51 protein-coding genes and 1 riboswitch (1 of these 52 running past the window's edge) are annotated in these 57,671 nt (G+C 71.2%); of the genes, 20 read left to right on the top strand and 31 right to left on the bottom strand.

Features of this window, described 5'->3' with window-relative positions:
- The 6 genes from WH85_RS27740 to WH85_RS27715 all read right to left on the bottom strand — a co-directional run.
- Positions 1-564 carry the 5' portion of an SDR family oxidoreductase gene (locus WH85_RS27740; RefSeq protein ID WP_045744965.1) on the bottom strand. 198 nt of this gene lie to the left of the window's left edge, so only the first 564 of its 762 coding nucleotides appear in the window; the start codon lies at positions 562-564; the stop codon falls past the left edge of the window.
- A 95-nt stretch (positions 565-659) separates the two neighbouring features.
- Positions 660-1,307 carry a flavin reductase family protein gene (locus WH85_RS27735; protein ID WP_045744964.1) on the bottom strand — a complete coding sequence of 216 codons (648 nt, stop codon included), beginning with the start codon at positions 1,305-1,307 and terminating at the stop codon, positions 660-662.
- Positions 1,308-1,586: 279 nt separating this feature from the next.
- Complete coding sequence (locus WH85_RS27730; protein WP_045744963.1) at positions 1,587-2,180, bottom strand: response regulator transcription factor; 594 nt, start codon at positions 2,178-2,180, stop codon at positions 1,587-1,589.
- Entirely contained in the window at positions 2,177-3,655 is a 1,479-nt protein-coding gene (locus WH85_RS47455) for a sensor histidine kinase (RefSeq protein ID WP_052720851.1), read from the bottom strand. Before WH85_RS47455 ends, WH85_RS27730 begins: the two co-directional genes overlap by 4 nt.
- 39 nt (positions 3,656-3,694) lie before the next feature.
- The gene (locus WH85_RS27720) at positions 3,695-4,441 is read right to left on the bottom strand and encodes an ABC transporter permease (RefSeq protein WP_083449306.1); all 747 of its coding nucleotides are present in this window, start codon (positions 4,439-4,441) and stop codon (positions 3,695-3,697) included.
- Positions 4,438-5,409 (bottom strand): ABC transporter ATP-binding protein, encoded by a 972-nt coding sequence (locus tag WH85_RS27715; protein ID WP_045744961.1) that lies wholly within the window; start codon positions 5,407-5,409, stop codon positions 4,438-4,440. Before WH85_RS27715 ends, WH85_RS27720 begins: the two co-directional genes overlap by 4 nt.
- A 787-nt stretch (positions 5,410-6,196) precedes the next feature.
- Between WH85_RS27715 and WH85_RS27710 the strand changes: the two genes are divergently transcribed.
- Positions 6,197-7,165, top strand: a complete 969-nt coding sequence (locus WH85_RS27710) for an NADP-dependent oxidoreductase (RefSeq protein WP_045744960.1) — start codon at positions 6,197-6,199, stop codon at positions 7,163-7,165.
- A gap of 721 nt (positions 7,166-7,886) precedes the next feature.
- Here WH85_RS27710 and WH85_RS27705 read toward each other — a convergent pair.
- The 4 genes from WH85_RS27705 to WH85_RS27690 all read right to left on the bottom strand — a co-directional run bounded on the left by WH85_RS27705 (position 7,887) and on the right by WH85_RS27690 (position 13,365).
- On the bottom strand, positions 7,887-9,293 hold the full coding sequence (locus WH85_RS27705) for a polysaccharide lyase family 20 protein (RefSeq protein WP_083449305.1): 1,407 nt from the start codon (positions 9,291-9,293) through the stop codon (positions 7,887-7,889).
- Between the two features lie 285 nt (positions 9,294-9,578).
- A complete protein-coding gene (locus tag WH85_RS27700) occupies positions 9,579-10,769 on the bottom strand; it encodes an MFS transporter (RefSeq protein ID WP_245674123.1) in 1,191 nt (396 codons plus the stop codon).
- Positions 10,770-10,785: 16 nt separating this feature from the next.
- Positions 10,786-12,207 (bottom strand): GGDEF domain-containing protein, encoded by a 1,422-nt coding sequence (locus tag WH85_RS27695; RefSeq protein ID WP_052720850.1) that lies wholly within the window; start codon positions 12,205-12,207, stop codon positions 10,786-10,788.
- A gap of 27 nt (positions 12,208-12,234) precedes the next feature.
- A complete protein-coding gene (locus WH85_RS27690; protein ID WP_045744957.1) occupies positions 12,235-13,365 on the bottom strand; it encodes a hypothetical protein in 1,131 nt (376 codons plus the stop codon).
- A gap of 271 nt (positions 13,366-13,636) precedes the next feature.
- Between WH85_RS27690 and WH85_RS27685 the strand changes: the two genes are divergently transcribed.
- The 4 genes from WH85_RS27685 (at position 13,637) to WH85_RS27670 (ending at position 16,972) form a co-directional block, all read left to right on the top strand.
- On the top strand, positions 13,637-14,278 hold the full coding sequence (locus tag WH85_RS27685; protein ID WP_045744956.1) for a hypothetical protein: 642 nt from the start codon (positions 13,637-13,639) through the stop codon (positions 14,276-14,278).
- Positions 14,279-14,304: 26 nt separating this feature from the next.
- On the top strand, positions 14,305-14,637 hold the full coding sequence (locus WH85_RS27680) for an L-rhamnose mutarotase (RefSeq protein WP_045744955.1): 333 nt from the start codon (positions 14,305-14,307) through the stop codon (positions 14,635-14,637).
- A 13-nt stretch (positions 14,638-14,650) separates the two neighbouring features.
- Entirely contained in the window at positions 14,651-15,427 is a 777-nt protein-coding gene (locus tag WH85_RS27675; RefSeq protein ID WP_169792491.1) for an inositol monophosphatase family protein, read from the top strand.
- 66 nt (positions 15,428-15,493) lie between these two features.
- The gene (locus tag WH85_RS27670) at positions 15,494-16,972 is read left to right on the top strand and encodes a GGDEF domain-containing protein (protein ID WP_052720849.1); all 1,479 of its coding nucleotides are present in this window, start codon (positions 15,494-15,496) and stop codon (positions 16,970-16,972) included.
- Here WH85_RS27670 and WH85_RS27665 read toward each other — a convergent pair.
- The 3 genes from WH85_RS27665 to WH85_RS27655 are packed head-to-tail and all read right to left on the bottom strand — an operon-like array spanning position 16,871 to position 19,083.
- On the bottom strand, positions 16,871-17,506 hold the full coding sequence (locus tag WH85_RS27665; protein ID WP_045744953.1) for a hypothetical protein: 636 nt from the start codon (positions 17,504-17,506) through the stop codon (positions 16,871-16,873). The genes WH85_RS27670 and WH85_RS27665 overlap by 102 nt on opposite strands.
- A gap of 24 nt (positions 17,507-17,530) precedes the next feature.
- Positions 17,531-18,493: a hypothetical protein gene (locus tag WH85_RS27660; protein WP_052720848.1), complete on the bottom strand. Its 963-nt coding sequence runs from the start codon at positions 18,491-18,493 to the stop codon at positions 17,531-17,533.
- Between the two features lie 32 nt (positions 18,494-18,525).
- Positions 18,526-19,083, bottom strand: coding sequence for a GNAT family N-acetyltransferase (locus WH85_RS27655; RefSeq protein ID WP_045744951.1), 558 nt, complete (start codon positions 19,081-19,083; stop codon positions 18,526-18,528).
- 104 nt (positions 19,084-19,187) lie between these two features.
- Between WH85_RS27655 and WH85_RS27650 the strand changes: the two genes are divergently transcribed.
- Positions 19,188-20,288 (top strand): DUF6461 domain-containing protein, encoded by a 1,101-nt coding sequence (locus WH85_RS27650; RefSeq protein ID WP_045744950.1) that lies wholly within the window; start codon positions 19,188-19,190, stop codon positions 20,286-20,288.
- Positions 20,289-20,291: 3 nt separating this feature from the next.
- Here the strand turns inward: WH85_RS27650 and WH85_RS27645 are convergent, their stop codons facing one another.
- Together WH85_RS27645 and WH85_RS27640 are read right to left on the bottom strand one after the other, a co-directional pair.
- Positions 20,292-21,047, bottom strand: coding sequence for a hypothetical protein (locus tag WH85_RS27645; protein ID WP_045744949.1), 756 nt, complete (start codon positions 21,045-21,047; stop codon positions 20,292-20,294).
- Positions 21,048-21,151: 104 nt separating this feature from the next.
- Positions 21,152-23,467, bottom strand: coding sequence for a putative bifunctional diguanylate cyclase/phosphodiesterase (locus tag WH85_RS27640; RefSeq protein ID WP_245674122.1), 2,316 nt, complete (start codon positions 23,465-23,467; stop codon positions 21,152-21,154).
- A gap of 197 nt (positions 23,468-23,664) precedes the next feature.
- On the opposite strand from WH85_RS27640, the gene WH85_RS27635 reads away from it, so the two are divergent.
- Entirely contained in the window at positions 23,665-25,731 is a 2,067-nt protein-coding gene (locus tag WH85_RS27635) for a transglycosylase domain-containing protein (RefSeq protein WP_045744948.1), read from the top strand.
- A gap of 100 nt (positions 25,732-25,831) precedes the next feature.
- A complete protein-coding gene (locus WH85_RS27630; protein WP_245674121.1) occupies positions 25,832-26,443 on the top strand; it encodes a DUF998 domain-containing protein in 612 nt (203 codons plus the stop codon).
- Here WH85_RS27630 and WH85_RS27625 read toward each other — a convergent pair.
- Positions 26,425-27,489, bottom strand: coding sequence for an NADH:flavin oxidoreductase/NADH oxidase (locus WH85_RS27625; RefSeq protein WP_045744946.1), 1,065 nt, complete (start codon positions 27,487-27,489; stop codon positions 26,425-26,427). The genes WH85_RS27630 and WH85_RS27625 overlap by 19 nt on opposite strands.
- A 74-nt stretch (positions 27,490-27,563) precedes the next feature.
- Between WH85_RS27625 and WH85_RS27620 the strand changes: the two genes are divergently transcribed.
- The gene (locus tag WH85_RS27620) at positions 27,564-27,950 is read left to right on the top strand and encodes an ArsR/SmtB family transcription factor (RefSeq protein ID WP_245674120.1); all 387 of its coding nucleotides are present in this window, start codon (positions 27,564-27,566) and stop codon (positions 27,948-27,950) included.
- Positions 27,951-27,959: 9 nt separating this feature from the next.
- On the opposite strand, the gene WH85_RS50765 is transcribed toward WH85_RS27620, so the two are convergent.
- The gene (locus WH85_RS50765) at positions 27,960-28,925 is read right to left on the bottom strand and encodes a hypothetical protein (RefSeq protein ID WP_052720847.1); all 966 of its coding nucleotides are present in this window, start codon (positions 28,923-28,925) and stop codon (positions 27,960-27,962) included.
- Between the two features lie 429 nt (positions 28,926-29,354).
- On the opposite strand from WH85_RS50765, the gene WH85_RS27610 reads away from it, so the two are divergent.
- Positions 29,355-30,614, top strand: a complete 1,260-nt coding sequence (locus tag WH85_RS27610; protein WP_045744944.1) for a S8 family peptidase — start codon at positions 29,355-29,357, stop codon at positions 30,612-30,614.
- A 10-nt stretch (positions 30,615-30,624) separates the two neighbouring features.
- A complete protein-coding gene (locus tag WH85_RS27605; RefSeq protein ID WP_045744985.1) occupies positions 30,625-30,825 on the top strand; it encodes a hypothetical protein in 201 nt (66 codons plus the stop codon).
- On the opposite strand, the gene WH85_RS27600 is transcribed toward WH85_RS27605, so the two are convergent.
- Both WH85_RS27600 and WH85_RS27595 read right to left on the bottom strand, forming a co-directional pair.
- Entirely contained in the window at positions 30,813-32,918 is a 2,106-nt protein-coding gene (locus WH85_RS27600) for a hypothetical protein (RefSeq protein ID WP_045744943.1), read from the bottom strand. The genes WH85_RS27605 and WH85_RS27600 overlap by 13 nt on opposite strands.
- Positions 32,915-33,775 carry a 5'-methylthioadenosine/S-adenosylhomocysteine nucleosidase family protein gene (locus tag WH85_RS27595; RefSeq protein WP_083449303.1) on the bottom strand — a complete coding sequence of 287 codons (861 nt, stop codon included), beginning with the start codon at positions 33,773-33,775 and terminating at the stop codon, positions 32,915-32,917. The genes WH85_RS27600 and WH85_RS27595 overlap by 4 nt, the downstream gene beginning before the upstream one ends.
- 100 nt (positions 33,776-33,875) lie before the next feature.
- Here WH85_RS27595 and WH85_RS27590 point away from each other — a divergent pair, with 100 nt between their 5' ends.
- Complete coding sequence (locus tag WH85_RS27590; protein WP_045744942.1) at positions 33,876-34,619, top strand: NUDIX hydrolase; 744 nt, start codon at positions 33,876-33,878, stop codon at positions 34,617-34,619.
- A gap of 15 nt (positions 34,620-34,634) precedes the next feature.
- A complete protein-coding gene (locus tag WH85_RS27585; protein ID WP_045744941.1) occupies positions 34,635-35,165 on the top strand; it encodes a hypothetical protein in 531 nt (176 codons plus the stop codon).
- Positions 35,166-35,323: 158 nt separating this feature from the next.
- On the opposite strand, the gene WH85_RS27580 is transcribed toward WH85_RS27585, so the two are convergent.
- The 4 genes from WH85_RS27580 to WH85_RS27565 form a co-directional block, all read right to left on the bottom strand.
- Complete coding sequence (locus tag WH85_RS27580; protein ID WP_045744940.1) at positions 35,324-35,701, bottom strand: nuclear transport factor 2 family protein; 378 nt, start codon at positions 35,699-35,701, stop codon at positions 35,324-35,326.
- Between the two features lie 11 nt (positions 35,702-35,712).
- Positions 35,713-36,663 carry a hypothetical protein gene (locus WH85_RS27575; RefSeq protein ID WP_045744939.1) on the bottom strand — a complete coding sequence of 317 codons (951 nt, stop codon included), beginning with the start codon at positions 36,661-36,663 and terminating at the stop codon, positions 35,713-35,715.
- A 69-nt stretch (positions 36,664-36,732) separates the two neighbouring features.
- Positions 36,733-37,677 (bottom strand): polysaccharide deacetylase family protein, encoded by a 945-nt coding sequence (locus WH85_RS27570; RefSeq protein ID WP_045744938.1) that lies wholly within the window; start codon positions 37,675-37,677, stop codon positions 36,733-36,735.
- A gap of 1 nt (position 37,678) precedes the next feature.
- Positions 37,679-38,611, bottom strand: a complete 933-nt coding sequence (locus tag WH85_RS27565; RefSeq protein ID WP_045744937.1) for a glycoside hydrolase family 11 protein — start codon at positions 38,609-38,611, stop codon at positions 37,679-37,681.
- A 292-nt stretch (positions 38,612-38,903) separates the two neighbouring features.
- On the opposite strand from WH85_RS27565, the gene WH85_RS47450 reads away from it, so the two are divergent.
- Positions 38,904-40,532, top strand: coding sequence for a CHASE2 domain-containing protein (locus tag WH85_RS47450; protein ID WP_052720845.1), 1,629 nt, complete (start codon positions 38,904-38,906; stop codon positions 40,530-40,532).
- The gene (locus tag WH85_RS27555; RefSeq protein ID WP_045744936.1) at positions 40,529-41,179 is read left to right on the top strand and encodes a hypothetical protein; all 651 of its coding nucleotides are present in this window, start codon (positions 40,529-40,531) and stop codon (positions 41,177-41,179) included. Before WH85_RS47450 ends, WH85_RS27555 begins: the two co-directional genes overlap by 4 nt.
- Before the next feature lie 112 nt (positions 41,180-41,291).
- On the opposite strand, the gene WH85_RS27550 is transcribed toward WH85_RS27555, so the two are convergent.
- Positions 41,292-43,238 (bottom strand): CocE/NonD family hydrolase, encoded by a 1,947-nt coding sequence (locus WH85_RS27550; RefSeq protein ID WP_052720844.1) that lies wholly within the window; start codon positions 43,236-43,238, stop codon positions 41,292-41,294.
- Positions 43,235-43,762: a MarR family winged helix-turn-helix transcriptional regulator gene (locus WH85_RS27545; RefSeq protein ID WP_052720843.1), complete on the bottom strand. Its 528-nt coding sequence runs from the start codon at positions 43,760-43,762 to the stop codon at positions 43,235-43,237. Before WH85_RS27545 ends, WH85_RS27550 begins: the two co-directional genes overlap by 4 nt.
- Positions 43,763-44,184: 422 nt before the next feature.
- On the opposite strand from WH85_RS27545, the gene WH85_RS27540 reads away from it, so the two are divergent.
- Positions 44,185-45,105: a cation diffusion facilitator family transporter gene (locus WH85_RS27540; RefSeq protein ID WP_045744935.1), complete on the top strand. Its 921-nt coding sequence runs from the start codon at positions 44,185-44,187 to the stop codon at positions 45,103-45,105.
- A gap of 419 nt (positions 45,106-45,524) precedes the next feature.
- On the opposite strand, the gene WH85_RS27535 is transcribed toward WH85_RS27540, so the two are convergent.
- Positions 45,525-46,769, bottom strand: a complete 1,245-nt coding sequence (locus WH85_RS27535) for an MFS transporter (protein WP_211275461.1) — start codon at positions 46,767-46,769, stop codon at positions 45,525-45,527.
- Positions 46,770-46,945: 176 nt separating this feature from the next.
- Between WH85_RS27535 and WH85_RS27530 the strand changes: the two genes are divergently transcribed.
- Together WH85_RS27530 and WH85_RS27525 are read left to right on the top strand one after the other, a co-directional pair.
- A complete protein-coding gene (locus WH85_RS27530) occupies positions 46,946-47,494 on the top strand; it encodes a hypothetical protein (RefSeq protein ID WP_045744933.1) in 549 nt (182 codons plus the stop codon).
- A gap of 69 nt (positions 47,495-47,563) precedes the next feature.
- Positions 47,564-48,241, top strand: coding sequence for a hypothetical protein (locus tag WH85_RS27525; RefSeq protein WP_045744932.1), 678 nt, complete (start codon positions 47,564-47,566; stop codon positions 48,239-48,241).
- Positions 48,242-48,271: 30 nt separating this feature from the next.
- On the opposite strand, the gene WH85_RS27520 is transcribed toward WH85_RS27525, so the two are convergent.
- Positions 48,272-49,264, bottom strand: a complete 993-nt coding sequence (locus WH85_RS27520; protein ID WP_045744931.1) for a LacI family DNA-binding transcriptional regulator — start codon at positions 49,262-49,264, stop codon at positions 48,272-48,274.
- 183 nt (positions 49,265-49,447) lie between these two features.
- Between WH85_RS27520 and WH85_RS27515 the strand changes: the two genes are divergently transcribed.
- Together WH85_RS27515 and metE are read left to right on the top strand one after the other, a co-directional pair.
- Positions 49,448-49,696, top strand: coding sequence for a hypothetical protein (locus tag WH85_RS27515; RefSeq protein ID WP_045744930.1), 249 nt, complete (start codon positions 49,448-49,450; stop codon positions 49,694-49,696).
- A 19-nt stretch (positions 49,697-49,715) separates the two neighbouring features.
- A riboswitch (cobalamin riboswitch) is annotated at positions 49,716-49,922 on the top strand.
- Positions 49,923-50,015: 93 nt separating this feature from the next.
- Positions 50,016-52,256 (top strand): 5-methyltetrahydropteroyltriglutamate--homocysteine S-methyltransferase, encoded by a 2,241-nt coding sequence (gene metE, locus WH85_RS27510; protein WP_045744929.1) that lies wholly within the window; start codon positions 50,016-50,018, stop codon positions 52,254-52,256.
- Between the two features lie 46 nt (positions 52,257-52,302).
- Here metE and WH85_RS27505 read toward each other — a convergent pair whose 3' ends face one another.
- The 4 genes from WH85_RS27505 to WH85_RS27490 form a co-directional block, all read right to left on the bottom strand.
- Positions 52,303-53,277 (bottom strand): ABC transporter substrate-binding protein, encoded by a 975-nt coding sequence (locus WH85_RS27505; protein ID WP_045744928.1) that lies wholly within the window; start codon positions 53,275-53,277, stop codon positions 52,303-52,305.
- Positions 53,278-53,475: 198 nt separating this feature from the next.
- Positions 53,476-54,486 (bottom strand): hypothetical protein, encoded by a 1,011-nt coding sequence (locus WH85_RS27500; protein WP_045744927.1) that lies wholly within the window; start codon positions 54,484-54,486, stop codon positions 53,476-53,478.
- A complete protein-coding gene (locus WH85_RS27495; RefSeq protein ID WP_052720842.1) occupies positions 54,479-55,432 on the bottom strand; it encodes a transporter substrate-binding domain-containing protein in 954 nt (317 codons plus the stop codon). The genes WH85_RS27500 and WH85_RS27495 overlap by 8 nt, the downstream gene beginning before the upstream one ends.
- Positions 55,433-56,139: 707 nt before the next feature.
- Positions 56,140-57,564, bottom strand: coding sequence for a glycoside hydrolase family 43 protein (locus WH85_RS27490; RefSeq protein ID WP_045744926.1), 1,425 nt, complete (start codon positions 57,562-57,564; stop codon positions 56,140-56,142).
- Positions 57,565-57,671 lie beyond the last annotated feature (107 nt).

Raw genomic sequence — 57,671 nt, 5'->3', positions numbered from 1 at the left:
GATCCCGAGGTGGGCCAGTTCGTGGGCGGCCGCCCGGGTGATCCGGTCCAGGGCGCCTTTGCTCGCACCGTACGGCAGGTTGCCGACCGTGTGATCACTGGTCAACGCGATGATGCGGCCGCTTCCGGGCGTACCGTGAAAACGCCGTCCATATTCGCGGATCAGCAACCACGTCGCACGGGCGTTGACCGCGAAATGCCGGTCGAAACTCTCCACGGTGGTGTCCAGGAGACCGGAATCGACCGACTCGCAGTGGCACATCACCAGCGCGGTGACCGGACCGATCCGGCGTTCCGCCTCGTCGAAGACCGCTGCCGGGGCGGCCACGTCACTCAGATCGGCCTCGATCGCGGCGACCGACGCGCCGTGGCGGGTGAGCGTCGCGGTGACGGCGCCGGTGGCCCCGGCTTCGACACCCCACTCCATCCGCTGGTCGTAGGCCGACCAGTAGGTGAAGGCGATGTCCCACCCGGAGGCCGCCAGCTGTGCCGCGATGCCGGCGCCGATCCCGACCGTGCGCCCCACCCCCGTGATGAGCGCCACCGGCCGGGATCCGTCCGTCATGACAACGATCCTTGGCGATCCCTGAGACTCGTGCAAACGCTTTTCGGGTACGCGGAAAGCACAGTCACCGGACCGCGCCTCCCGTGGCCGGAAACTCAGCGGGCCGCCGTTCCCTGACGGTCCCCCAGCGGCGGCATCCTCCAGCCCGTCGCCAACCGGGACGGGTACAGGTTCCGGGCGCCGCCGAAGAACTCGGTGAACTTCATGATCAGTGGATCCCAGCGCAGCGGGTCGACGTACGCGGTCCCCGGGATCAGCAGTTCCTCCTCCACATGGGTCCGCAGCACCTGCACCTCGAAAGCCGTCGCCCGGATGTCCGGTTCCATCATCCCGTGGGCCGCGACCACCCGGCATTCGAGCTGGATCGGGCATTCCCGCACCCGGTCCGGCCGCACCGTCTGCGACGGCTGGGCGTGCAGCCCGCTCACCGCGAACTTGTCCCGCACATACCGGTATCCCTGCGCCTGTTTATGCTCGGGCACATCCGGCCGCCCGGTGGTCATCGCCATCCGGTCGATCGCACCGACCATTCCCGAGTCCGGGAGGTTCAACACCACCTCGCCGTGCCGCCGCATGTTGGCAGCGGTCCGGCTGCGGTCGCTCATCCCGAGGACGCAGGTCTGGTCCAGCCACCAGGCCGACGACATCGGCGCGAGATTGGTGCTGCCGTCCTCGTTGAGGCTGCTGAGCACGACGACGGGTGTGCCGAAATACAGGACTTGAAGCCCCGGAACCACATGCATGCCGCGACTCTGCCCGCTGCACCGTCACCGGCGCTGGCGCTTTTCGGACCCGACGATCGTGGACAACGGTACGGTCCGGCCTATCCGAGTACGGTCCGGCCTATCCGGAGCGGCGAAGCCGAAGTAGCGAAGCCGAAGTAGCGAAGCCCCGAGCCGATCATGATGAAGGCCCGGGCGCGGCCGGTTCGAGGAGTCCAGTTCCGTGGAGTTCAGAGCGGCCCCGGGCCTGTGTTAGGTGGCGTCCGAAGAGGTGAACGAAGGCGTCTGGGAGGACCGCTGTCAGATCCAGCCCATGCGCTGGGCGTTGTGGATCGCGGTGATGCGGTTGGGGGCGGCCATCTTGGTGATCGCGTTGGAGAGGTAGTTGCGGACGGTGCCCTCGCTCAAGTGCAGGTGGCGGGCGATGTCGGAGACCGAGGAGCCGGCCGCGGCGAGGGAGAGGGTGTCGCGTTCACGGTCGGTGAGAGGGCTTTCGCCGACCATCATGGCGGAGGCGGCCAGTTCCGGGTCGAGATAACGGCCGCCGGCGTGGATTTTGCGGATGGCGGTGGCCAGTTCGTCGCTCGAGGCGTCTTTCGGGATGAAGCCGCGGACACCGGCGGCCATGGCACGACGCAGGTAACCGGGACGGGCGAACGTGCTCAGGATCAGCACGGACCGACCGGGAAGTTGCTCGGCAACGGACAACCCGTCGAGCCCGGGCATCTCGATGTCGAGAACGATGACGTCCGGCTCGTGGGCGGCGACGGCGGTGAGGACCTCATCGCCGCGCCCGCACTGGGCGACGACGGTCAGGTCGTCCTCGAACCCGAGCATCATCGCCAGGGCCTCGCGGATCAGGTGCTGGTCGTCGGCGAGGAGAACGCGGATCATCGAGCGGCTTTCCGATCGGTCGTATTTTCGTCAGCGGCACATGCGGCGGCCTCCATCGACACGGCAGACGGTCCGGCACCCACCGAAGCAACCGACGAACCGGTATCGGACGGTCCGACGCCGAGCGAAACAGCGGACGAGCCTGCGCCGAGCAAAGCGCCAGATGAGCCGTCAACGGACGAGGCAGCCGCAGACGAGGCAGCCGCAGACGAGGCAGTCACAGGCGAGGCAGCCGCAGACGAGGCAGTCACAGGCGAGGGCTCGGTTGGGCGCTGCGCAGGAATAGCCGCGGACGCCCAGGAATCGGAAGCAGTGGTGAGAGTGCCGAGCGGTGCGACCGCCCGGACCAAAAAGTGCCCGTCGGGAGTCGGCTGAGCCGTCAGGAGCCCGCCGACCGCGGACAACCGCTCGACCATACCCGCCAGCCCACTGCCCGGCTCGCCGTCGGGCGTGGCCGCACCGTCGTTGAGGACCTCCAGGACGGCGGTGTCGCCGGCCGCGTGGACCGAGATGCGACACCAGGTCGCGGCGCTGTGGCGGAGGATGTTCGTCGCGCTCTCCCGGACCACCCAGGCGAACGTGCCGGCCGTGTCGGCGCCGACCAGACCGGCGGGCACGTCGACCTGGCAGCGGATCCCGTCGGCTGCCAGGATGGCGCGCACACTCTCCACCTCGGATGGCAGGTCGAGCACGCGGTAGCCGCGGACCGCCTCGCGGATCTGACGCAGACTGTCCTGTGCCAGACCTCGCACGGCGGTCATCTCGCCGGCGGCCCGGGCCGCGTCGATCCGGGTGAGTTTGCCGGCCAGCTCGCTCTTGACCGCGATCACCGACAGGCTGTGGCCGACGAGGTCATGCAGGTCACGGGCGAACCGCAGACGTTCCTCGGTGACCGCGAGCCGCGTCTCGGCGTCCTTGCTGGCGTGCGCCTGCTCGGCCAGATCGAAGATCCAGACCCAGAGCTGGTTCGCATAGGGCAGCACCAGCGACAGCGTGAGGAACAACCCGGCGGCGAATCCGGGTGGCAGGTGGTCGTCGGGCGCGCCGAAAGGTGCGGTCTCGTGGATGAGCAGGCTGACCGCGGCGGTGGCGGTCGCGGCGAGGAACGTCGGCCAGGGACGGGCCCGCATGGCGGCGAGGCTGAGCCAGCAGGCGCCGACGAACCCGGCGCCGGCCGCCCCGGCACCCTGCGAGACCAGGACGATCAGGGTGCCGGCGCCGGAGAGGACCACGTCACGGCGGAAGGTGGGGGTCGCACCCTGCCAGTGGGTGACCGAGACCCGGGCGACGCGGTAGCCGAACCAGGTGAACCCCGCCATGCCGAACAACCCGGTGACGAACCGGACCGGGGCGAGACCACCGGTGTCGGCCAGCTCGGTCATGACGCCGGACAGAAAACCGATCCAGCCGAGCGCCAGCGCCGAGCCGAGGCTCCACAGGGTCAGGCGCCGGGCCTTCTGGATGGCGGTCTTCATGCGCTTCACCTTACTTTTCGGGTACGACAGAAACACCGCTCAGCCTCGACGCGGATCCCAGCGGAAGTACCGTCGGGCGAGCACCGCGACCACGAGCATCCACGCCGCAAGCACACCCAGTGATGTCAGTGTCGCGGTGAGTTCCGCACCGCCGGCGTACCCGGTGCGGATCAGGTCGGCGATCGGGGTCACCGGCAGGTACTCGGCGATCCGTTGCACCGTCTCGGGCAGGTAGTCCATCGGCATCATCGTCGGAGCGAGACCATAGCCGATGAGCAGCACCGGAACCGTGGCCAGCTGCGCCAGCTCACCGGTCGCGCTGAGCCCGGAGATCACCATCGCGAGCAGGCAGAAGAACACCGCGCCACCGAGCGCGCCGGCCAGCATCAGCACCGGGTTGGAAGGTGCGCCGACGCCGAGCACGATCGCCGCGACGACGAGGACCAGAATCTGCAGCATGGCGACGGCGATCGCGCCGAGTGCACTGCCGCCGAGGATCGCCCGAGCCGGGGCAGGTCCGCTGAGCAGGCGCTTGAGGACCAGTTCCTCGCGTCGGGAGGTGAAGAATCCGGCCAGGTTGACCATCGGCGCGTACAGCAGCATCGCGGCCATCTGACCCGTCACCGCGAAGGTCAGCGCCTCGTCGCCCTGCCCGCGGGCCACCCCGATCAGCAGAGCCGCGACGGCGAGCGGCATGAGGATCGCGTTGGTCAGCGCCGACCGGTTGCGGAAGATCAGGCCCAGGTCGAGACGGGCCAGGCGTACGGTCTGGGTCATCGCACTCATCGGTTGTCCTCCACGACCGTCAGGAACACGTCTTCCAGGGATGCGGGGCGGACCGACAGCCGGTCCAGGGATTGTCCGCGGCCGCCGGCCCAGGCCAGCAGGTTCGCGACGGCCCGGTGTGCCCGCGCACCCGGCTCGCCGTCGGTGACGATGTAGCGGGCGGTCAGGTCGCCGCCGTTGACGGTGATCTCCGGAGCCGCCCCGTCGAGCCGGGGCAGGGCGTCGATCGGCGTGTCCGCGGACACCCGGAAGGCGATCCGGTCCCCGTGGCCGGCGACGACGTCGGTCACGGTGCCGGCGACCCGGATCTCCCCGCGGTGCATGATGGCGATCTCGCTGGCCAGCCGCTCGGCCTCCTCCAGGTAGTGCGTGGTCAGCAGCACGGTCGTACCGTCGTCGACCAGGTCCTGAACGAGACGCCAGGTGACCAGGCGCGCCTCCGGGTCCATGCCGGTGGTCGGCTCGTCGAGGAACAACACCTCGGGGCGGCCGAGGACGGCGAGGGCCAGGTCCAGGCGGCGTTTCTGCCCGCCGGAGAGCTGGCGTACCGCGACACCGGACTTGTCGACCAGGTCGACCAGGCCGAGCGCCTCGTCGCGTCCCCGAGGCCGGGGGCTCAGGTCACGCCACAGGTCGACGGTCTCGGCGACGGTCAGATCGCCGATCAGGCCGCTCTCCTGCAACATGATCCCGACCCGGGGGCGCAGGGCCTTGCGGTCGGCGTACGGGTCGGCGCCGAGCAGCCGGACGGTCCCGTCCGCCGCCGGGCGGAAGCCCTCGAGGACCTCCATGGTCGTGGTCTTGCCGGCACCGTTCGTGCCGAGCAGGGCGAACAGCTGCCCCGGGGCGACGGTGAAGTCGATCCCGCGGACGGCTTCGAAGTCGCCGTACCGTTGCCGCAGCCCGGACACCTCGATCGCGGCGGTGGTACCGGTGGTCACCGGTGTGGACATCGCTTGCGTGCTCATGCCATCGATCCTTCGCGACGGCGGACGCCGACGGCAGTCGCCGCCGTCAGCATCCGTCCGGGAAAAGCGCCGGTTGCGGGGATGACAAATGTCAGAACCCGCCGGTCACCACGACACCCGTGTTACGCCACACCACACCACGCCGCCCCACGCCACACCACGCCACACACACCACGCCACACACACCACGCCACACACACCACGCCACACACACCACGCCGCCCACACCACGCCACACACACCACGCCGCCCACACCACGCCACACACACCGCCCGCGCGCCACGCCGCCCCACGCCACACCGCCCGCACCACGCCACGCCGACCGCGGTGGTCATCGCGACCGGGTCGACGGTGATTGATCTGCACCGGGCCGGCGCCGCGGACCCACACGTGGGCGATCGCGGTCAGCCTCGCGTCGGCAACGAATCCGGAGACGGTGAAGTCGCCGACCGCTTCCACCTCGCCGGGTTCGGTCGTGCTCCAGGCCACCGACGCCGGTTTTCCGGACCCCTACGCCTTCCCTTCGATGGGGTCCGTGGCACTGCGGCCGGTGGGACCGGAGCAGCCGGGACGATCAGCGAAAACATTTTCGGGAAACGTGGCAGCGCCTAGCAGGCGTGTCAACATCCCGTTTTTGCAGGTTGCGTGCCAGTCCACATTGACCATCAAACTCCCCGGAGGCTTCTGCCGAAACAACACTGATGCCAAGTTGACCGGACGGTCCGCTTACTATAGCGTCACCGAGGCGAAGGTGACCACCCGGTCCGCTTAGCCGAGGAGGCAGCAATGAGGGCAGTCGTCGTGACCGGTTACGGCCCGCCGGAGACCTACACCGTGGGCGACCTCCCGGCGCCCGAGCCCGGGCCCGGCCAGATCCAGGTGCGGATCGCCGCTGCCTCGATCAACCCGGCCGACGTCGTCCTGCCGAGCGGGGTCTATCACGATGTCACGCCCCTGCCGTTCCCACACGTGCCCGGCAACGACTTCGCCGGCACAGTCAGCGCGGTCGGCGAGGGCGTCACCACCTACCGGATCGGCGACGAGGTCTTCGGCCAGGCCATCCCCCGCGCGCTGCGCTCCCTTGCCGGCACCTCCCGCCCGTCACTAGGCACGGGCGCCCTCGCCGAGTTCGCGGTCGTCGAGGCCGACACGTCCTTCGTGACCCACCGGCCGCCATCCCTCGGCGTCGAGGAGGCAGCCGCGCTGCCCACCGTGGGCCTGACCGCGCGGGCACTGATGGCCACCGCCGGCGTGCAGCCGGGCGAGACGGTGCTGGTAATCGGCGCCACCGGCGGCGTCGGCACCGCCGTGATCCCGCTGTTGGCCCGTGCGAAAGCACGGATCATCGCGACCACGACAGCCGCCGACGCCGCCCTGCTGCGTGCGCTCGGCGCCGACGAGACCATCGGATATGCGGCGTCGAGCTATCCGTCCGGCGTCGACGCGGCCTTCAACCTGTCCCTGCCCAGCAACGACCTCACCGCGGTCGCCGCCGCCGTCCGCCCCGGCGGCCGCTTGCTCACCATCACCTACCCGGTCCCCGAGCAGGAGTGGATCGGCCGCTCCGACGTCGACCTGCACTTCGTGATCGACATGGACGGCAGGCTCGGCGGCATACGCGACGTCGCCGACCTGGCCGTCAGCGGCGCCCTTCCCGCCACCATCGGTCGGCGATACACCCTGGACCAGGCCCCACAGGCCTGCGCCGACTTCGTCGACCTGCACACCACCGGCAAACTGGTCGTCACCATCTGACAGTCCCGCTGCGCGGCCTCGGGCCTCAGCACCTCCGCTCACCGGACGGGCGGTGAACCACAACAACCGGCACGGCGAGCTATACCCGGACTTCGCACATGACCCCATCTGACCTGCGCTGATTACTTGAAGTTCTGGATCTTGCATGCAGTCTGACCAGCGGCTATGCCCCATGTGCGAAAGACAGGGCTAGACACCTTTCGCAGTCAGGGTCTGCCTCTGTGGTGATTTCGGGCGCTCAGCACGCCCCAATTCACCACACCCACAACAGCGTGGTGATTTCGGGCGTCCAGCGCGCCCGTATTCACCACACCACCAGGGGCGTGGTGAATTCGGGCGTCCAGCGCGCCCGAAATCACCACACCACCAGGGGCGTGGTGAATTGGGGCGTCCAGCGCGCCCGTAAACACCACACCACCAGGCGTGTGGTGAATTGGGGCGTCCAGCGCGCCCGAAATCACCACGCGGACGGGCTTCGCACCCTGACCACGAAACGTGTCTAGAAACAACCGGGCAGGTCGAGAACGGACACCAGGATGAGCCAGGGCGGCCGGGTGAGCCGGCACGGCCGCCCTGGTGCTCGGGCACGTCAGGTCAGGACGGATCGAGTTGCAGATCGCGTCACTTCGGATCGCGTCACTTCGGATCGCGTCACTACAGGTCGGACCATTACGGACCGAGCCATGACGGATCGGATCGTCGGGTGGGAGATGCAGGGCGGTCAGGACGGGCAGGTGGTGGGTACGGATGTGGCGTAAGCGGCACGGATGTTGCTGTCACCGCCACCGATGGTGGTGAAGCGCAGGCGGGTGTCGGTCAGGGACTGCTGGGACAGGGCCGCGGTCGCGGGACCGGAGATCGACCGCCAGCCGAAGCCGGACGACGCCGGGACGGTGGTGGTCGCCAGGACCGTGGCCCCCTGGACCAGGTCGGCGCGCAACTGGGTGCCGGCCCCGGCGTTGGCGTAGAACCAGCCGGTCAGCGCCGATGTGCCGCCGGACAGGGCCTGGTCGGCGAGGGTCACCTCGGTAACCCGGTTCGGGCCGCCCGCATAGATGTAATCGGCGGCCGGCACTGCGGTCGGCTGGGTCACCGCGTCGTCGAGGGCGGCCGCGGCCGTCCCGGTGGTGCCGCCGGTCCACTGGCGCAGGACGTCGCCGTCGGGGCGGAGCACCGTCTCCGGGCCGGTGACCGGGGTCGCCGGGATCGAGCGGCGGACCTCGTCGTGGAAGACGGCGAACGTTCCGGTGGTCGGCGGATCGAGGGCGATGGGCTTCCGATACAGGCCCATCTTCATGTAGGCGGTGCCGGGCTGTGCCGAGTTCAGTTGCGGAAACAACGTCTGGGCAGCCGTCGAGGCGAGCACCTGGGTGTTGTTGTGCCACACGGTCACCGAGCCGGCGAGTCCCCAGCGGACGTCCATCCGGAAGTGGTGCCAGGTTCCGCGGGCGATCGGGGCCAGCACGTGCTTCGCGGCGTCGGTGCCGTCCGGGCGGGTCAGGTGCAGGACGATCTGACCGGACTCGATGATGAACGCGACCGGCGGCGACGAGCCCTGATCGTTGTCGCCCTGATGCCACTGGGTGATGACCTGCCAGATGGGTTTGCCGTCGGTGCCGACCGGGTTCTGCGGGTACGTGGGGTCCAGCATGGTCGACCACTCGTAGCGGACCGTCTGGTTCGACGCCGTCTCGGCGACGGTACGCACGCCTTCGGCCCGCCAGCCGCCGGCGATCGGCTGGCCGTTCGCCGGGTTGACCGCCACGTCGCCGTCACGGACCTCGGCCCGCAGGGCGTGCGGACTGTTGCCCTGCGGCGCGGGGACGATCGTCAGCCGGTCCGTGGTGCCGGCCGGAACCTGGACGGTGTTCCATTCGCTGAGGCTCTCCCCCGGCGCCGACCATGACGGCTGGTAACACTCCAGGGCAGCCGCGGCCGGCCCCGCCACGACCAGTGGCGGCGCGATCCCGAGCGCCAGCCCCAGCAGCGCCGCCGAACCCCGTCGCAGATAGACCCGGCGGGACGAGTCCGGCGGCGACAGCAGGCGAGACGACGAAGCAGGCGGAACAGGCGGAACGGGAGCAGCAGCCGAGACGGGACGGAACGGATTGCGGGACACGTCATACATGGCTTCTCCTTCAGATGGGCCAAGGTGGTGTCCCGACCGAATATCCGCCGCGCCGTCGTGCGGTGACGTACTACCCGTCCGGCCTCACCGGTCCAGGCGACAGGCACCGTGCTGGTCCACGGCGGCGCGGTACGCGTGATCGGCGAAAGGAAGCCGCCAGCACCATCCCCAGGTCAGGATCCTGGTCGACCTGGACCGAACGACATTGCGACCGAACCACATTGCGACCGGACGGACCGTGCACGGTGCAGAGACCGACCCCGAGCGGGGACCGCACCAGCGAGCTCAGCCGGAGACCGGCCGCGACCGCCGACTGGCGACAGCCACGAACCAGCCGAGCGCCGCGATCACCACAGCCAGCGCCGCGAACCCGTACACCAATGTGGTCAGCGTCGCCACGCCCGCCACCAGCAGCGGACCGCCGGCGTCGCCGAGTTCCCGGCCCAACTCCGCGGAGCCCATCGTCTGCCCCAGACGTTCCTGCGGTGTGTTCGCGGCCAGCGCCGCAAACCCCAACGGCGTGATCAATCCGGTGCCCACTCCGATCAGCACCGCACCCAGCAGCACCCCCGCCACCCACGACGCCCCCGGCGCCTCCGACGCCCCCGGCAGCATCGCCGCCAGCAGTCCCGCGACCGTCACCGTCATGCCCGCCGACAGCCCGGCCCGGGTGGTCAGCCGTCCTTCGTCGAGGGCGCGCCCCGCGCGGGGTTGCACCACCGCCGCGGCCAGGGCCAGCAGGGACACCGCCGCGCCGGTGGCGATCGTGCCCAGTCCCGCGGTGCGGCCCGCCACCGGCAGGAAACCCACTCCGACCGACAGCGCCGCAGTGGCCGCCGCGAGGGCCGCCGTCGGGGCCAGGAACACCGGGTCGGTCAGGCGCCGGGCCAGGTCCAGCACGGTTTGACGGGCCTTCGGCAACGGCGCCATCACCGGGACCACCAGGAACGCCCACAGTGTCACCGCCGCCCCCAGTACCGCCAGGACGACGAACAGCAGGCTGAGGCCGCCGGCCCACACCAGCACACCGCCGAGCAGCGGCCCCAGGGTGTAGCCGATGGACTTCCAGAAACCGTACGACCCGAACGCCCGCCCGTGTCTCGCCGCCGGGTTGAGCCGGGCCACCAGGGCGGACGCCGACGGGGAGAAGGCCGATGCGGCGGCGCCCTGGCCCAGCCGGGCGGCCCACAGCCAGGCCAGGCTGTCGGAGAGTGCGGAGGCTGCCACGTACGCCGCGGACGCCAGCGCGAAGGCGATCAGGCCGCCGAGCAGGACCGGCCGGGCGCCGATCCGGTCGGCGAGGCTGCCGAACAGTGGTTTGAGCAGGACTTCCGCGCCGTCGTAGAGGGCGAGCAGCCCACCGAGGACGAGCAGGGAGGAGAAGCCGCCCAGGTTGGCGGCGATGCCGTGCGCCCCGAAGGCGGTGGTGAATCCGGCCGCGTAGAGCGGCCACATCTGACGGTTCGTCGACGACACGGGCGACCATAACAGCTCAGCCGTGGCACACCTGGCCACGGCCGGCGGCTTTGGCGGCGTACATCGCGGTGTCGGCGCGTTTGATCTCGGTTTCCGGGTCGGCGCCCGCCGGTGCGGTGATCACACCGATGCTGGCGCCGACCGTCACCGGTCCGTCCGGGGCCGGGATCGGCTCGGCCACCGCTGCCACGATCCGGGTCGCCACCTGGGTGGCGTGGTCGTCGGACGCGCCGGGCAGGATCACCGCGAACTCGTCGCCGCCGAGCCGGGCCACCAGGTCGCCGGCGCGGATCGTGTCGCGGATCCGGGCGGCCACCACCTCCAGCACGGCGTCGCCGGTCTCGTGGCCGCGGGTGTCGTTGACGGTCTTGAAGCCGTCCAGGTCGACGTAGAGCAGCGCGGTCGGCCCGGTGCCGGCGGTCAGGGCGCCTTCCCAGCGGGTGTGGAACATCCGCCGGTTCGCCAGGCCGGTCAGCTGGTCGGTCTGCGCCTGTGCCTCGGCGGTGCCGAGCGCTTCGGCGAGCATCCCCACCAGGTTCTGCAGCCGCGCCATCACCAGCAGGAACAGCACGACGCAGCCGCCGGCCACGACCGGCACGTCGAGGGGCCGGCCCCGGATCCATTCGATGGCCAGCACCGCCGGGGCCATCAGGCTGGCCGTGGTCAGCGCCTGGAGCCGGTGCCGGCTGATCATGCGGTCGTCGGTCCGGCGGCCGGGCACGGTCACCGCGGCCATCGTCGGGTGCAGCGCGGCGGCGCCGATCAGGGAGTGGGTGGTCAGCCAGCCGACGTCGAGCAGGCCGCCGAGCTGGTAGCCGCCCTCCAGTTCGAGCAGGGTGTAGGCGACGTCGGTGAGCAGCAGGATCGAGATGCCGGTCATCAGGATCCGGTAGGCGGGCGGGCGCCGTCCGGTGCCGAGGGCGAGGCGGACCAGTAGGGAGAGCGCGAGCAGGTCGAACACCGGGTAGCTGACGGAGACGGCCAGGCCGAGCGGGGTCAGGCCGTCGGTGCGGGCGGCCGGGCCGATGACGAACACCCAGCCGAGCATGGCGGCGCCGCTGGACAGGATCGCGGTGTCCAGCACCAGCGGACGGTCCCAGCCGGCGCGGCGGGCCCGGACGAAACCACCCAGACCGATCAGCAGGGACAGATAACACCAGACATAGAAGACATCGGCGTACGAGGGAAAAGCGTCTCGTTGATGCTGGATCGTCCGTATCCAGTACGCCACGTCGCCGGCCCCGAAGAGCGCGATCTGCGCGGCGAGCGCGTACCAGGGCCATCGCGTTCCCGGCCGGTGCCGGCGGATCCCGGCGAGCATGGTGACCACCAGCCCGGTGTGGAACAGCGCGCCGATCATGCCCTGCACCGCCACCGAGGGTGTCAGCACATAGGCGACGATCGTGATCGCGCACAGACCCGGGTACCACCGACGCACCGGGTCATCTTCCCGCGCCTTCCGGGGTCAGCTCGGACTTTTGGCGAGCAGCCGGCGCAGCGCGGACGCGGACAGGTCGATCCGGTAGCGGTACGCGTCCAGGCCGTCCAGGTCACGGGCGTGTTCCCGGTACGCCGCCGTCAGCGCCGCCCGGGCGTCCCCGACCCGGGCCGTCTCCACGCCGGCCAGGTCGTCGACCATGCGTTCGGCGTCGGCGCGCAGCGTGTCGAACGCCGACGAGGTCGCCGCCAGCAGTTCGGTGCGATAGACGTCGAGCCGTTCGGCGAGTTCCGGCCAGCCGACCTCGAGGTAGGTGCCGGCCAGGGTCTCCATGGTCGCTGTGGCGGCGGCGACCGCGGCCACCACGGCGGCGGGCACGGTCGTCGCGGGGGCGTCCGGTGTCGCCGCGCTGAGCACCGCGGCACCGATCTTCCAGGCCCGGGTGACGTCCGCGGACCGGTCGGCCCACGGGCGTGCCGCCCGGGGCTGCCAGGCGCCGACCCGGTGGAACGTGTCGTCGTACGCGGTGGCCAGGTCGCGCAGGGCCGCCTCGGTCTCGCCCGCGACCGCCTTGAACCGGGCGGTCAGGATCCGGCGGTTGAGGGCGGACCACTCCTCGAGACGGCGCACCGCGCGTTCCTGCACGACCGTGCCGAGTTCGCCGGCCAGCCGGTCACGCTGCCGGCGGTTGGCCGCGCGTCCCCGCCAGCCGTCCTGCCAGCTGGGCAGCACGGTACGGGTGAGGACGCCGGGCAGTTCGGCGGCGAACTCGGCCAGCGCCCGCTGGTAGCTGGCCTCCACCGCGGCCCGCGCCTCGTGGCGGGCGACCCGGATCGCCTCCAGCAGGCCGCGGTGCCGGCGGGCCACCGCGTCCAGTTCGCTCTCGAGGTTCAGGTGTTCCTCCTCGAGCGCGGCGACGTCGTCGCGGACCTCACGTTCCAGGGCGTCGACCCGCTCGTGGAGCAGGCCGGCGCGGGACAGCACCAGGCCGGCGAGCCGGTCGAGAACCTCCTCGGAGGTGCCGGCCCGGAACGCCTCGGCGGCTTCGGTCAGCAGCACCCGGTCGTTCGCGGAGCCCAGCAGGTCGGCGACCGTCGCGAGGTCACCGGCCGCGGTGGCCGCGTCCTCGCGGGTCAGCAGCACGGATTCGTCCGCCACACGACCTCCAGAAGTCAGCATCGTTCTGTCATACGTATCCGCGCGGCTCCCGGATCGGGTCGATCATCCATTGTCTGAAGCCGATCGTCCGAGGCCGGCATGGATCAGTCCAGGACAGAGCATGGAGGAGAGGGGTACGAGTCGGCTGACCCGTACCCCGAAAGAGCGAACGCGGCAGGTCCTGCCGCGCCCACCGTCGTTTCGTGCGAGGTTGCGCGGGTACGTGATCATGTGACGGAAAATCGAACATGATCATGATGGAGGATATTTCGTGCGGTCGATCCGGGCAATCTCCCTCGGCACAGTTCTGGTCCTCGGTCTCCCGGCGTGTTCCTCGTCCACCGAACCGGCGGCCTCCGGCACGTCCACCCCGTCCGAGGCGGCGGCCACCGCCACCACCGAATCCACCGGCGCGTCGACGTCGTCCCCGGAGGCCACCACGTCCACAGAGGCCGCCTCGGCCGACGACGTCCTGGCCGGCAAGCGCAAGGTCCTGATCCACATCGCCGAGGACGACAAGGACTGGAGCGCCTCCTACGAGGGGCCGGTCGAGATCGGCGACGGCACCGACGACGGCGCGCTCTGGAAGATCGTCCCGGCGGCCGGCGACAAGTACCTGATCGAGGCGCTGCGGCCGCGCGAGGAGGGCGGCCGGTGGTGCGTGAAGGCCGACGACACGACCGAACCGGTCAGCCTCGGCACGACCAGGTGCGCGGAGAACGCGGACACCCTGTTCTCGGTCGTCGCCCTCGACGAGAAGGACGACAAGGGCCGGGCCACCTACTCGTTCACCCACGAGAAGCACGGCACGGTGCAGGTGAGAAACGACGGGTCGGCGCTCTACATCCAGCAGGTCGGCGACGGCGGAGCCCGCGGCTCCTACAGCCTCGTGGACCGCGGCGAGATCAAGTAAGTGACGCTGACCGATAGTCTGCCCGGATGACGCGACACGGGCAGATCGTCAATCTCCGGCCGGAGCGGCGTGCGGAGTACCTCCGTCTGCACGCCGCCGTCTGGCCCCAGGTCGAGGCGACACTGACCAGGAACAACATCCGCAACTACACGATCTTCCTGATCGAGGACACGCTGATCGCCTACTACGAGCACGTCGGCGAGGACCACGACGCGGACATGGCCGCGATCGCCGCGGACCCGGCCACCCGAGAGTGGTGGACGCTGACCGATCCGTGCCAGGCCCCGTGGGGCGCCGGCCCGCCGTCCGGCGCGGGCGGGCCGTGGCGTGACGCGACCGAGGTGTGGCACCTCGACTGATAGCGTCCGGATGATGGAACGAGATCTCCACGCCGCCCGTGAGCTCGCCGCCGCCCTCGCCGTCCAGGCCGGCCGCCTGCAGCTCGAACGCCGCGACAGCCTGCGGATGGGCGCCCCCAAGGCGCACGCCAACGACGTCGTCTCCGATGTCGACATCGCCAGCGAGCAGCTCATCGTGGACGCGATCCGGGCCTCCTGGCCGGACGACAGCATCCAGGCCGAGGAGGGCCACGGCCAGTCCGGCACCAGCGGCTGGACCTGGGTCATCGACCCGCTCGACGGCACCCGCAACTACGTCAGCCGGACCGGGCCGTGGTCGGTGTGCATCGCGCTCTACCAGGGTGACCGGCCCCGGGCCGCGGTCGTGCACGAGCCGGTCGCGGCCGAGACGTTCAGCGCGGTCGACGGCGGCGGCGCCCTGCTGGGTGAGGAGCCGCTGACGGTGTCCGGCGGCGCGCCGCTGGCCGAGGCGCTGATCGGGGTCAGCTTCCAGCCGAACCCGAAGACCAAGGACCGGGCCGGCCGGGTGATCCGCGAGCTGCTCCCGGTCGCCGGTGACATCCGTCGGGTCCCGGCCGCGCTCAACCTGGTCTACCAGGCCGCCGGGCGGCTCGACGGCGGACTGGCCCTGGACACGAACCTGTGGGACATCGCGGCCGGTGCGCTGATCGCCCGCGAGGCCGGGGTGGTCCTCGGCGGCGCGGGTGAGGAGTTCACCACCTCACTGACCATCGGTGCCGCCCCCGCCCTGTGGCCGGAGCTGGCGAAGCTGGTTCGCGCGGCGGCCTGAAACCGCGCGTCCTCCGGCCGATAGTGCTGACGGACGGTCGCACGGTTGGTCAGGGAGGAGTCGCCCGTGACGCGCTCCTTCGGCGAAACGGTCGACATCCGCTCCCTCGTCCCGGAACACGGCACCGGGCCGGAAAAGGTGCGGTCCCTACGCCCCTGGACGGCCTGGCTCGTGGTGGCGACGCTGTACAGCGTCGCGCAGCTCTTCACCGACCCGGCCGGGCCGGTCGGCGGGCTGATGGCGTTCCTGATGCCGGTGATGTTCACCGGGGCGGTGGTCACCGGGGTCCTGCTCAACCGGCCCGTACTCCCCCGGCCCTGGCTGCTGCTGGCCTCCGCCGGGCTGCTCACCATCACCGGGTACGGCATCTGGTTCGCGGGCGCCACCACGCCGGCGTTCGTGGTGTTCATCGGCGTCTACCCGCTGGAGGGGGTGGCGCTGCTGCTCATCGTGCGGGGCGCCTCGTGGCGCAAGGACCGCGCCGGGATGCTCGACACCGCGATGATCAGTGTCGGACTCGCGCTCGCCTGTTGGCTGCTGGTGATCACCCCGTTGATGCGGGTGCAGAACCGCCTGCCGGGCGACGTGCTGACCGCACTGTTCCCGTTCGGGGACGTGTTGCTGCTGGGGGTGCTGATCCGCTTCTTCACCGCCCGGGGACTGCGCAACGCGGCGTTCTGGCAGATCAGCGCCTCCCTGCTGCTGCAGACCGTGACCCACCTGCTCTCCCTGCTGCCGTTCATCGCCGACATCGGCACCGCCGACCTGCGGCCCCTCTCCACGATGGCGAGTTTCCTGCTGGCCGGCGCGGCCGTGCACCCGTCGATGCGGATGCTCAGCGGGCAGCCGCTCACCCCGGTGACCGACATGTCGCCACGGCGGGTCCTGCTGGTCAACCTGGCCTGCGCGGGCGCCCCGGGGCTGCTGATCGTCCAGGGTTTCCTGCAGGACGGCCAGGTCGACTGGCTGGCCGCCGGGATCGGGTGCATCGTGCTGTTCGGCCTGGTCACCCTGCGGATGGTCGACCTGGTCGGCCAGGTACAGGACAAGGCCCGCCAACTCGACGCGGTCGCCCACATCGACGCGCTCACCACCCTGCCGAACCGGCGGGCGTGGGACCTGGAGCTGCACCGGCGGCTCGCGTCGGCCCGCCGGCACGGCACCCCGGTCGTGGTGGCGATCTTCGACCTGGACCATTTCAAACGCTACAACGACGAACACGGCCACCAGGGCGGCGACGAACTGCTCCACGAGGCGGCGGTCGCCTGGCGCGAGCAACTGCGCCCGGAGGACCTACTGGCCCGGTACGGCGGGGAGGAGTTCGGGGCGGTGTTCGACCACTCCCGGCTGGCCGACGCCGACCACATCATCGAACGGCTGCAGGCGGTGACACCACTCGGGCAGACGTTCTCGGCGGGCGCGGCCCAGTGGGACCGCGCCGAATCAGCGGAACATCTGCTGGCGCGCGCGGACGCCGCCCTGTACGCGGCCAAACGCGCCGGACGCAACCGGGTCTACGTCTCGAGCACGCTGCAGGCCGCCTGAGTCCTCCTCGTAGTAGCACGGGACGGTGCCCGCGTAGAGCGCCGAGAACTGCAGGCTCAACTGCCGTGCCCGGCCCAGGTCGACGGCACCGACCAGCTGCACGTGCTGCTCACCGGCCGCGAAGTCGACGTTCTCCGCCAGGTCGGTGGCCGCCTCGGCCAGGTCAGCGACGTGCTCGAACAGGGTCGCGGCCAGGTCGACGCTGTCCGGGTCGCCGATCGCCCGCAACGCGGCGTCGACGAGGCTGAGATGGTCGCCGACGGTCGTCTCGAAACCGTCGCCGTCCGGGTCGAAGCGGCGCAGACGGTCCTGCACCTCGGGGGCGAGCCGCAGCAGCGGGGAGATCGGGCGGCGCTCGCCGGGCTCGGGCGTGACGAAGTCCAGGGCGGCCGTGAGGATCCGCGACATCAGATCACGCGTCTCCAGGAACCACGGCGCGAAGCCCGGATCGGCATGCCACCCGCAATAGCGCACGATCACCAGCGCGGCGCCGACCTGCCGGTTCTCGGTCATCTCACTGAAGTATCGATGCATGTCCGCTCACTCTGTCCCCGAGGTTCACACTATGGTCCCAGGGTCGTTCAACGGCCGCTCAGCGAGGTTCATTTCCGCCGGTGTACGCCGGGCCACTCCGGCGAGCAGGTCGGCGATCTGCACCCGCGGGTCGTCCCGGGAATCGGTCATCACCAGGCCCGCCAGCGGCGACTCCCCCGTCCCGCCGGCGAGCGCGTCCCGCAGCCGGCTCAGCCGGCCGGTGGTCAGGGCGCTCTGCTCGTCGTGCACCACCAGCACCCGGCGGCCGCCGCGGCTCCAGAACAGCACCGTCTCGGCCAGGGCCGGCAGCATCGGCTCCAACGGGGGCGGGACCGCCGGATCACCGGCGTCGACGCGGGCCAGCATCACGCGTACCCGATCAGGACGCAGGCCCGCCAGGACGGCCCGGGCCGGATCACCCAGCTCGTGGCCCGCCAGGGTGTCGCGGGCCGCCAGGAAACGGTGCAGCACCTCGGCGGCCGGGCGACGGCGTTTGACGCGGACCATGGCGGCGAAGGCGGCCAGAAACGCGTCCCAGTCCTCCGGCGCCGCCGGCCGGGCCTCGTGCAGTGCCACCGCAGCCGGTGCCAGCGCCGGGGGCAGACGGATGCCGGAGGCGTTGGAGGGTTCGCCCAGCAGCAGATCGACGACCCGGGTGACCAGGAAGAACCGCTTGTCGATCACGCGCACGTGGGCACGGCCGGCCAGCGAATCCCGCAGCCAGGCCAGCGCCTCGCCTGCGTCCGGGCGGCGCAGGAGGCGGCCGGATTTCAGCTCGTGCGGCGAGAACCGGAACCCGGACCGCAGCTCGGTGATCAGCGCCGCGGCCTCGGCCCGGCTCAGGTCGACACTGGCGTGGGTGACGACCGGCGCGGCCGAACCCAGCAGGTTGGTGCCGGAGAAACCGGACTCGTCGCAGGCGATCTCGACGACCGGCCCGGCGCCACCCTGCGCCGGCAGCAGACCGCCCTGCAGCGGAGTCCTCATCCCCGGCGATTCTGCCACCCGGTGTCATCGATCTATGCCGGCGGGTGGAACACCGGCGAGTTCTCGAACTCCGCCCTGGTCAGCGAGTACATGAAAAGGTCCCGCCAGCGGCCGTCGCGGAACTGGGTGGCCCGCAGCGTCCCCTCCAGCACGAAACCGAGGCGGCGCAGGGCGCCCTGTTCAGCGGCATTCTCCACATCGGTGTACGCCTCGACCCGCGGCGCCGCCGACACCCGGAACAGGTAGCGCACCAGAGCGCCCTGGCTCTGCGTGCCGATCCCCTGGTAGCGGTGCTCCGGCAGGATCGAGGCACCGATGTTCCAGCAGAACCAGGACGGGGTGCCGTAGTGGACCTTGCGCCAGCCGACGGTGCCGACCGCCTCGCCGCCGGTCCAGACGATCAGGCAGCCGTCGTCGGGACCGATCAGCCCGTCCAGGGTGAGGCGCTGCCGGGTCGCGGCCAGATTGCGGTACCCCGACCAGTTGAACGTGCCACCCGCCTCGGGGTCCACGGCCTGCCGCTGGAAGAGCCAGAGATCACCATCGGTCGCTGGTCGTAGATCGACATCCGGTTCGCCCATCTCGGTCATCACGCTCCGCACTCTGCAACATCCGTCTCAGTCATGTCTGTGTGCACAGGCTAGAAATCGCATCCACCCGGTGGAACGGGAGAGCGTGAGGCACGCTGGACCGTGTGGTGGCAGACACCGACGACTACACGTTCCTGACCGGCGGCACGGTGCTCGGCTTCGATTTCTGTCTGACGTTCGTGCGCGAACACACCCCGGATCAGATCATCGCCCGGCTGGGCGGGCACCAGCCGGTCACGCTCGCCGGGGCACACACGTTGCGCGGCGCGGCGGAGACCGTCAGCGCCTGGCCGGACGTCCACGGCGACACGCACCGCTCGGACCTGCTGTTCGCCGCGGCGGTGCGCTGCGCCGACTGGACGATGCTGCTGGGGCCGGAGGGTCCGTCGTGGTCCGGCGAGGCGGTGTCCTTCCGGCCGCGCGACGGCGGGTTCCGTTGGGTACGCGACGACGAGACCCTCGCCGCCTGTGCCCTCGGTGACCGGGGCGCTCGGGCGTTGACGGAACGGCTCACCGGTGTCCGTGTGACGCCGGAGTTCCTGGCCGCGGCCCGGTTCCGCTGTGCCGGGGTGCCCGACCCGGACCGTCCGGCGCCCGCCGACCGGGTCCTGCGGGAGGCGCGCGAGGAGTTGGTGGACTACGCCGAGCACGGCGACGACGAGCGGGATCCGTGGTTGGAACGCGGTGTCGTCGAGAAGTGCGTCTGTGACACCGGCGACTACGGCGTGATCATCCACGACGAGGACGAGGAGCTGGCCCGGATCATCGCGTACGCCCCGGCGGACCTGCTCGACCGGATCCTCGCCTGGGCCCGTGACCGCGCGTTCCGCCGGGTCGGCGTGCACGGCGCGCCGTGGTTCGCGCCGATCCGGGACCGGCTGGACCGGGGTGTGCCGGTGCCCGCCGACGAGCTGCGCCGGGCGGATCGCCGGCTGGCCGGCCGGGCCGCGTCCGCGCCGGGCGTGGTGCGGGCGATGTTGCGCCCGCCGAGCTCGGACACCCCGGCCGGTGTGGTGTGCGAGGCGATCTGTGATGCCGCCGAGGCGGAGGACGGCGATTACCGCACGGTGGTGGCGGATCTGCGCGACGACCTGGCGGCCGGCCTCGCCATCGAACTGCCGCCGCGACCGCACCGGCGGGAGACCGCCACCGCCCTGCGCCGGCGGCTCGCGGCCGCCGACGCCGGGTGGTATGCGGGACTGTGAGGGTCAGGCGGTGATCTCGGAGGCTGCCGGGGCCTTGACGTCGACCGGGGTGCCGAAGTCCGAGTACGACATCTTCATCGTCTGGGCCGCGGCGCCGCCGACCGACGGCATGGTCAGCTCGTAGGTGGCCAGCCGGCCCTCGCTGTCGAAGGTCGCCTTGATCGGGGCGGTCTTGTCGGTGAGCCGGCTCAGCATGGCGTCGGTCATGCCCAGCGACGTGCCGGACTCGGCCAGGTCGATGGTGCCGCTGACCGCGTTGTCGCCGTCCCACTTGACGTCCGCGGCGTTCTTCATCGTGGTGGAGATCGCGGAGGCGTCGAAGCTGCCGAGCGTGCCCATCTGGGAGGCTTCGCTGCTCAGCTTGCGCCAGGTCTTGCCGTCCATGCCCGGCAGGTCCACGCCCGGCATGGTCATCTTGATGTACGTGACGCCGTCGACGGTGCGCATCTCGGACTTGATGGTGGTGCCCTCGGACTCGACGTCCATGGTGAATTCGCTGTTCTTGCTCTTCGGGTCCAGGACGCCGGTCATGGTGCCGTTGGCGCCCATGTCGATCGCCATCTTGAAGGACTCCTCCTGGAGCTTCGCGGCGGCGTCGGCGAGCGCGGTCGTGGCGTCCTTGTCCGTGGACGCGCCGGCGGCCGCGGAGTCGCCGCCGCCGCTGCTGTTCGAGGTGCTCTTGCCGGCGCATCCGGAGACCGCGAGCACGGCCGCGACGGCCAGTGCCGCGCTGCCGCGCAGAAGGGTGCGTGTAGTCATGTGGTGCCTCCCCGTTGTCGCGTTCCCACTTTTCTGTGGAGACGCCGAGCAGGCACGATAGCGACCGGGTACGACATCGCCCAGGAGGGGTCACCCGTGCCCGGTCAGGCCAGGACGGTCTCCGCCGCTCGCAGGGGTTTGCCGAAGAGCCAGCCCTGCGCCAGGTCGCAGGCCTGGTCGCGGAGCCAGTCGCGCTGCAGCTCGGTCTCCACGCCCTCGGCCACCACCCGCAGGTCGAGCTCGCGGGCCATGGCCAGCACCGCCCGTACGATCGACTCGTTCGCCCCGTGCTGTCCCACGTCGTTGATGAACGACCGGTCCAGTTTGACGATGTCGACGGGCAGCCGGTTGAGGTAGCTCAGCGACGAGTACCCGGTGCCGAAGTCGTCGACGGCCATCACGACGCCGATCTCGTGCAGTTCGGCGAGCGTGGCCAGGGCGGTCTCGATGTCCTCCATCACGCCCGACTCGGTGATCTCCAGCCAGAGCGCGTCGGGCGGCAGACCGGTCTCGGCCAGCACCTCGCGGACCACCACCGCCAGGTCCCGGTCACGCAGCTGGCGGACCGAGACGTTCACCGACATGTGCAGGGCACGGGCCCCCGGCGGGCGCTGTGCCCGCCACCGCGCCAGGCATCCGGCGGCCTCGCGGAGCAGCCACGCGCCGGCGTCCACGATCAGGCCGGTCTCCTCGGCGACCGGGATGAACCGCAGCGGCGAGATGAACCCCAGCTCCGGGTGCTCCCAGCGCATCAGCGTCTCGAAGCCGTCCACCTCGCCGGTGGCCAGGTCGACGATCGGCTGGTAGGTGGCGTACAGCTCGCCGCGTTCGAGGGCGCCGCGGAACGCCTGCTCCAGCGACATCCGGTCCTTGAGGTCCTCGCGCAGCGACGTGTCGAACAGCGCGTACGCGTTACGCCCCGACCCTTTCGCCTTGTACATCGCGGTGTCCGCGTCCCGGATCAGTTCCAGGGCCTCCGCGGTGCCGCCCGCCTTCGCCACGCCGATCGACGCGGACACCACCACGTCGCCCACCGACAGCGGGAACGGCTGTTCGAACAGCGCCAGCAGCCGGCCGGCCACCGACTCGGCGAGGATGCTGTGCGACGGGCCGGCCAGGGCGATCACGAACTCGTCGCCGCCGATCCGGGCGACCAGGTCGGTGCTGCGCACGTGCGCGCTGAGCCGGCCGGCGACCGCGCAGAGCAGTTCGTCGCCGATCTGGTGGCCCCAGTGGTCGTTGACCATCTTGAACCGGTCCAGGTCGAGGAAGAGCAGGCTGATCTCCTGCTGGTCGGCGACCGCCTGCCCGCTCCACGCGCCGATCGTGTCGCTGAGCAGTTCCCGGTTGGGCAGGTCGGTCAGCGCGTCGTGGGTGGCCCGGCGCCGGATCGCGTTCTCGGCGCGGGCCCGCGAGTTGTTGGAGCGGACCACCCGGAACAGCACGGTCAGGATGAGCACGCTGCACAGCAGCACCCGGACGGCGCCGTCGACGAACCCGGTGATCGGCTCGACGATCGCGACGATCACCGGGCCGAGCATCGCCGCCGCGATCAGCGCGGTCCGGGTGAACGACAGCGTCCGGACCATGATCTGTTGCGGCTGGGTGAGCGTACGCATCGACGGGTGCACGCAGCCGGCCCCGAAGAGCAGGAACGCGGCCGAGTAGAGCGCGTCGACCAGGTCGGCCGGCACTCCCGCCAGGTCGCCGTCCCGGATCGAGTAGAGCAGGTCACCGGTGAACAGCAGCGCCGCGCCGAGCACGAACAGCCACAGCGCGGGCGCGCGGGAGCTGCCGGCCAGGGCCAGCTGCGCCACCAGCACCACCAGCACCACGTCGATGACCGGGAAGAACGAGTTCGCGAACTGGATCAGCGGCAGCCCGACCCGCTCGATCGAGGGCGCCACCAGGTAGGTCCAGGCCAGGAAGGCCGATCCGGCGCCGACCAGCACGGCGTCGACCCAGGCCGGGTCGTCGTGGTCGGCACGGCGGCGGCGCAGCATCCCGGCGAACGCGTACGCCGCCATCAGGTAGCCGGGCACGACGAACACGTCCGGGAGCAACGCCATCGGGGTGGGCGGTGACACGGCTGCCCCGGGCACCACGATCCGGGTGATCAGGCCAGCCAGGAACAGCCCCGCGGCGGCGGTCATGTGCCGCCACGGCGCCCGGTCGGCGGGGACGGCGACCCGCCACGCCCCGTACCCGATCGCGGCCGTGCCGGTCAGGAAACCGGCCAGGTTGAGCGGCGCTCGCAGCGGCTGCGGGCCGGCCGTGAGGAACACCACGGTGATCGTCGCGGCGGCGGCGAGGAGCCACGCCGCGGTCCGGGCGTGCCGGGGCGGTGGGCGCTGATCCGGCGGCGCTGCGGGGAACTCGGTGCCGGCGCGTTCGCGCTCGGCGTCGAGCACTCGGGTCACATACCGGTCATCGGCAGGGCACCGTCCGGACTTAGTGCAGGTGCATCGACGACACGCCGAGCTAAACGCGGGTTACCAGATGTGACGAACATCCCCCCGACCGGCCGTCTCAGATCTTGCTCGATAGCGTAGTGCGGGTGACTGCGGGCAAGCCTTTTCGAGAACGCCGGATTTTTCGTAGTACAGCCGTCCTTGCCATGTGCGGGATACTCGCCGGACTGGTGGTTTCGGCCGCCTCGTTCCCGGCGGTCGCCATGGCCGGGCTGGTCGCCAAGGTCGGTTCGGAGGAGCTGGACGACCTTCCCAGCGAGCTGATAACGCAGACCTCGCCGCAGGTGTCGCGGGTCTACGCCGCCGACGGCCGCACGCAGCTCGCCGTGATGTACGACGAGTTCCGCAGCGACGTGTCGTTCGACAAGGTCTCGAAGCACATGCAGGACGCGATGGTCGCCGCCGAGGACCACAAGTTCTACGAGCACAAGGGCGTCGACTTCAAGGGTGTCGCCCGGGCGTTCGTGAACAACAACAACGGCGGTTCCAAGCAGGGCGCGTCGACGCTGACGATGCAGTACGTGCGGATGGCGCTGGCCTACTCGGCGACCGACCCGCAGGAGGTCGTGAACGCGACCAAGGACAGCGTCGAGCGCAAGCTCACCGAGATGAAGTACGCGGTGCAGGTCGAGAAGGAGCTGACCAAGCAGCAGATCCTCGAGCGGTACATGAACATGGCCCCGTTCGGCAACGGTGCGTACGGCATCAACGCCGCCAGCCAGGTGTACTTCAGCAAGAAGCCGGCCGACCTGACCATCGCCGAGGCCGCGATGCTGGCCGGCATGGTCAAGGCGCCGACGGCGTTCGACCCGACCACCAAGACCGGGTACCCGCAGGCCGTCACCCGGCGCGACTACATCGTCGACAACATGCTCAGCATGGGTCAGATCACCGCCGAGGAGGCCGCCGCGGCCAAGAAGGTGAAGGTTCCGACCACGACGAAGCGCCAGAGCAGCGGCTGCGTGTCGGTGTCGAAGAACAACTGGGGCTTCTTCTGCGACTACTTCACCCGCTGGTGGATGTCGCAGGTGGACTTCGGCGAGAACACGTACGACCGGGAGCGCCTGCTGAAGAGCGGCGGCTACAAGATCGTCACGACGCTGGACCTGGACGCGCAGGCGGACGCCCGCAAGGAGATCACCCAGCAGATCAAGGACACCAACCAGAACGCGCTGATGCTCGCCGCGGTCGAGCCCGGCACCGGCAAGGTCCGGGTGCTGGCCGCGAACCGCAAGTACAAGAACGACGACCCGTCCGACCCGCAGAACAAGCTGTCGTCGAACCCGGCGCAGGCCGCCGACGGGATCCGCGGCACGTACCCGAACACCACGAACCCGATCATCACCGGTAGCAGCGGCATCCCCGGTTACCAGGCCGGATCGGTGTTCAAGATGTTCACCATGGTCGCCGCGGTCGAGGCCGGCATGGGGCTGGACACCACGATCACCTCGCCGGCGAAGTACAAGTCGCAGTACCCGGACTCGGGTCCGGGCAACTGCGGCGGCTACTGGTGCCCGAGCAACGCGGGTGCCAGCGAGGCCGGCAGCTTCAACATGTGGACGGCGTTCGGCAAGTCCGTCAACACGTACTTCGTGCCGCTCGAGGAGCGGGCCGGCGCGGAGAACGTGGTCGACGCGGCGGAACGGTTCGGCATCGTCTTCCGCGACGAGGACAACGCCAAGCTGGCGAACGACCCGGACTCGGCGCACAACTGGGGCTCGTTCACCCTGGGCGTCTCGCTCTCCACCCCGCTGGACATCGCCAACGCGTACGCCACCCTCGCCGCCGACGGCAAGTACTGCGCGCCGACGCCGATCGAGAGCATCACCACCGCCGACGGTACGAAGCTCAAGACCGGTCAGGCGAACTGCAAGAAGGCCACCACCAAGTCGGTCGCCCGTAAGGTCCTGGACGCGGCCCGCTGCCCGGTCGGCGACCGGGCCCAGCTCGGCAGCTGCGGGGGCGCGACCGCGCCGCAGGTCCGCAGCGTCGTCGGTCACCCGGTGTTCGGCAAGACCGGCACCACCGACAGCGAGAAGACCGCGTCGCTGGTCGTCGGCACCCGTTCGCTGGTGGTGGCCGGTTACCTGGCCAACCCCGACTGGGCGAACCACACCGACCGGATGTCGCACTACATCGTCAACCCCGCGGTGTACAAGACGCTGGCCGACTACATGGAGGGCAAGGACGTCGAGGAGTTCCCGACTCCGTAGGCGCTACGCACGGCCGACGGCCGTCACCCCCGCCGAACGCGGGAGTGACGGCCGTCGCCGTCTGGCGCAAAAGATCCCCGCGATGCGGTATCCCTGTCTGATGCGGATCTCACGACTGCTCCTGTTGCTCGGTGCCACGGCCGGCCCGCTGTACGTCGCGGTGTCGGTCACCGAGGTGTTCACGCGGGACGGCTTCGACGCCACCCGGCACGCCTGGAGCATGCTCGGCAACGGCGCCTACGGCGGGATCCACAGCACACTGCTGGTGGTCAGCGGCCTGCTGCAGGTCTGCGGCGCCGCGGGGCTGTACTGGGTGACCCGCAGCCGGTGGACCACCGTCCTGCTCGCCCTGTACGGCCTCGGCATGATCGGCGGCGGCTTCTTCACCGCCGACCCGGGACGCGGTTTCCCGCCCGGCACCCCCGAGGAGGTGCCGGTCAGCACGCACGGCATCCTGCACTTCGTCTTCGGCGGCATCGGTTTCCTCGGGCTGGCCGCCGCCAGCGTGTTCCTGGCCCGCCGTTTCGCCGCCGAGGACGAGCGCCGGCTGGCCCTGTGCTCCTGGGCCACCGGTGCGCTCCTCCTGGTCACCTTCGTCGCGCTGGCCGCGACCGGCGGTCCGGCCTGGGCGCTGGTGGCCTTCACCGCCGCCGTGGTCCTGGTCTCCGGCTGGCTGACGGCCGTCTTCCTGCACTACCGGGGTACGGCGTAGGCGTACTGCTCGAGGAAGCGGGGCTGCGCGCCGAGCTCGCGGGCGGCACGGTTCGGCCAGGACGGGTCGTCGAGCAGGGCGCGACCGAGCAGGACCACGTCGGCCTGACCGGTGGTGATCAGCTCGTCGGCCCAGGCGGCGTCGGTGATCCGGCCGACGGCGCCGACCGGCACGTCGCCGGCCTCGGCGCGGAGCCGGGCGGCGATGCTCGTCTGGTAGTCGCGGGTGTCCGGGATGGTGGCCGGGACCAGGCCGCCGGAGGACGCGTCGACCAGGTCGACGCCGTGCTCGCGGGCCCACCGGGTGACCTGGATGGTGTCCTCGACCGTCCAGCCGCCCTCGGTCCAGTCGGTGGTGGACACTCGCAGCAGGACCGGACGGTCGGCCGGCCAGGCGGCCCGGACCACGTCGATCACCTCGAGCAGCAGGCGTGCCCGGTTGGCCAGGCTGCCGCCGTACTGGTCGTCGCGGGTGTTGGACAGCGGCGACAGGAACTCGTGGAGCAGGTAACCGTGTGCCGCGTGCACCTCGGCGACCTGGAATCCGGCGTCGTGGGCACGGCGGGCGGCCTGCGCGAACGCCTCGACCACACCGGCGATCTGCTTCTCGGTCATCGCGGCCGGCTCCGGGTATCCGGGGAACGCCGTCGCGCTCGGGGCGAGGGTGTCCCAGCCGCCGTCGGCGTGCGCGACCGGCTTGCCGCCGAGCCACGGCTTGCCGATCGACGCCTTGCGGCCGGCGTGGGCGAGCTGGATCGCCGGGACCGCTCCCCCGGCGGTGATCGCCGCCGCGATCCGGGCGAACGAGGCGACGTGCTCGTCGTCCCAGATGCCCAGGTCGAACGGGGAGATCCGGCCGTCCGCCAGCACCCCGGTCGCCTCGACCATGACCAGTCCGGCGCCGCCGGCCGCCCGGGCCGCGTAGTGCGCGAGGTGGAAGTCCTCCGGGTGGCCGCCGGTCGCGGAGTAGGTGCACATCGGCGACATCCAGACCCGGTTGGGGATGGTGAGGCCGCGCAGGGTGATCGGCTCGAACAGGCTGGTCATCGAGGTTTCCGTTCTCTCGCCGTATGCTTGTACGAGAGACACCGTAGTACGAAAACCGTCGTACAACCATCAGCGTGACGGAGAATACGACCATGCGCGCGCTCGCCCACCCCGCCCACGACGAGATCGAGCTCGACGCGGTGCTGTCCGCCCTCGCCGACCCGGTCCGCCGCCGGATCGTCCACCAGCTCGCCACCGGACACGACGACCAGGCGTGCATCGCCTTCGACCTGCCGGTCACCAAGTCCACCTCGACGCACCACTTCCGGGTGCTGCGCGAGGCCGGCGTGATCCGGCAGCACTACCAGGGCACGGCGAAGCTCAGCACACTGCGCGCCGACGACCTGGAGACCCGCTTCCCGGGACTGCTCCCGGCGATCCTGACCGCGACCGCCGCGGAGAAGGCCGACCTGGAGAAGGCCGGCACGGAGAAGATCGGCACGGAGAAGGCCGACCTCTGAGGGCGACCGTCAGCTGAGCGTCACGGCCTGGATGTCGATGTTGCCGCAGGACGGGTGGAACTGCGCGGTGGTCGCCCAGGTGAGCCGCAGCGTCTGACCGGCCGCCGCCTGGAAACGGATCACCCACTGGGCGGTGCTGATCGCCTCCCGGTTCTCCAGCTCCGCCGTCGCGGTCCGGCCGGCCACCGTCGCGGTCAGTCTCGCGCGGGCCATCCACACCCCGGCGTACAGACGCAGCGTGCGCCTCGACGGCGTGGCCGCCACGGAGAGTGTGAACGTGCCGTCGCTGTCGCAGGTGTACAGACCGGTCGTGGTGGCGCCGACGAACGAGGTCGGCGTGCCGCCGATCCAGCGGAACGTCTCCGGGTTGTTGTCGTACCGGCCGCGCTCGCCGACACCGCCCAGACCCTTGATCTCACCGGTGCCGCCGGCCCGCCGGTTCACCGAGGTGGCACTGCTCAGCCCGAAGTGCACCCAGTCCCGGGTGCCCTGATCGTCGACGTCGACCACCGCCGGCACCAGTGCCCGGGTGATGTTCACCGACGCGGCGACGGCCGGCGGCCTCGACGACGGGGGCCTGGTGGTCGGCTCCGGCTCGTCCTCGATCGGCAGCGGCGCGTCGCTGGTGGGCGCGGACGACGCCGGGGCCGACGGCAGCGGGATCTCCGACGGCGAGGCCGGCAGCATCGCCGGGGGGACCCAGCGTTCCGGCAGCGCCTGCGACGACGAACCGGTCTGCGAGGCCGCCCCGGGACGCAGGATCAGGACGGTCGTGCTGATCAGCGCGGCACTGGCCAGCACCGCCAGCGCGAGCGTCCACCGCGAACCGGGTGACGTGGTCGGCGGCGCGGAACCGTCACCCGCGGCGAGTGCCGGCCGGGCCCGGTCGACGCCGGCCGGACGGTACCGCGGGATCCAGCCGTACTGCAGTGAGGGCCGGATCGGCTGCTCGTCGTTCTCGTCGTGCGTCGTCACCCGGGGCCACCTCGGTCGCGTCACGCTTCGTCGATCAGCCACCCTACCGATACCGGCCGGAGATGGACACCTTTGCGGGGTACGCGTGAAGCGGCCCGGCCGGTCGGCGGTTCGGCGATACGTGGGCCGGGTGCTCGGCACGGTGCATGCCGGGAGTCGTGGTGCGGTGGTCCCGGGTGTTCGACGCGTACCCCCAAGAATTCGATCTTCTGTTTCTGATCCTTTTCGGGCGGTGGAGTTACCCGAACGTTTGACTCCTTTGACGCGCCCGCACCAAACGGAGAAGAATTGCTCGTGAATCGATTCCGGTGACCTTTCCCGCGGCATGCGTGACGCTGCCCTACGTGCCCGGAAAGGCTTTTCGCGTGCTCAGAGGGCTTTATCGGCATGCACGGGGCGCGGTGTGTGGAAAATGGAGGATGAACGGCTATGAGTGACGTGTTCCCCACGGGCGGGGACCAGCCCTGGGAGCTCACCGGCTCCTACGTCGTCCTGCTCGCCGAGGACGACACCGACGCCGGCATCGCGGCCATGGAGGAGAGCGTCGGGACGCGCGCCACCGACGCCGGCGTGCTCGGTGGTGACGCGGTGGTGGTGTTCGACGAGATCGGCGTGGCGGTGGTGACCCCCGGCACGGACCGGCAGGAGTCGATGCTGGCCGCGGCGGCCGCCTCCCCCGCGGTGCTCGCCGTCGAACCGGAGCGGTTCCTCTATCCGGTCGGCGACTACCTGAGCGGGTACGCGGACGGCGTCAACGACCTCGTCGCCCGGCTGCGCGGGTCCGCCGCGGCGGGCCCGGTCACGGCTCCCGGCACCGGCACCGGCGTCGCGCCGCTCGACGAGAGCCGGGCCACCTGGGGTCTGCAGGCCACCCGGGTCCTCGAATCGTGCCGGACCGGCAACGGGGTCCGCGTCGCCGTCCTCGACACCGGCATGGCGCCGAACCACCCCGACTTCGCCGACCGGATCGTCAAACGGATGTCGTTCGTGCCCGGCGAGGACGCCGACGACCAGCACGGACACGGCACCCACTGCGTCGGCACCGCCTGCGGTTCCCGCGACCCGAAGACCCTCCCCCGCTACGGCGTGGCGACCCAGAGCGAGATCTTCGCCGGCAAGGTGCTCGGCAACTCGGGACGCGGCACCGACCGGGGCATCCTCGCCGGCATCGACTGGGCCGTCACCGAGGGCTGCCGGGTGATCTCGATGTCGCTGGGCGCGCCGGCCCGGCTCGGCGACACCTACTCCAAGGTGTACGAGGAGGTCGCCCGCCGCGCCCAGGCCAAGGGCACCATCATCGTGGCCGCGGCCGGCAACGAGAGCCGCCGCCCCGGCGTGGTCAACCCGGTCGGCCATCCGGCGAACTGCCCGTCGATCATGGCGGTGGCCGCGGTCGGCCCGGACCAGTCGGTCGCCTGGTTCTCCTGCTCGGGTCAGAACCCGGACGGCGGCCAGGTCGACGTCGCCGCCCCCGGCGTCGACGTGCTGTCGTCGGTGGCCCCGGACGGCTACCGCCGGCTCTCCGGCACCAGCATGGCCACCCCGCACGTGGCCGGCATCCTGGCCCTGCTCGCCGAAGCCGACCCGGGCGCCACCCCGGCCGAACTGTGGGTACGCCTGCAGGCCGGGGCGAAACGTCTGCAGGCCCCGTCGGCGGATGTCGGCGCGGGCCTGGTCCAGGCCCCGTGACACCAACCGGATGATCGCGGTGACGGTGCTCGTCGACCAGGACCGGCTGGACGCGGTGGCCGAGGCGCTGCGCCGGTCCGGCCTGCTCGTCGACGAGGTGCACGCCGGCATCGGCGTGGTGTCCGGTCGTGTCCCGCCGGACCGGCTAGCCGGACTGCACGAGGTGGACGGCGTGCTCTCGATCGAGGCGGAACGCACCTACGAGCTCTGACCGGCCTCCTCGATCGACGGCGGGGCGGTCAGCTCCTGCCGCCGCTGCCGGCGCTTCTGCTCCCGGGTGATCCACCGGACGCCGTCGACCACCACCGACTCGAGGACGTGCTGCGCGACCTCGACACCGGTGGCCTCCAGGGCGAGCCGGGCGACCAGGTCACCCGGCTCGGAGGCGGCACGCAGCTCCTCGAAGCGGTCCAGTGCGATCTCCACGGCAGTGCCCGAGTCCAGCCGGATCACGAACGTGCGCTGGAAGACCCGAACCGCCGACGTGGCACGGGGCAGGGCGACCTCGGTCAGCGAGCCGTCCGGTGCCGGTACCGGCACCGGCTCGTCCGCCGGGGTGTGCAGCGCGCTCCGGACGCTCACCTGGGCGACCTGGACCTCCCGCAACGCCCCGTACGGCACCGCCCGCCGGGTCTCGTTGTACAGATCGCCCTCCCCGAAGTCGAGGTGCGACTGGAACTGCCGCAGCCCGGTCCGGGTGAGCAGGAAGACCGTGAGCAGATATTCGCTGTACCGGATCGGGCCGAAGGCCTCCCGGGCCCGCTGCGCGTCCGCCTCGCCGGTGGCCAGTTGCACCGTGCAGATCACGGTGTGCGGGCGGACACCGTGCTCGCTCATCACGTCGGCGGTGAAGACGTCGACGTCCTGGGCCAGCCAGTCGGCCATCTCCTGGTCGGTCGGCCGTCCCCGCAACTGCTCGCTCCACCACGCCCAGCGGATCCGCTCGGCGGCGTACCGGAGACCCTCGGCCGCGGTCCGGACCCGGTGGGCGGACCACAGGGCCAGCCGCTTCACCAGCAGATGACCGAGCGATGCCGCGCCCGCGGCCAGGGCGAGCAGCGGAATCAGGTCGGTGGCGGCGACGACCGGTGTCATCCCGCCGGCGAGGATCAGCACGGTGACGCCGAGCATGGCGACACCGGTCCACATCGTGCGGCGCAGCCAGGTCCGTTCCCGGTACCGGTGCTCGAAGCCGTCGAGGCCGTGAGTCCGCCACTGCTCGTACGTCTGCAGCGCGTGCCAGTGGGCCAGCCAGCGCAGACGGCCGTACTCGACGTCGTCCTCGTCGTAGCCCGCGACGATCTCGCGGGCTAGGGTGAGCCGCAGACCGGCGGTCGCCGTCGCCCAGTCCGTCCCCCCGAGCGGGGCGACGTGGCCGAAGTAGTCGTTCACCATCCGCAGCACCGCCGGGTCCGGGACCGCGGTGTCGCCGGACGGACGCCCCTCGTAGCGCTCCCGGAGGTATGTCAGCAGGTTGCGCCGGTGCCCGCGCCACCAGCCGGCGCCCCCGCCCAGCAGCAGGCCGGCCAGGGCGAACGGCAGAGCCGCGGTCACCGCATCCCGGTTGCCCAGACCGTCGATGTGCGACCACACCCGGACCGCACCCACCAGGAACAGCAGCGTGCCGACGAGGAGCAGCCCCTGAGCGGACCGGGACAGCCCCGGAAGCGGCCGGCGCGGGTCCCGGGGTTCGGCGGGGTCCGGGTGGAAGAACTTCCAGACCCGGTCGGCGCGCTGGGCCCGGTTGGCGAGATCGCCGTTGCGCCGTTTCCGGACCTCCGCGATGTAGTCGTCGAAGGCCTTGTCCTTGGCCGGGCCGGCGAGCAGGCCCGCCAGGTGCCGGCGGTGTTCCCACCGCAGCGTCGTCAGGGCGGCGTCCACAAGGCCGGTGTCCTCGACCGCCCCGCCGGCCACGTCGATCAGGGTCAGGACGCTGCGCAGGCGCTCCACGTCGTCGGAGTCCTCGGGCGCGACCGGTCCGGCGACCACCCGGCGGGCTGCGGCGATCGCGTTGTCGTGCCGGTCGAGCAGGTCGCCCCGGGAACGGTCACTGACCGAGGCGACCAGGTAGTGGTAGAGCACCCGGGGACGGTTCCCGATCGGCGACCGGAGCACCTCGTCCAGCAGATCCTCGGCGAACCGGGCCATCCCGGCGTTCAGACGGTGGACGGCGACCTCGTACTTCTCCTCAGGGGTGTAATCGGGCGCCGCGTAATAGACGCTGACGCTGCCGAGGATGGTGCTGTTCTGGCCGATGACCGGGGAGTTGTCGCCGGTGGTGGCCGCGTGGTTCGTGGTGTTCACCGGGGCTCCCCACGGCCGTAGCTGACGGTCACGCCACCGGCGATCGTGCCGCCCGGCCCGATGATCGGCGAGTTCTTCCCGGAGGTGGTCGCGGTGGTGGTGCCGCCGGGTTCCGGGCGCGGGCGGTCGTCGTCACCGGGATCCAGCCGGGCGGCCAGGGCCAGGGCGAACATCGCGGCGTTGGCGGCAGCGACCGGCTGCCAGCCCTCGGCGTCGGTCCGGTCCTTCGCACCGGCCGCGTGGTCGCTGATGCCGCGGATCGTCGCGGTCGGCACCGCGCGGTTGACGTGACCGGCGTGCGCGACACCGGCGCTCTCCATCTCGACCGCGACGGCGTCGGCGAAGGTCTCATGCAGCCGGACCGCCTCCGGGACGGTCCGGCCGTTCACCACGGTCTCCCCCGCGGCGATCGGCTCGAAGTGGACCCGTGGCTGCGGCGTCTCCCCGGCCCACCGCTCATCCATCGCCAGGTGCCGCGCGACCTGGTCGATCTCGTGGGCGAGGGGCCAGGCCTGCGGGTACGCCCGGAAGCCGGTCTCCTCGCTGCGGCCGGACTGGTATCCGTACACCTTGGTGGCGACCACGACGTCACCGAGGGCCAGCCAGTCGCGCAGGCCACCGGCTATCCCGACGAAGAGGACGGCGGACGGCTGATAACGGTTGATGGCTCGCTCGGCGATCACCCCGGCGGCCGGGTTGCCGCGGTCGGTGAGCGCCAGCGCGACCCGGGTGGACCCGCCGGGGACGGAACCCACGTCGAAGTGCGTGCCTGCCGGGTGTTTCTCGGTGGTCAGCTGGTGCAGTCGTCTGCGGACCTCCTGGCGCTCGACCTCCAGCGCCACCAGAACAACGATCATTGTGCGCCCCTCCCCCAGCCCGCCTTATGGTCAGAGTGACCATTGCAGAGCGCAAGCGTAGGCGCGCATCGATGATATGGTCAAGGTGACCAAAAGGAGAATGTCTTCTGTGGATAGAGATGAACCCTGGACCATCCCGCTGGTGGCCGTCACGGTCGACCTGGCGGTCTTCACCATCCTGGAGGATCGCTTCTCGGTCCTTCTGGTGGAACGCGGCATCCAACCGGACCTGGGATCCCTCGCCCTTCCGGGCGGCTTCCTGGCCACCGCCGACGAGGACCTCGCCACCGCGGCGGCCCGGGAACTCGCCGAGGAGACCGGCCTGGACCCGAACCGGATCCATTGGGAACAGCTGGCGACCTACGGGCGGCCGGACCGCGACCCCCGGCGACGGGTGGTGACGGTCTGCTATCTCGCCCTGGTGCCGTCGCCGCCGTCGCCGTCGCCCGGCGGCGACGCCCGGCAGGCCGGATGGCATCCGGTGGACGAGATCCTGGCGGACCCGGGCGCCCTCGCGTTCGACCACGGCGAGATCCTGGCCGACGCGGTCGAACGGGCCCGCGGCAAATTGGAGTACACCACCGTCGCCACCTCGTTCTGCGGACCGGACTTCACCGTGTCCGAACTGCGCCACGTCTACGAGACCGTCTGGAACCGGCGGCTCGACCCGCGCAACTTCCAGCGCAAGGTCCTCACCGTCCCGGACTTCCTCACGCCCACGGGCGGGTCGACCACCCGCAACGGCGGCCGGCCCGCTGCGCTCTACCGGCCGGGACCCGCCCAGCTGATCCAGCTTCCGATCCTCCGCACCCGCGCCGACCTCAAACCGGGGGCCGGCGACTGACCCGAGGAGACGCCGATGTCGATCGAAACGACGAACGACCTGATCCTGGCCGAGTACGAGCAGCTCAAAGCGGAGCAACGGGCCCGGATCGGCCTGCGGGACAACCTGATCTACGTCACGCTGGCCGCCTACGCGGCCATCGCGGTCGCCACCCTGACCGCGCCCGGCCAGGAACGGCTGCTGCTGATCCTGCCGTTCGCCGCCACCGTGCTCGGCTGGACCCACCTGGTCAACGACGAGAAGATCTCCGCTCTCGGCCGGTACGTCCGCTCCGACCTGACCACCCGGCTGGAAACGCTGCGGCCGGAGACCGCGCCGGTCTTCGCCTGGGAGACCACGCACCGCGCGGACCGGCGCCGGGTGCCGCGCAGGTACCTGCAGACCGCGGTCGACCTGGCCACCTTCAACCTGCCCGCGGTCGTGGCCGTCGCCGTCTACTGGGCGAGCGGCATCGACAGCGGCCCGCTCCTCGGCGCGTCCCTGGTGGAACTGGCCGCGACCGGGGTGCTGGCCTGGCAGCGTGTCCTCTACGCCGACCTGCGCTGATCCCTGCGCGCCACGCCACCGACCACGGAAGGCTGCCGCGATGCGGAGACTGACCTACGCGGACGTTCCCCGGCGGGGTGGCGCTGACCCGATACGCGACGAGATGACGGCGGCCCGAGCCACGGTTCGCGTCGGTTCCGCGTACCGTGGCGAGGGTTTCAGCTCTCGCTCTTGATCTGATCGAACTGGGCGGCCATCGCCTCGGCCAGCGCCTGGGCCGCGGACAGCGGGCGGACCATCACCATGAACTCCCCGATCAGCCCGTCGTCGTTCAGGCGCAGGATGTCGCAGCCGGTGATGGCCTTGCCGTTCACCGTCGCCTCGAAGATCAGGACATGGTCGCGGTCGCCGGTGATCTCCCGGGTGTAGCGGAAGTCCTCGAAGACCCGCAGCACTCCGCGGAGGATCGCGGCGGTGATCGGCCTGCCCCGGTAGGGGGTGAACGCCACCGGGCTGATGAACACCACGTCGTCGGCGAGCAGGGCCTCGACGGCCGCGCTGTCGCGTGCCTCGACCGCTTCGCGGAATGCCTTCATGCCCACGGACCCTATCGAATCCCGGCGATGGCGGTGGAGGTCCACGGGACGGCCTGGCTCAGCCGAGGGACGGTGGCCAGGTCGATCGGCAGTTCGCCGCCCACCGTCCCGGCCGGGCGCCGGAAGGTGAACCGGTGGGTGATGCTGCCGCCCGCGGCGGGCGCGGCGACCGTCACGGTGAACGAGCCGTCCGGGCCGGGCGTGGTCGTGGGCCAGTCGGTGCCGGCGCGCTGCAGGCCGTCCGGCGGGGAGAACGTCAGGGTGAGTTGTCCGGGGTGGGCGCCGCGGCGGTGTTCGACGGTGACCGCGACCGTGCCCTGCCGGTACCCGCCGGTGGCGGCGCCGAGCGTCAGGTCGCCGGTGGTGAGGCGCAGGTCGGTGACCCGGGGGTTGAGGGGCATCCGGGTCGGGCCGCTGACCTGGGTGAACTTCCCGTCGCGGAGGGCGTAGCCGCGGGTCTGCCAGGTCTGCGGGGTGCGGTCGGCGCAGCAGCGCTGGTAGTCGGCGACCCGCGCGGTGACCACTCCGGTGTCGCCGACCTTCGCGGATTCGTCACGGATGTCGCGGACCTCGCCGGTGGTGGCGGCGATCCGGCCCAGCGCGACGATCCGGCCGGTGCTGTCGCGGTCGTAGGCGACGATCTGCTTGCTGCCGCCCTCGATCAGGCAGCCCATCGTGACGACGGTTTCGGCGGCACCGTCGCGGTCGACGTCGCCGTACGTGCTGGACAGGATCAGAACGGTGTCGCCGTGGGGCGGCTCGCCGTCGGGGGTGGTCCGCGTCTCGGCACGGACCTGCCCGTCGTGGAACTGGAGTCTGCCGGAGGCGCACTGCAGGTTGTCGGCGGGCCAGGCCGGGACGTCGAGGACGGCCTCGCGCAGGACGGCCGGGGTGATCCGGCCGTCCTGCGGGGCGGCGGCGACGGGGGTGCCGGCGAGGAGTGCTACCAGGATGAGCTTCATGGTGTCGACATTGTGGACTAAACCGGCCTTTTGCCAAGCCTCAAGGGCGACGCTTCACCCGAAAGGGAACTAACCGCCGCTACACGAGACGGATGGCCAACTCCAGTTGCCGTTCGCCTGCACGGTGAGGCCGAAGGTGTTGCCGCTGCCGTTCGGGGTGGCCACCAGCGTCTGTGCGTCCGGGTAACTCGCCGTGGTGTTCCAGGTGGCGATGACCTTCGCCGGAGACGGCACGGTCAGGCGTACGGTCCAGTTGCTGGAACCGGTGACGGCGACGCTCAGGTTGTACCGGTCGCTCCACTGGGTGCCCGCGGACAACGTGGCCGAGCACCCGCTGGTGCCTCCGCCGCCCGGGGCGACGGCCCGGCCGGTCGACGGCGAGATCATGCCGGCGCACAGGCCGCGGGCGGCGAGCCCCTGGGCGATGCGCGGGATGGCGGCGACCGTGTTGGCCGGCCAGTCGTGCATCAGGATGATCTGCCCGGCGGTCAGCCGTGCGGCCGCCGCCACGATCGCGTCGGTGCTCGCGTTGTTCCAGTCCTGCGAGTCGACGTCCCAGATGATCTCGGTCAGGCCATACCTCTGCTCCACCGCCCTCAACGTCGCGTTCGTCTCCCCGTAGGGCGGCCGGAACAACTGCGGCGTGCCGCCGCCGGCATTGGCGATGGCGGATTGGGTACGCGAGAGCTCCGACTCCATCGTGGCCTGGCTCTGCTGGGTCAGGTGCGGATGCGTGTAGCTGTGGTTGCCCACCCACATCCCGGCGTCCACCTGGGACCGGACCAGGGCGGGGTTCGCCGCGGCGTACTGCCCCTGGTTGAACATGGTGGCCCGCAGCCCGTTGGTGCGCAGCGCGGCGAGCAGGTTCGGCGTGTTCCCGGCGGTCGGCCCGTCGTCGAAGGTCAGCCCGACGTAACCGGTGCAGGCGGCGGCCTGGGCCGGGGTGCCGGTGCCGAGGCCCGCGAGCCCGGCGGCGAGGGTGACGAGGGCGGTCAGGGCGGCCCGGATGCGCATGTCAGCTCCCACTGCACGTGACGGTCGGCCAGGACCAGTTGCCGTTGGCCTGGATGGTGACGCCGAACGTGTTGCCGCTGCCGTTCGGCGTGGCGACCAGTGTCTGCGCGTCCGGATAGCTCGCCGTGGTGTTCCAGGTGGCGATGCTCTTGGCCGGCGACGGGACGGCCAGGGTGACGGTCCAGTTGCTGGATCCGGAGACGGCGACGTTCAGGTTGTACCGGTCGCTCCACTGGGTGCCCGCGGACAGCGTGGCCGAGCAGCCGGTGCTGCCGCCTCCGCCCGAGGTGCCGCCGACGGTGATGTTGGAGTTGCCGCTGCTCTGGTAACCCTCGGTGGCCAGGATCTGGTAGTCGAACGAACCCAGGTTCATGCCCTTGCCGGCCCACGCGTCGAAGTGGGTGCCGGTGGTGATGGTGCCGCCGGTGCGCTTCGCCTGCCGGACACTCCAGTACTGGTAGAACGTCGCGGTGCCCTCGATCGACGGCTGGTTGACCCGCAGCGTGCGGTAGATGTCGTACGTGCCGCCGTCGCTGGTCACCGTGCCCATGAAGGTTCCGGTCGGCCGGTACGTGCCCCAGTTGTCGACGATGTAGTACTCGATCAGCGGACTCCGGGTCCAGCCGTACAGCGTCAGATAGGCGTTGCCGCTGGGGTTGAACGACCCGGAGTACGTGACGGCGCGGCGTGCGCCGGTGGCCCAGCCCTTGCCGGCGACGAAGTTGTTGACGCTGCTCCACTGGGTGCTGTATTGCCCGGCGGCGCCCATGGTCATGCTGACGTTGCCGCTGTCCTTCCAGAACGAGTAGAAGTACCCGTTGTTCGTGCCGGTCTGGTTCGTGGTGACGGTGGTGTCGGCGTGGGCGGTGCCGGTCATGGCGAGGACGAGCGCGCCGACGACGGCGGCCATGAGCCGGAAGCGGGGGACGGGCATGGCGGTCTCCTTTCCCAATGCATCGATGACAAGCGATGCATGCCGCCAGTATCGAATCGCCGCGAATCGAGTGTCAACAACTTCCGGAAACATTCCGGTAATGAAGATCGGCTCTGTACAGCGATTACTCTCGCCAACGGAGCACCCGTTGCGAACTACCGGAGAGCAGATCCGAAACTTTCGGAACCGCGACCACCCGGCCGGAGCAACCCGCCCGAATGTCCCATCAGGAACGACGCCGTCGCGAGTACGGTGAATCACCTCACCAGCACTCACCGCCACCGGACGGACGATGTTCCGACGCTCACCGGCCGGGCTGGGCCGCGTCGCGCTCCTGGCTCTGGCGTACTTGACGGTCACCACGTTCGTGGGGGTCGTGCACGCGGCCGGCGGTTTCGCCGGCCCCGAGCGCGGCAGTGTCGACCTGCGCTTCCGGGTCCGCGGCCCACAACCGCCGGACCCGCGCATCCTGATCGTGGCCGTCGACGACCGCACGGTCGCCGCGGTCGACCGGATGCCGCCGATCCCCCGCGGCCTGTACGCCCGGGCCCTCGACCGCCTGCACGCCGGCGGGGCCCGGCTGATCGTCGTGGACGTGCAGTTCTCCGGCGCCGGGCCGAGCCCCGCCGACGACGACGCGCTGGTCGCCGCGATCACCCGCAACGGCCCGGTGGTGCTGATGGCCCCGGACTTCCGCGGACCCGCCGAGGGGGTCCCGGCCGGGCGTTCCGGCACGGCCGGCGCGGTGCTCGCCGCGGCCGGTGTCGACCCCGACCCGGACGGCGTGCTGCGCACCATGATGTACCAGCAGGTGAACCTGCCGACCATCCCGGTCCGGGCGGCCCGGATGCTCGCCGGCGACCGCCGCGACGACGGGTTCACCGCCAACCACGCGTTGATCGACTTCCGGGGTGGACCCGGCACCTTCCCGACCGTGTCCCTCATCGACCTCCTCGAGGGCGACATCCCGCCGTCGCGGATCGCCGGGAGCATCGTCCTGGTCGGGGTCACCGCGCCGTCCCAGAAGGACGTCTTCCTGACCGCGGCGTCGCCGGTCCCGCTGTCCGGCGTGGAGATCCACGCGAACGCCCTGCACACCCTGCTGCACGGCGTCCCGCTGCGCCCCGTCCCACCCGCCGCCGACCTGGCCCTCCTGCTGATCGCGGCGGCCCTGCCGCTGCTGGCCGCCGCCCGGTGGCCCGCGCCGCGCGTACTGATCACCATGGTCCCGGTACTGGCCGTCCTGCTCGGCGCCGTCCAGTTCGCGTTCACCCGGGGACGGGTGCTCGCCCCGGTCCCGGCACTCGCCGCACTGTTGACGGCCACCGCCGCGGCCGTCGCGATCGACGCCCTCGTCGAGCGCCGGCGGCGGCACGCCCTCGAGGTGGCACTGCGGGATTTCGTCCGGCCCGCCGACGCCGACTTCTTCCTGTCGTACCGGCACGACCAGTCGAGCTTCGCGGCCGGCGCGATCCGCCGCGAACTGGTCCTCCGGTTCGGCGAGCACAGCGTCTTCATGGACACCGCACGACTCTCCGCCGGCCAGCAGTGGCCGAAACAGATCAGCGAGGCGATCCGGGGGTGCAGCGTGATGCTGGTACTGATCGGCCCGCACTGGGCACAGGCACGGTTCCCGGACGGCGGCCGCCGGCTCGACGACCCCGGCGACTGGGTGCGCCGCGAGGTGGCGGCCGGGCTGCGGCAGCCGGAGACGGTCGTCGTCCCGGTGCTGCTCGACGGCGCCGCGATGCCCGCCGGCGAGCTGCTGCCGGACGACGTCGCCGCTCTCGGGACACGGCAGGCCTTCGCGCTCAGCGGCGACCGTCTCGGCCCGGACGTCGACGACCTCATCCAGGCCGTCCAGCGGGTGCGGCGTGCGGCACAGCCGCAGACCACCGGCTGCGGGCGGGCGGATCGGTGACGGCCCCTTCAGGGGTACGCGGAAGAGCCCGGTCCCGCACCCGCGGTCTGGCCTGCCCGGTCGCGGCCACCCTGGTCCTGGCCGGGTGCGGTGGCGAGCCGGACTCGACGACGGTGACCACTCCGGCGACGACCGCCACCACCACCATCGCCACGACGCCGCCGACCTCGCCCCCGACGATCCCGGATCCGGACGTCGAGACGCCCACACCCGCCGAGACCTCGCCCGATGTGGAGGAGGTCGGCGACGCTCTCGGCTGCGGCGAGTACTGCCTGCAGGCCGGCGAGTACGGCGCCCCCGACGACGAACTGGACGACCCCGCCGACCTGTCCGATCCCGATCTGATCTTGGTCGACGGCGTGCTGCCGGTGACGGTCGACTGCCTCATCGACGTCACGTGCCGCGGCGCGATCCTGATCTGGGTCGACATCGACGACGAGTACACCGAGCTGGGCCGTTCCGACCTGGAGGTGGACGGCGACAGCACCCGGACCATCGCCGTCGAGGTGACCGGTGAGGGTCTCGAACTGCTCGACGAGGAGCAGACCCTGCGCGACGTCGTCGTCACCCTGGACCTGGGCAACCCGTGCCCGGACGGCGACGTCCACTGCATCGTCCACGAGGACGCCACCGTCGACGCCTCCTGACCGTCAGCCGCCGGTGGCGGGCGGGTCCAGTGCTCGGATCCAGTGCTCGGAGCCAGTCCTCGGGCTCGGCGCTCAGGCCCGGCGGTTCGGCCGCCGGGCCCGGGCACCGGGGTCAGCCCGCCCAGATCGGCAGGTCGAGACGCGACGGGCGGGTCGTGTCGTGGGAGATCTCCTGGGTGGCACGGTGGGTCTCCGCCGCCGTGGCCGCCGGTTCGCCGGAACCCGGGTTGCGGGCGTAGCGGGGGTGGGCGCCGGAGGAGATCTGCACGCTGATCCGGTGGCCGGCCGCGAACCGGTGGAACGTCGGCCACAGCCGCACCTCGACCTCGCGGAATTCGTCCGGATCCGCCGGGCCGGCAAAGCCATCCGTGGCGGGGACGCCATCCGCCATGGGAACGCTGTCCGTGACCGGGATGCCGTCCTCGGCAGGGCCGCTGTCCGTGCCGGGGACGCTGTCCGTGCCGGGGACGCTGTCCGTGCCGGGGACGCTGTCCGTGACCGGGATGCTATCCGTGCCGGGACGGTCGTCGGTGTCTGCGATGCCTCCGATGCGGCGGATGCCGTCGCAGACCGTCATCACGCGGCCGTCCGGGTGGACGTCGCAGATGCGGACGAAGACGTCGGCGCTGGGCCGGTCCGAGCGGAAGCGGATCCGGGCGACCGGTTCGCCGGCGACGGTCACCGCCTCGGCCAATGTGTCGCCGCGGAACACCACGACGTCAGGGCGCTTCTCGTGGGCGGCGTTGTCCACCGGGCCGGAGTCGCGTTGCAGGCTCGGGCCGCCGATCGCCGGGGTCGGGTCGGCAGGGTCGTAGACGTAGGTGGTCACGCCCCCACCGGCGGGCGCCGGCTCCGGACCGCCGACGGGAGCCGGGGCCGGACCGGCGTCGGCGGGGGCCGGGCTCAGTCGGCCATCGGCGTGCAGGTGCCATGTCCGGTCGGCGGTGCCGGGCGGCGGCCACTCCGGCAGGTCGTGCCACTGGTCTGCGCCGGTGCGATAGGCGCGGACCGGGAACGTACGGCCGGCCGGCTCGCCGGAGAAGTGTTCCTTGAGGAACGCGGTGGTCTGCTCGAGTACCGGGCCGCCCATCCCCGGTGAGGTGTGCCCCCACGGTCCGAGGGTGAGCACCGGCGGACGGCCGGCGGCGGCCAGCTGGGCGTAGGTGCGCAGCTGCCAGGGCAGGAAGATGTCGTACCACCCGGTGACCATGGAGACCGGCGCGGTGACGTCCGGGACCGAGGCGGTGTGCGACTGCTGCGTCCAATAATCGTCGGTCAGGCGCTCGTGGGCGACCCAGTCCTGGAACCAGTGCACCGGATGACCGGTCGCCGCGGTGTCCGCTCCCGACAGTGGCAGGGTGTCGAAGCCGCGACGCAGCTGCGGGTCGGGGCGCAGCATGCCGAGCGCCAGCCGCAGCATGTCGCGGCGGATCATCCGGTCCATCATCTGCGTCCAGCCCAGGGCGTTGCGCAGCGAGAAGGCGCCGTTGTCCCAGGTTATCGCGCCGAAGTCGGGCATCGTGACGACCAGGCACAGGGCGTCCGGCGCGGACTGCGGCTCATCGCGCTGGAGCCGGCCGGCCACCGCCCACTGGGTGAAACCCATGTAGCTGGCGCCGAACGTGACGAGGTGCCCGGTGAACCAGGGCTGTTCGCGGACCCAGCGGTGGGTGGCGATGCCGTCACGCTGCTCGTCGACCTGCGGGGTGAAGACGCCGCCGGAGCCCCACGTGCCGCGGCAGCTCTGGAACAACACGGTGAAACCCTCGCGGGCCAGAGCGTTCGCGAAGCCGGCGACACCGCCGCGACGCCCGTACGGGCCACGGATGACGACGGTCGGCAGCGGCGCGGCGGTCACCACGACCGGCGAGCCTGACATGGCCGGCGGAACCGGGGGGCTCGGCGTGACCGGGGTGATCAGGTCTGCGAGCAGCTCGACGCCGTCGTCCATCGGGACGCGCAGGTCCTTGCGGAGGGTGATGTCGAACGGTCCCGGGGCGAGGCCGGGGAACGTGCGGGACTGCCGCCATCGGGCGAAACGCTGGGTCAGGGTGGTCATCGGCCGTCCTCGGGTCGGGGGGTGTGCTGGAGCGCCTGGTGCAGGCGGACGAGGGCGGGCAGGGCCGCGGCGAGCGCCGACCGGGCTTCGGCGAGGACAGCCCGGTCGGCGGGGTCGAGACCGGCGAGCGCGGTGGTGACGAGCGCGGCGGCGGCCCGGTCGAAGCGGGCGAACAGGTCGAGGGCGTGTTCGGTGGCGAACACCTGGACGTGCCGGCGGTTGCCGGGCGACGGGCGGCGGGTGATCAGGTCGCGCGCCTCCATGGCGGTGAGGAGGTTGCTGACCGTCGGCCGGCTCAGGCCCAACGTCGCCGCGAGCTCGCCGGAGGAGAGCACCGTGCCCCGGGGCAGCACCCGGATGATCTCGACCTGCGCGTCCGGGAGGTCGGGCAGGTCCTCGGCGGCCCGGACGGCGGACCGCAGCGCACGGGTCAGCGGCACGAGGGCCGCGGTGAGCCGCGCCGGGTCGAGGTCCGCCGTGAGCCGCGCCGGGTCGTGGTCCGCCGGGGATCCGTCAGCGTCCATGACGGCATAGTTTTGTTCCAAAATCATCAGCTGTCAAACATGGGCGGGTGGCCCGGCACACACTCGTCTTGACGCGTCGTCTTGACACCTTTCGCAGCCAGGGTCTGCCGCTGTGGTGATTTCGGGCGCTCAGCACGCCCGAATTCACCACACCCACAACAGCGTGGTGACTTCGGGCGTCCAGCACGCCCGTATTCACCACACCGCCAGAGGTGTGGTGAATTGGGGCGCCCAGCGCGCCCGAAATCACCACGCCACCAGGGGTGTGGTGAATTGGGGCGCCCAGCACGCCCGAAATCACCACGCGGATGGGCTTCGCACCCTGACCACGAAACGTGTCTTGACGCGCCGTCGCCTTGACGCGCCGCGACGAACTCATATTAGTATGCGCATGTGAACATGTATCGGCCGAGGGAGAGCTGATGGGCCACGACCACCACCACGACCACGCCGTCACGGCTACCGGGAAACACCGGAACGTGCTGGCCGGCGCCCTCGCGATCTCGGTCGCCATCTTCGCCGTCGAGGTCGTCGGCGCCCTGGTCACCGGCAGTCTCGCCCTGCTCGCCGACGCCGGGCACGTGCTCGCCGACGCGGGCGGCGTCGCCCTGGCCCTGGGCGCCACCCTGCTGGCCGCCCGGCCCGCGGCCGGACGGCGCACCTTCGGCTGGGCCCGCGCCGAGATTCTCGCCGCCGCCGTGAACGGGCTGATCCTGGCCGGCATGGGCGTCTACGTGTTCGTCGAGGGCATCCGGCGGATCGTCGAACCCGGTGCCGTCGACCCGGGAGGGATGGCACTGTTCGGCGCCATCGGACTGGTCGGCAACCTGCTCGCGATGGCGCTGCTGTTCCGTGCCCGCGACGCCAGCCTCAACATGCGCGGCGCGTTCCTCGAGGTCGCCACCGACACCGCCACCTCGGTGGGCGTCCTCGCCGCGGCGGCGGTGATCGCGCTGACCGGCTTCACCCGCGCCGACGCCATCGTCTCGATCCTGATCGGCCTGATCATCGCGCCCCGCGCGCTGCGCCTGCTCCGGGAAGCCGCGAACGTACTGCTCGAAGCCGCCCCGGCCGAGGTCGACCTGGACCGGATCCGCGCGCACATCACCGAACTGGACCATGTGCTCGGCGTACACGATCTGCATGTGCACACGGTGACCTCGGGGCTGCCGGTGCTCACGGCGCACGTGGTCGTCGACGACTCCTGCTTCCAGGACGGCCACGCCCCGCAGCTGCTGGACACCATGCAGGAGTGTCTGGCCGGGCATTTCGACGTGGAGCACTCGACGTTCCAGCTGGAGCCGGCCGGCCACACCGACCACGAGAGCCCCACTCACCCCTGATCATGCCGGCCGAGGCCCGCGAAGTGCCCCTCAAACTAAGTTGATCATGAGTCGCACCAGGGCTTCGCACCGACTGCCGCCATGGTCACATCAGTTGAGTGGCATCACGGCCGACCCGGCCGTCACCCACGGTCCGTCCAGAAGCCGAAAACGACCCTGACCGACGGCTGACGGTTCCGGGCCGTCGTCGGCGGGCGGCAGGCGGCAGGCGGCAGGCGGCAGGCGATTGATCTACACCGTGCCGCGGGCGACGGCCAGACCACGTCCGACTCCGCTGGTCACGTCCGCTGGCGTGGCAGCCGACGGACCGGGTGGCGGGGCGACTCCCAGGCCGGTTCGCCACCCACAGCACGGTGTTGTTCCATCGCCCGCTGGGATTCCGTGGTCTCGGCTACCGAAATCAAAGCAGCTGCGTGGCGTCAGCGGGTCAGGCCCGGCTCGCGGACGGACATCCGGGACAGCGCCACCGCACTGAGCAACGGGACGACGGCCAGGATCAGCCAGGGCAGCGCCGTTCCCGGACCGGTCGCGGCGGCCGTGTCGAACAGCCGGCCGGTCACCGCGCTGCCCACCAGCACCGCGATTCCCCCGGCGGCGCTGAGCACACCGAAGTACGCCCCCAGCCGCCGTTCACCGGCGAGGCGGGCGGCGCTGTCGCGTACCAGAGGAGAAGTGATCATCTGGCCGGCGGTGAGCAGGACGACCAGCGCGACCGAGGGCCAGACCGCGGCCGTGCCCGGACGGGCCGCCGCGACCACCGCGAACGCCGCCGCGATCAGCGTGTACCCGGTCGCCGGAGCCCACCGCGGTCCGAGCCGGTCGCGCACCGCGCGGGCCACCGACTGCCCGGCGATCACCATGATCGACGCGGCGGCGAAGAGCCAGCCGAGCGCCCAGGTCGCGCCGACCCTCGCCAGTTCCAGGGGCAGCGCGAGGTAGAGCTGGTTGTACGCGAGCAGCCCGGCACTCGCCGCCGCGGCCAGCGCCAGGAACCGCCGGTTGGCGAACACCTCCCGAAGCCCGTCGCGGACCGGTTCGCCGGCGTGCGCGCCCGGCTCGGCGGGCAGCAGGCGCCAGTGCATGAACCAGATGGCCACGAACACCACGGCGGCGGCCAGGCAGGTGCTCCGGAATCCGGCGGCGAGCAGCAGGGTGCCGAGCAGCGGACCGGTCACCGCGCCCACTTCCCCGGCGGCGGAGAACATCGCGAACAGGTCGGTACGCCGGACCCGGCCGGCCGTTTCCAGGCGGCCGCCTTCGCGGGCCAGCGCCGATTCGACCGCGGGCGAGAAGAGCGCGGCGGCGACACCGGTCAGCACTGCACCGGCGAGGACCTGCGGAAGGTTCCCGGCGAGGCCGAGCACCACGAAACCAGCGACGCGGACGACGCAGCCGGTCAGCACGACCGGCCGGGCACCGAACCGGTCGGCGAGCACCCCACCGATCAGGAAGAGTCCCTGCTGGCTGAAGGTACGCAGCCCGAGCACCAGCCCGACGGTGGCCGCGGCGAGTCCGAGGTCCTCGGCGAGGTGCCCGGCCAGGAACGGCAGCACCAGGTAGAACCCGACGTTGAAGGCCAGCTGGGTGAGCACCAGCAGCCGCGGGACGGCGGGCAGGTGCATGATCTCGGCGAGAATCATCCATCGCCGTACGGCCCCGGCCACCCGGACTCCCCCACCCCACTATTGCAAATAATGTGCAACAGGGTAGCAGCAAGATCGATCCGGGCCGCGATGTCTCCACCATTCGTGCCGCGAAACGGGCAGAACGCCACCGGGTACGCACCGGAGGACGACTGTGGGATCCACAGACGACATCCACCACACCCCGGGAGCCCACCGTGAAGAAGACCGCAGTCCTCGGCGCCCTGACCGCCACCGGCCTGGCCCTCGGCGCGCTGGCCGCGAACCCGGCCGCCGCGGCCGCCGCCGACCCGATCCTCACCGGCAAACGGCAGGTCGTCATCAAGCCGCTCCCGTCGTTCGAGTCGATCGTCGGCATCGACGGCAAGGGCCGGCTCGACCTGATCGACGGCGAACCCGCGTACGGGCTCTTCGTCCTCTCCCCGGTCGGCGACAAGTACCAGATCAAGACCGCGAAGGCCGGCGACGGCCCGAAGGCGGCCTGCATCGGCATCCGCAACAACGGCAGCAACCCACTGACCGCGGTGGCCACCACCTGCGACGCCAAGCGGGCCGGCCAGCTGTTCACGCTGGTCGTGCAGACCGCGAAGGACAACGGGCGGCCGACCTACGGCATCCACAACCAGGGCGCGTTCCTGCAGTACTTCCCCCGTACCGGGCTGATCGCCGAGGAACTGGGCGACGCGAACCTGGCGACGACGTTCTCGTTCGTCGACAACGGCCCCGCCCCGGTCCTGCCGAAGTAGTCCTGATCCGAATCGGTCCGTAACCTGATCCGAACGTGACTCTTACGTCGCGCGGCTCGACTGGGCGACATGGCATCTCCCCGGCGGGCACTGATCCGGCACAGCGCGGTCGCGGCACTGATCGGCACACTGTTCACCTACTGGATCTGGCAGGCCGGGGCGATCGGGCACGCCCGGTCCTGCCCGGACACCTGCCTGACGCACGTCGCCGGCGAGGTGACCGCGACGAGCAGCTCGCCGTCGCACTCCGGGCAGGACGGGCGCGAGACCGGCGGCACCGGGCACTCGGCGACGATCGCGTTGTCCGGCGGCCGGACGATCGAGGTGTCCCTGCACCTGAGCGCGGGCGACGACGTCGACGTCGGACTCTGGCACGGCACCCCGGTCACCGTGGACCGGGCGCGCATTCCCGGTTCGGCATGGCCGGAGTCGTGGTACGGGCTCGTCACGATCCCGCTCTTCGCGGCCCTCGTGTACGCCGCACTCACCGCGGCCTCGGAGCTGGTGGTGTGGTGGAGGGGCGGGCCGCCGGCCGGGCCCGGCTGCCTTCCGCCGGTGATCGCGGTGCTGAGCCTTCCGCTGTCGATGCTGGCGGTCGGCTTCACCAACCTGTCGGACGGGGACTGGTTCCCGCGGTGGTGGCCCGCGCCTCTGCTGATCGTTCTCGGACTGCCGGTGGTGATCCGCGCCATCACCTCCACTTCTTCAGTCAATAGCATCAAGAGTTGGTCATGCGTCGATCCGTGACACTCGGTGGCCGGCAACACCGCCCGTTCCTCAAAGCCCTGCCCTGGAACTCTGCCGCACCCGCAGGTCCGCCGGGAACACACACCGCCAGAACGGCGCGACCTGCCGGTGCACCAGAGCCCGGGTGGCCGCGGCGGCCATCATCTCCACCGGCTGATGCACCGATGACATCGGCGGCGTCGCACACTCGGCGATCACACTGTCGTCGAACCCGACCACCGCCACATCGCCCGGCACCCGCCGCCCCGCGTCCCCCAGCGCCTGCATCGCCCCGATCGCCAGCAGATCGCAGGCGGCGAAGATCGCGTCCACCCCGGGCTCCTCGGCGACCAGCCGCGTCGCCAGCTCATAACCCACCTCACGCCGGAACTTCCCGGTCAGCGAGATCTCCGGAATCCCCAACTCCCGCACCGCCCGCCGGAACCCGTCCCGGCGGGCGTCCGCACACGGATTGCCCTCCTGCCCGTGCAGGGCCGCGATCCGGCGGCGCCCCGATTCGTGCAGATGCCGCACCGCGGCGGCGGCACCGTCGCTGTTGGCGACGTCCACGAACGGGACCCCCGGAGCGGACGGGCCCATCGTCACCACCCGGTCGCACTGCTCGTAGAAGGCCGCCGCCAGCTCCGGCTCCACATTGCTGAGCAGCACACCGAGACTCACCGACTCGGCGATCGTGGCGATCAGCTCCGACGCCTGAGCCCGCTCCACCACGTGCACCCTGAGCTGCGCGGTGCTGCCGGCCAGCTCTTGGAGGATCCCGGCGGTGACCCGGCCGTAGTACGGACTGGTCCCGAAGACCGACGGATCGTCCACGATCACCAGCTCGATGACGTCGCCGTGCCCGTGCGCGAGGGCCCGGGCCACCGAGTCCGGCCGGTAGTCCAGCCGGGCGATCACCGCCCGGACGTGCTCCTTGGTCCGCGCCGACACGCCCGGCGCGTCGTTGAGCACCCGGGAGACGGCCGCCTTGGACACCCCGGCGGCGGCCGCGACATCGGCCAGAGTCACTCGCTTCCGCTGCATCCGCCGACTATAGGACGCGCCCCCGGTCTCCCCTGCCCCTTTTACTCCCGGGCGAAGTCAGGAGATCTCGCCCCGCACGGTCATCTCCACACCGATGGCGATCGCGTCGAAGTCGTCCGGCAGCACGGCGATGTCCTCGACCGCCTCCCAACGCGTCAGGGATCCCGTCGGACCGCCTGGGCAATGACCGCCCGGGAGGTGGTCAACATCGCCGACGTCGACCTGGACGGCACTCCCGACCTGCTGTTCCGCAACATGGCCAGCGGCACCATGATGATCCGCCACGGCAAGCCGGGTGCGGTCGTCGCCTCGCTCAAGCCGGCCGGCGCGGACGGCAACATCCGCCTCTACCACCCGGGAGAGACCAGCGTCGGCATCTCCGAGAAGATCGTCGTCTCCACCGACTGGACGGCGGTGAAATCCTTCGGCTGAGCCGGGCCGGAGGCCGGGTAGAGTGACCCGCGGTGCCGGTTCGCCCCACCCGCCAGGCGGGGCGTCGTAAGAGGGAACCCGGTGGGAGACCGGGACTGCCCCGCAGCGGTGAGTGGGAACGAAAGTCGTCATGAAGCACTGGACCGGCGACGGTCTGGGAAGCGACGGCCGGTAGGAAGCACGCGTGCCCACGAGTCCGAAGACCTGCCGGCGCCGCGCCCGCCGACCGGTGGGCGCCGCCGGCGGTCCCTCGGGAGGACCAGGGGTGAACCCCCTCTTTTCGCGTGCCCGCCGGCCGCTTCGAGGGAGGGAGACACCGGTGGATCACACCGCATTCGGTCAGAGCACCGTCCTCGGCTATCCGCGCATCGGCGCGAACCGGGAGTTGAAGAAGGCCGTCGAGGCCTACTGGTCGGGCACCATCGACGCCGCCTCGCTGGAGGACACGGCCGCCGGGCTGCGCGCCGAGGTCTGGCGGACGCTGCGCGACGCCCGGCTGGACGCGATCCCGTCCAACACGTTCTCCTACTACGACCACGTTCTGGACACCGCGGTCGCCGTCGGCGCGATCCCCGAACGGTTCCGGCGGCTCGGCCTGTCCGAGCTGGACACCTACTTCGCCATGGCGCGGGGCGTCGACGCCGAACCGGCGCTCGAGCTCACCAAGTGGTTCGCCACCAACTACCACTACCTGGTTCCGGAGATCTCCCCCGACACGGTCTTCACCGCCAACCCGGTCAAACCCGTCTCGGAGTACGCGGAAGCACAGTCGCACGGCATCACCACGAGACCGGTGCTGGTCGGGCCGGCCACGTTCCTGCTCCTGGCCAAGGGGGACGACCCGTTCGCCCGCCTCGGCGACCTGGTCGACACGTACGCGCGGATCCTGTCCGCCCTCGCCAGCGCCGGGGTCGCCTGGGTGCAGCTCGACGAACCCGCCTACGTCGCCGACCGCACCATCGACGAGATCAGCGCCCTGCACGACGCGTACGCGCGTCTCGGCGCCCTCACCGACCGGCCGAAGATCTTCGTCGCCACCTACTTCGGCGACCTCGGCGACGCCCTGCCGGCCCTGCTGCGCACCCCGGTCGAGGCGATCGGCCTCGACTTCGTCGCCGGACCCTCCAACCTGTCCCGGCTCGCCGCCGCCGGACCGCTGCCGGGCAAGACCATCGTCGCCGGGCTGGTCGACGGGCACAACGTGTGGCGCACCGACCTGCGGGCCGCGATCACCACCGGCACCACGCTGACCGCGCTCGCCGACCACGTCGCCGTCGCCGCCTCCTGCTCGCTGCTGCACGTGCCGGCCGACCTGGACGCGGAGACCCGGCTCGCGCCGGAACTGCGCGAACGACTGGCCTTCGCACGGCAGAAGGTCGACGAGGTGGTGCTGCTCGGCGCGGCGCTGCGGGACGGGACCGGGCCGGCGCCCGTACCCCTGCCGCCCGCTCCCGAGACCTGGCGCCGCACCGAGGTCCGCGCCCGCCTGGCCGCGCTCTCCCCCGCCGACCGGCAGCGCGGCGATTACCGGGCGCGGGCCGCGGCCCAGCAGGAACGTCTCCAGCTGCCGCCGCTGGCGACCACCACGATCGGCTCGTTCCCGCAGACCGCCGAGCTGCGCGCCGCCCGTGCCGCACTGCGTGCCGGGACGCTCGACGCCGACGGCTACGCCCAGCGGATGCGTGCCGAGGTCGCCCACGTCATCCGGCTGCAGGAGGAGCTCGGCCTGGACGTGCTCGTGCACGGCGAACCCGAGCGCAACGACATGGTCCAGTACTTCGGCGAGCAGCTCGACGGGTTCGCGGCGACCGACCACGGGTGGGTGCAGTCGTACGGCTCGCGGTGCGTCCGCCCGCCGATCATCTTCGGTGACGTGGCGCGCCGGGCGCCGATGACGGTGGCCTGGTCCACCTACGCCCAGTCGCTGACGGCCAAACCGGTCAAGGGCATGCTCACCGGGCCGGTCACCATCCTCGCCTGGTCGTTCGTGCGCACCGACCAGCCGCTGGCGGCGACCGCCGACCAGGTGGCGCTGGCCCTGCGCGACGAGTGCGCCGATCTGGAGGCGGCCGGCATCACGGTGGTGCAGGTCGACGAGCCGGCCCTGCGCGAACTGCTGCCGCTGCGGGCGTCCGCGCAGAAGGCCTACCTGGACTGGGCGGTCGGCGCGTTCCGGCTGGCCACCAGTGGGGTGGCGGACGGCACCCAGGTGCACACCCACCTGTGCTACTCGGAGTTCGGCGAGGTCATCGGCGCGATCGACGGCCTGGACGCGGACGTCACCAGCCTCGAGGCGTCCCGTTCCGGGATGGAGGTGCTCGGCGATCTGGCCGCCGCCGGGTACCGCCGCGGCGTCGGGCCCGGGGTCTGGGACATCCACTCCCCGCGGGTGCCGTCGCGGGGTGAGGTGACCGGTGCGCTGCGCCGGGCGGTCGCCGCCGTGCCGGGCCGCCGGCTGTGGGTCAACCCGGACTGCGGGCTGAAGACCCGCGGCTATCCGGAGGTGGAGGCCGCGCTGCGGAACCTGGTCGCGGCCGCCGCGGAGGTCCGGGCGGGCTGAACCGGTCCGGGGCGGGCGTCGCCGCCCGCCCCGGGACGCACGGCGGTCACGCGGCGGCCTTGAACCGCTCGACGATCCTCTGCAGGCCGTCGACGGAGAGCGGGGACGGCGGCTCGGTGAAGTTGAACAGCTGAGGCAGGACGTTGCCGCCGCTCACGGCCTTGAGCTTGTCGGCGCCGGGCAGGTCGGTGATCGCCTTCTGGACCGCGGCGGGGTCACCGTCGCCGTACAGCAGGATCAGCACGTCGGGGTTGCGGCCGAGCAGCTCCTCGAGGGTCACCTCGAAGACACGCTCCTTGCTGTCGGCGAAGACGTTGGTGAACCCGGCCGCCTCCAGCTGCGGTTCGGCCATGCTCGCCGAACCGTAGGCGTAGGTGACCCCGCCGCCGACGGTCGGGTAGAGCACCGCCGCCGTGCGGTCGCCCTCGACCTTGCCGATCTTCGACACGCGCTCCTGGAGAGCGCTGACGGCCGCCTCGGCGTCCTTGCCGAAGACCTTTCCATAGGTACGCATCTGCGAGTAGATGTCGTCGAAAGTGGGCTTCGTCGTGTTGCCCGGGCACATGGTGGGCTCTTCGAGCAGCGGGATGTCCACCGCGGACAGCGTGTCGCGGGACAGGTTGTCGACCTCGCCCAGCACCAGGTCGGGCTCCTGGCTGATCACGACCTCCTTGGAGATCTGCAGGTGACCGCTGGTGTCGGTCTTGTCGGTCAGCAGCGGGATCTTGTCGATCTCGGCCTGGGTGGCGGCGTCGTAGTACTCCGTCGGGTACAGCCCGGCCCGCGCGGTGGCCCGGTCCAGCACGCCGAGCGAGTGCAGGTACGGCACGGCGGCGCTCTTGAGTAGCACCACCCGCTCCGGGGCCTTGTCGAAGGTGACCTCGGCGCCGCAGTTGGTCAGCGTCAGCGGGTATCCGCCGGCGGGCGTACCCGATGTGGTCTCGGCGGTGGAGCCGGCACCGCATCCGGCGGTGAGCAGGATCGCGGCGGCGCTGGTGGCCAGGAGGCGGAACGCCTTCATCGGCGGGACCTTTCATCGGGCGCCCGGTCAGCGATCCGACGCCCTTGGTTTGCTGTTGCCAAGGATGTGCAGCAGGCTACCAGCGGGCCGATCGACGACGGTCGGGGCCCTGGAGCGGCGACACCGAGGAGGACGACGGCGCCGGCGCCGGGACGGCGACCCGGCTCGCCCGCTCCCACCGCCCGGATGACACCGCGATCACGGCCCGCCCGCCGCGTCCGTGACGGTGCTCCGGACCCGGCCCTGGCAGCGGCGGTCCGTCTCGACGGTGTCCGCCTCCGGCAGAAGCTGGTCGATCAGGGAACGGTCGGCCGGCCAGCCGAGGAACGCGACCGCCGGCTCCTCGTCGTCACCGGACGCCGGGCACAGCACCTGGCCGCCGATCCGGTCGCTGCCGACGAAGACGACCGCCCCCTCGCGGTCCATCACCGTCACCACGTGATCCTGGGCGGTGATCACGTAGCCCACGATCACCGGCGGGAACGGCTCCTGCCCCTCCTCGGTGGTCACCTCGATCGCGACCAGCGGCAGCAGCGGGGCCCGCAGGTACGACGTGGTGATCAGCATCGGCACCAGGATCAGCACGCTCAGCGCGGGCAGCAGGATCGCCGGCCGGGCCGCGAACGCCGGCAGCGGGCCGGTCAGGAACACCGCCAGCAGCGGCGGCAGGAGCAGCAACAGACCGGTGACGGCCTGGCCGTCCAGCACGGCGGCCTCCACCGCATCCACGAAGATCAGGTAGTACTCGGCGGCCAGCACCAGCACCGGCAGCCCGACACCGGTGGCGAGGATCAACAGCCGGTTCCCCGGGTACGCCTCGCGGAACCCGAGCGCCACGATCACCACCAGGATCGCGCCGAGCGCCGGCAGGTACCGCAGTTGCCAGGTGAGCACGGCGACGCACGCGGCCACCCCGGTCAGCCAGAGCGGCACCCGCAGGTTCAGGCCGAACGGCCACCCGCCGGACGGGTCGCTGATCCGCCGGTACCCCTCCGCCAGCCGAGCCGTGAGCAGCAGGATCGGGACCATCCAGAGCAGTGATCCGAACAGGACCACCATCAGGCCGGCCGGGCTGAGGTTGGCGATCAGCAGGATCATCGTCTGCGGATCGCCGTTGCCCATCAGCCACACCCGGCCGACGAGCAGGGCCAGCGGAAGCACCGGGAGCAGCGCGAGCGCCCCCTGCGTCGCGCGGCGGCGCTCACTCACGGAGCTCCCCGATCCGGAACCCCTCAGCCTCATCCTTCGGCTGCGCCGACACGGCGACCTGCTGGCCGGACATCCACCTGTCCGACGGCAGGAAGTGCCGGGCGTACGCCTCCTCCCACCGGGTGTCGTGGTCGTCCGCCCACGAGCTCTGCAACACCGACTCCACGAGCTGGCGCAGGGCGGTGTTCTCCCCGGTGTTGACCACCCATTCCTCGGGCGTGTCCACTCCGACGTCGTGGGCCATCAACCCGTCGTGGTGCCGGGCGACGAACCCGGCCAGCAGCGCCGCGTCGCCGAGTGTCCCGGCGAAGTCGCCCTTCAGCACACCCTCGACGCATGCGGTCCAGGTCGGCCGGACGGTCACCGGGATGTTCATCCGCGCGGCCAGCGTCGAGACGCCGGTCAGACAGATCTGCCCCTTCGGCAGTTCGTGCAGGGAACGCACCGCGGGCCGGCCGGACCGGGTCACCAGCGTCACCGTGGTCTTCAGGTACGGGATGGTCAGCCCGGTGTTCTTGCCCCGGTCCCCGCTGTTCGAGAGGCCGGCGATCACCAGGTCGACCGGCACCAGGTCGTCACCGTCACGGGCCTGCATCCGGACCCGTTCCTTGCTCTCGATCGGCATGAAACGCACCTCGGACCGCTGATAACCCAGGCCCACCGCGATCATGTACGCGACGTCGATGTCGAACCCGGAGTACAGCCCGGTCGTCTTGTCGTACTCGCTGACGCCCGGCACGTCGGACAACACCCCGATGGTGAGTGTCGCCTTGCCCGCCAGCCCGGCCGCCTCGATCATCTCGTCGAACGTGGGGCCGGTGTCGCGCCGCATCTCGGCCAGCCCCACCCCCAGGATCACCACCGGCACCAGCAGCAGGGCGAGCAACCGCGCCGCCGGAATCCAGTAGTCCCGGCGCCGTTTCCGGACGACGTCCTCCGCGTTCATGCACAGCCCCCGTCCCGCCGGCCCGTCCGGCGGCGACCGAGGATATCGACCGTCGCCACAGTAGACGCGGCGGGTGCGGTCGCAGCGCCAAACACGTTTCGTGGTCAGGGTGCGAAGCCCATGCGTGTGGTGATTACGGGCGCGCTGGACACCCGAAGTCACCACACCCGTGGGGGTGTGGTGAATACGGGCGCGCTGGACGCCCCAAATCACCACACCCGTGGCGGTGTGGTGAATACGGGCGCGCTGCACGCCCCAAATCACCACACCCGTGGGGGTGTGGTGAATACGGGCGGGATGGGCGGCGTACAGCTCGGGCCGCATCGGACGGAGCGGACCGCCGACGGACTCGATGCCGGGGACGTGACCGATCATGTCCTGCCACTCGACGCCCATCGCGTAGCCGAGACCGGACAGCCGGAGCAGCAGAGCCGCCCGGAGCGGACCGTCACCGAACTCGCGCGTGGGGCAGGGCTGGGCGATGACCCGCGGATCAGCCGGCGCCGCGGCGACGAACCGGGCCGCTCCGGGCGTCGCCTCGTAGATGCCGCCCTGGTGGAACAGCTCCTCCCACAGGTGCGAGACGGCACGCCGCGCGTCGCCGCGGTCACCGGTCCGGACGCATCGAAGGACGCATCGAAGGACGCATCGGACGAGTATCCGGGGCTACCGGGCTGCCCTGACGAGCGGCCCGGCGACCCCGGAGCTCAGTTGGTCCAGATCTCGGCGCGGTCCAGGCTGACCACCGTGCCGGCCGACGCGCTGCTCTTCGTACCGGTGACACGGACCCGGACGGTGTGCGTGCCGTACGCCAGTTTCGGCGTCAGATAGGTGAGGGCCTCGCCGACCCGGATCGCGCCGTAGAAGTCGACGCTCGTCTCGGCGCCGCCGTCGACGCTGATCGCCGCGATGCCGTTGCCGGTGTCGCGGACCGAGAGCAGGCCGAGCTGGGTGCCGGTGAACGTGAGGGTGGCCGTCGCCCCGGTCGCCGCGCTCCAGTGGTCGTCGCCCCAGAAGCACTGCACCCCGCAGCCGGTGCCGGAACTCCACGAACCGGTCAGCGCGAGCGATCCGTTCCCGCTGGTCCGGCCGTCGTCGTTGATCCACGCGGTGGACGGTCCGGGGTCGCCGGACGGCAGGTCCTGGGTGGCGCCGACGGCCAGGGGCCGGCCCAGGCTGGGACTGCCGTCGGCGTTCCAGCCGATCCGCTGGATCCGGCTCACCCGGTTGGTGTACGTCGTGGCACTCGTCGCCTTGGCCCCGTACACCATCCACGTCTCGGTGCCGTCCGGGCTGGTGAAGAAGCCGTTGTGCCCCGGCCCGTACACCCCGGCGGCGTCGTTGCGGCTGAAGATCGCGCCGCTGCGCTGTGTCCAGTTCGCCGCGACCAGCGGGTCGGCGGTGGACGGGATGCTCAGCTGCCACAGCTGGTAGTCCGGCAGCCCGGTGTCACACGTCGAGTACACCATGTAGGTCGTCCCGTTCCGCTGCAGGAACTCGGGCGCCTCCCGGATCGTCGAGCACCCGCCGGCCGCGTTGATCGGCACCGCGTTCCCGGAGACCGTCCACGGATCGGACAACGGCGCGATCATGATGCCGTTGTGCTGCCACTGGTTGATCCCGGCGAACGCGACGTACATCCGACCGTTCTGCTGCAGGATCGACGCGTCGATGGCGAACTTGTCGTGGTTCGGCGGCAGCAGCTGCCCCCGGAAGTGGTAGCTCCCCGCCGGATCGTCGCCGTCGGACTCCAGCACGTACAGCCGGTGATTGTCGTCGATCCCGTTGTCGGCGGTGTAATACATGTACCAGCGCCCGTTGAACCGGTGGAACTCCGGCGCCCAGACGTTCTTGTTGCGCCCGGCGTCGGTGTCCGTCCACACCGTGATCGCCGATGCTCGCAGCAGGCCCGCGACGCTCGGCGACTTCCGGATCCTGATCGAGTCGCCCTCGGTCATCGTCAGGTAGTAGTTACCGTTGAAATAGGTCATGAACGGATCCGGCTTGGTGCCCACCGGGTTCCGGAACGTGCCGGCGGCTGCCGCTTCGGCCGCCCGGGGCACCGTCCCGAGCGACAGCACCAGCCCGGCCAGTGCCACCAGGATCAGCCACAACCTGCGGGGATGAGACACGGAACCTCCCTCACGCGAGCCGCGTGGGGGAAACGGCCCGGCGCAAGGAAACCTTACTGATTCGCCACCCTCGATCAAAGATCCTTCTCCGGGTACGCGCTGAGCAC

The organism is Actinoplanes rectilineatus (assembly GCF_000962825.1).
Taxonomy (GTDB): Bacteria; Actinomycetota; Actinomycetes; order Mycobacteriales; family Micromonosporaceae; genus Actinoplanes; species Actinoplanes rectilineatus.
Note: the sequence above shows the minus strand (reverse complement) of the source record. Positions and strands in the feature narration are given on the sequence as shown.

Coding starts and splice junctions, on each gene's coding strand:
- WH85_RS27715 (WP_045744961.1), bottom strand. CDS start 5,409: ATGAGCACGCAAGCGATGTCCACACCGGTGACCACCGGTACCACCGCC.
- WH85_RS27645 (WP_045744949.1), bottom strand. CDS start 21,047: ATGACTACACGCACCCTTCTGCGCGGCAGCGCGGCACTGGCCGTCGCG.
- WH85_RS27665 (WP_045744953.1), bottom strand. CDS start 17,506: ATGCATCGATACTTCAGTGAGATGACCGAGAACCGGCAGGTCGGCGCC.
- WH85_RS27660 (WP_052720848.1), bottom strand. CDS start 18,493: ATGAGGACTCCGCTGCAGGGCGGTCTGCTGCCGGCGCAGGGTGGCGCC.
- WH85_RS27675 (WP_169792491.1), top strand. CDS start 14,651: ATGGAACGAGATCTCCACGCCGCCCGTGAGCTCGCCGCCGCCCTCGCC.
- WH85_RS27680 (WP_045744955.1), top strand. CDS start 14,305: ATGACGCGACACGGGCAGATCGTCAATCTCCGGCCGGAGCGGCGTGCG.
- WH85_RS27630 (WP_245674121.1), top strand. CDS start 25,832: ATGCGGATCTCACGACTGCTCCTGTTGCTCGGTGCCACGGCCGGCCCG.
- WH85_RS27565 (WP_045744937.1), bottom strand. CDS start 38,611: ATGCCCGTCCCCCGCTTCCGGCTCATGGCCGCCGTCGTCGGCGCGCTC.
- WH85_RS27590 (WP_045744942.1), top strand. CDS start 33,876: ATGTCTTCTGTGGATAGAGATGAACCCTGGACCATCCCGCTGGTGGCC.
- WH85_RS27585 (WP_045744941.1), top strand. CDS start 34,635: ATGTCGATCGAAACGACGAACGACCTGATCCTGGCCGAGTACGAGCAG.
- WH85_RS27610 (WP_045744944.1), top strand. CDS start 29,355: ATGAGTGACGTGTTCCCCACGGGCGGGGACCAGCCCTGGGAGCTCACC.
- WH85_RS27605 (WP_045744985.1), top strand. CDS start 30,625: ATGATCGCGGTGACGGTGCTCGTCGACCAGGACCGGCTGGACGCGGTG.
- WH85_RS27525 (WP_045744932.1), top strand. CDS start 47,564: ATGGCATCTCCCCGGCGGGCACTGATCCGGCACAGCGCGGTCGCGGCA.
- WH85_RS27515 (WP_045744930.1), top strand. CDS start 49,448: ATGACCGCCCGGGAGGTGGTCAACATCGCCGACGTCGACCTGGACGGC.
- WH85_RS47455 (WP_052720851.1), bottom strand. CDS start 3,655: ATGAAGACCGCCATCCAGAAGGCCCGGCGCCTGACCCTGTGGAGCCTC.
- WH85_RS27625 (WP_045744946.1), bottom strand. CDS start 27,489: ATGACCAGCCTGTTCGAGCCGATCACCCTGCGCGGCCTCACCATCCCC.
- WH85_RS27505 (WP_045744928.1), bottom strand. CDS start 53,277: ATGAAGGCGTTCCGCCTCCTGGCCACCAGCGCCGCCGCGATCCTGCTC.
- WH85_RS27655 (WP_045744951.1), bottom strand. CDS start 19,083: ATGACCGAGATGGGCGAACCGGATGTCGATCTACGACCAGCGACCGAT.
- WH85_RS27495 (WP_052720842.1), bottom strand. CDS start 55,432: ATGAACGCGGAGGACGTCGTCCGGAAACGGCGCCGGGACTACTGGATT.
- WH85_RS27730 (WP_045744963.1), bottom strand. CDS start 2,180: ATGATCCGCGTTCTCCTCGCCGACGACCAGCACCTGATCCGCGAGGCC.
- WH85_RS27720 (WP_083449306.1), bottom strand. CDS start 4,441: ATGAGTGCGATGACCCAGACCGTACGCCTGGCCCGTCTCGACCTGGGC.
- WH85_RS27550 (WP_052720844.1), bottom strand. CDS start 43,238: ATGACCACCCTGACCCAGCGTTTCGCCCGATGGCGGCAGTCCCGCACG.
- WH85_RS27520 (WP_045744931.1), bottom strand. CDS start 49,264: ATGCAGCGGAAGCGAGTGACTCTGGCCGATGTCGCGGCCGCCGCCGGG.
- WH85_RS47450 (WP_052720845.1), top strand. CDS start 38,904: ATGTTCCGACGCTCACCGGCCGGGCTGGGCCGCGTCGCGCTCCTGGCT.
- WH85_RS27635 (WP_045744948.1), top strand. CDS start 23,665: ATGTGCGGGATACTCGCCGGACTGGTGGTTTCGGCCGCCTCGTTCCCG.
- WH85_RS27570 (WP_045744938.1), bottom strand. CDS start 37,677: ATGCGCATCCGGGCCGCCCTGACCGCCCTCGTCACCCTCGCCGCCGGG.
- WH85_RS27735 (WP_045744964.1), bottom strand. CDS start 1,307: ATGCATGTGGTTCCGGGGCTTCAAGTCCTGTATTTCGGCACACCCGTC.
- WH85_RS27540 (WP_045744935.1), top strand. CDS start 44,185: ATGGGCCACGACCACCACCACGACCACGCCGTCACGGCTACCGGGAAA.
- WH85_RS27575 (WP_045744939.1), bottom strand. CDS start 36,663: ATGAAGCTCATCCTGGTAGCACTCCTCGCCGGCACCCCCGTCGCCGCC.
- WH85_RS27705 (WP_083449305.1), bottom strand. CDS start 9,293: ATGTATGACGTGTCCCGCAATCCGTTCCGTCCCGTCTCGGCTGCTGCT.
- WH85_RS27710 (WP_045744960.1), top strand. CDS start 6,197: ATGAGGGCAGTCGTCGTGACCGGTTACGGCCCGCCGGAGACCTACACC.
- WH85_RS27595 (WP_083449303.1), bottom strand. CDS start 33,775: ATGATCGTTGTTCTGGTGGCGCTGGAGGTCGAGCGCCAGGAGGTCCGC.
- WH85_RS27580 (WP_045744940.1), bottom strand. CDS start 35,701: ATGAAGGCATTCCGCGAAGCGGTCGAGGCACGCGACAGCGCGGCCGTC.
- WH85_RS27545 (WP_052720843.1), bottom strand. CDS start 43,762: ATGGACGCTGACGGATCCCCGGCGGACCACGACCCGGCGCGGCTCACG.